This is a genomic window from Pseudomonas sp. GW821-FHT02B10 (genome assembly GCF_059421865.1).
Genome location: NZ_JBWKVU010000007.1, coordinates 225,646 through 281,430 on the forward strand (window position 1 = coordinate 225,646; position 55,785 = coordinate 281,430).

At 63.8% G+C, this 55,785-nt stretch carries 57 protein-coding genes, 1 tRNA gene and 3 pseudogenes (2 of these 61 cut by a window edge); 37 read left to right on the forward strand and 24 right to left on the reverse strand.

The annotated features are described in order from the left end of the window. The 10 genes in view from gspD to gspM are tightly spaced (at most 12 nt apart) and all read left to right on the forward strand, a layout consistent with a single transcriptional unit that may run on beyond the window. Positions 1-1,426 carry the 3' portion of a type II secretion system secretin GspD gene (gene gspD, locus AC07VU_RS17460; RefSeq protein ID WP_495030185.1) on the forward strand. The gene continues 476 nt to the left of window position 1, outside the view, so 1,426 of the gene's 1,902 nt are visible here — the last part of the coding sequence; its start codon lies off the left edge, out of view; the stop codon is at positions 1,424-1,426. Beyond that, a complete protein-coding gene (gene gspE / locus AC07VU_RS17465; protein ID WP_495030186.1) occupies positions 1,423-2,907 on the forward strand; it encodes a type II secretion system ATPase GspE in 1,485 nt (494 codons plus the stop codon). The genes gspD and gspE overlap by 4 nt, the downstream gene beginning before the upstream one ends. A 2-nt stretch (positions 2,908-2,909) precedes the next feature. Next, the gene (gene gspF / locus AC07VU_RS17470; protein ID WP_007923626.1) at positions 2,910-4,124 is read left to right on the forward strand and encodes a type II secretion system inner membrane protein GspF; all 1,215 of its coding nucleotides are present in this window, start codon (positions 2,910-2,912) and stop codon (positions 4,122-4,124) included. A 12-nt stretch (positions 4,125-4,136) separates the two neighbouring features. Continuing rightward, a complete protein-coding gene (gene gspG / locus AC07VU_RS17475; RefSeq protein ID WP_009050803.1) occupies positions 4,137-4,571 on the forward strand; it encodes a type II secretion system major pseudopilin GspG in 435 nt (144 codons plus the stop codon). Position 4,572: 1 nt separating this feature from the next. Continuing rightward, on the forward strand, positions 4,573-5,055 hold the full coding sequence (gspH, locus tag AC07VU_RS17480; protein ID WP_495030187.1) for a type II secretion system minor pseudopilin GspH: 483 nt from the start codon (positions 4,573-4,575) through the stop codon (positions 5,053-5,055). Then, entirely contained in the window at positions 5,039-5,413 is a 375-nt protein-coding gene (gspI, locus tag AC07VU_RS17485; protein WP_457274901.1) for a type II secretion system minor pseudopilin GspI, read from the forward strand. The genes gspH and gspI overlap by 17 nt, the downstream gene beginning before the upstream one ends. Beyond that, positions 5,410-6,012: a type II secretion system minor pseudopilin GspJ gene (gene gspJ, locus AC07VU_RS17490; RefSeq protein ID WP_495030188.1), complete on the forward strand. Its 603-nt coding sequence runs from the start codon at positions 5,410-5,412 to the stop codon at positions 6,010-6,012. Before gspI ends, gspJ begins: the two co-directional genes overlap by 4 nt. Further along, the gene (gene gspK, locus AC07VU_RS17495) at positions 6,005-6,877 is read left to right on the forward strand and encodes a type II secretion system minor pseudopilin GspK (protein ID WP_457274903.1); all 873 of its coding nucleotides are present in this window, start codon (positions 6,005-6,007) and stop codon (positions 6,875-6,877) included. The genes gspJ and gspK overlap by 8 nt, the downstream gene beginning before the upstream one ends. Before the next feature lie 4 nt (positions 6,878-6,881). Beyond that, positions 6,882-7,964 (forward strand): type II secretion system protein GspL, encoded by a 1,083-nt coding sequence (gspL, locus tag AC07VU_RS17500; RefSeq protein WP_495030189.1) that lies wholly within the window; start codon positions 6,882-6,884, stop codon positions 7,962-7,964. A gap of 3 nt (positions 7,965-7,967) precedes the next feature. Further along, positions 7,968-8,438 carry a type II secretion system protein GspM gene (gspM, locus tag AC07VU_RS17505; protein WP_495030190.1) on the forward strand — a complete coding sequence of 157 codons (471 nt, stop codon included), beginning with the start codon at positions 7,968-7,970 and terminating at the stop codon, positions 8,436-8,438. A 13-nt stretch (positions 8,439-8,451) separates the two neighbouring features. On the opposite strand, the gene AC07VU_RS17510 is transcribed toward gspM, so the two are convergent. Next, positions 8,452-9,168, reverse strand: coding sequence for an MOSC domain-containing protein (locus AC07VU_RS17510; RefSeq protein WP_495030191.1), 717 nt, complete (start codon positions 9,166-9,168; stop codon positions 8,452-8,454). A gap of 129 nt (positions 9,169-9,297) precedes the next feature. Continuing rightward, the gene (locus tag AC07VU_RS17515; RefSeq protein ID WP_495030192.1) at positions 9,298-10,515 is read right to left on the reverse strand and encodes an MFS transporter; all 1,218 of its coding nucleotides are present in this window, start codon (positions 10,513-10,515) and stop codon (positions 9,298-9,300) included. Between the two features lie 347 nt (positions 10,516-10,862). Between AC07VU_RS17515 and AC07VU_RS17520 the strand changes: the two genes are divergently transcribed. Further along, positions 10,863-10,939 (forward strand) — tRNA-Met (locus tag AC07VU_RS17520). Between the two features lie 360 nt (positions 10,940-11,299). Next, entirely contained in the window at positions 11,300-11,890 is a 591-nt protein-coding gene (locus AC07VU_RS17525; RefSeq protein ID WP_007923204.1) for an acyl-homoserine-lactone synthase, read from the forward strand. Positions 11,891-11,920: 30 nt separating this feature from the next. Here the strand turns inward: AC07VU_RS17525 and AC07VU_RS17530 are convergent, their stop codons facing one another. After that, entirely contained in the window at positions 11,921-12,646 is a 726-nt protein-coding gene (locus AC07VU_RS17530) for an autoinducer binding domain-containing protein (RefSeq protein ID WP_037034074.1), read from the reverse strand. A gap of 429 nt (positions 12,647-13,075) precedes the next feature. On the opposite strand from AC07VU_RS17530, the gene AC07VU_RS17535 reads away from it, so the two are divergent. From AC07VU_RS17535 to AC07VU_RS17595, 13 genes are all read left to right on the forward strand, one after another. Next, on the forward strand, positions 13,076-13,567 hold the full coding sequence (locus AC07VU_RS17535) for a PhzA/PhzB family protein (protein WP_101339097.1): 492 nt from the start codon (positions 13,076-13,078) through the stop codon (positions 13,565-13,567). A 25-nt stretch (positions 13,568-13,592) separates the two neighbouring features. Beyond that, a complete protein-coding gene (locus AC07VU_RS17540) occupies positions 13,593-14,084 on the forward strand; it encodes a PhzA/PhzB family protein (RefSeq protein WP_007923191.1) in 492 nt (163 codons plus the stop codon). A gap of 22 nt (positions 14,085-14,106) precedes the next feature. Further along, entirely contained in the window at positions 14,107-15,309 is a 1,203-nt protein-coding gene (locus AC07VU_RS17545; protein WP_053262621.1) for a 3-deoxy-7-phosphoheptulonate synthase, read from the forward strand. Between the two features lie 15 nt (positions 15,310-15,324). Next, complete coding sequence (locus AC07VU_RS17550) at positions 15,325-15,948, forward strand: isochorismatase family protein (protein WP_277589595.1); 624 nt, start codon at positions 15,325-15,327, stop codon at positions 15,946-15,948. Positions 15,949-15,968: 20 nt separating this feature from the next. Then, positions 15,969-17,858, forward strand: coding sequence for an anthranilate synthase family protein (locus AC07VU_RS17555; RefSeq protein ID WP_422121757.1), 1,890 nt, complete (start codon positions 15,969-15,971; stop codon positions 17,856-17,858). 2 nt (positions 17,859-17,860) lie between these two features. After that, positions 17,861-18,697, forward strand: a complete 837-nt coding sequence (locus AC07VU_RS17560) for a PhzF family phenazine biosynthesis protein (RefSeq protein ID WP_007923184.1) — start codon at positions 17,861-17,863, stop codon at positions 18,695-18,697. Then, positions 18,694-19,362: a phenazine biosynthesis FMN-dependent oxidase PhzG gene (phzG, locus tag AC07VU_RS17565; protein WP_495030193.1), complete on the forward strand. Its 669-nt coding sequence runs from the start codon at positions 18,694-18,696 to the stop codon at positions 19,360-19,362. The genes AC07VU_RS17560 and phzG overlap by 4 nt, the downstream gene beginning before the upstream one ends. A 111-nt stretch (positions 19,363-19,473) precedes the next feature. Beyond that, complete coding sequence (gene asnB, locus AC07VU_RS17570) at positions 19,474-21,306, forward strand: asparagine synthase (glutamine-hydrolyzing) (protein ID WP_495030194.1); 1,833 nt, start codon at positions 19,474-19,476, stop codon at positions 21,304-21,306. Positions 21,307-21,610: 304 nt separating this feature from the next. Then, entirely contained in the window at positions 21,611-23,449 is a 1,839-nt protein-coding gene (ggt, locus tag AC07VU_RS17575) for a gamma-glutamyltransferase (RefSeq protein ID WP_495030195.1), read from the forward strand. 175 nt (positions 23,450-23,624) lie between these two features. Beyond that, entirely contained in the window at positions 23,625-24,125 is a 501-nt protein-coding gene (locus AC07VU_RS17580; RefSeq protein ID WP_457274915.1) for a GNAT family N-acetyltransferase, read from the forward strand. Between the two features lie 580 nt (positions 24,126-24,705). After that, on the forward strand, positions 24,706-25,002 hold the full coding sequence (locus AC07VU_RS17585; RefSeq protein ID WP_007926256.1) for a DUF3077 domain-containing protein: 297 nt from the start codon (positions 24,706-24,708) through the stop codon (positions 25,000-25,002). A gap of 100 nt (positions 25,003-25,102) precedes the next feature. Then, positions 25,103-25,405 carry a type II toxin-antitoxin system HigB family toxin gene (locus AC07VU_RS17590; RefSeq protein ID WP_150052862.1) on the forward strand — a complete coding sequence of 101 codons (303 nt, stop codon included), beginning with the start codon at positions 25,103-25,105 and terminating at the stop codon, positions 25,403-25,405. A 5-nt stretch (positions 25,406-25,410) separates the two neighbouring features. After that, the gene (locus AC07VU_RS17595; RefSeq protein WP_274304617.1) at positions 25,411-25,782 is read left to right on the forward strand and encodes a helix-turn-helix domain-containing protein; all 372 of its coding nucleotides are present in this window, start codon (positions 25,411-25,413) and stop codon (positions 25,780-25,782) included. A 52-nt stretch (positions 25,783-25,834) separates the two neighbouring features. On the opposite strand, the gene AC07VU_RS17600 is transcribed toward AC07VU_RS17595, so the two are convergent. Beyond that, positions 25,835-26,269, reverse strand: a complete 435-nt coding sequence (locus tag AC07VU_RS17600) for a hypothetical protein (RefSeq protein WP_274304618.1) — start codon at positions 26,267-26,269, stop codon at positions 25,835-25,837. Continuing rightward, positions 26,269-27,021, reverse strand: a complete 753-nt coding sequence (locus tag AC07VU_RS17605) for a hypothetical protein (protein ID WP_277589597.1) — start codon at positions 27,019-27,021, stop codon at positions 26,269-26,271. The genes AC07VU_RS17600 and AC07VU_RS17605 overlap by 1 nt, the downstream gene beginning before the upstream one ends. A gap of 223 nt (positions 27,022-27,244) precedes the next feature. Here AC07VU_RS17605 and AC07VU_RS17610 point away from each other — a divergent pair, with 223 nt between their 5' ends. The 3 genes from AC07VU_RS17610 (at position 27,245) to AC07VU_RS17620 (ending at position 29,544) form a co-directional block, all read left to right on the forward strand. Beyond that, positions 27,245-28,057, forward strand: coding sequence for a MerR family transcriptional regulator (locus AC07VU_RS17610; RefSeq protein WP_495030196.1), 813 nt, complete (start codon positions 27,245-27,247; stop codon positions 28,055-28,057). 107 nt (positions 28,058-28,164) lie between these two features. Beyond that, positions 28,165-28,881: a purine nucleoside phosphorylase YfiH/LACC1 family protein gene (locus AC07VU_RS17615; protein WP_053262632.1), complete on the forward strand. Its 717-nt coding sequence runs from the start codon at positions 28,165-28,167 to the stop codon at positions 28,879-28,881. A gap of 81 nt (positions 28,882-28,962) precedes the next feature. Continuing rightward, the gene (locus AC07VU_RS17620) at positions 28,963-29,544 is read left to right on the forward strand and encodes a hypothetical protein (protein WP_495030197.1); all 582 of its coding nucleotides are present in this window, start codon (positions 28,963-28,965) and stop codon (positions 29,542-29,544) included. Positions 29,545-29,553: 9 nt separating this feature from the next. Here the strand turns inward: AC07VU_RS17620 and AC07VU_RS17625 are convergent, their stop codons facing one another. From AC07VU_RS17625 to AC07VU_RS17645, 5 genes and pseudogenes are all read right to left on the reverse strand, one after another. After that, positions 29,554-29,907 carry a gamma-glutamylcyclotransferase family protein gene (locus tag AC07VU_RS17625; RefSeq protein WP_009045601.1) on the reverse strand — a complete coding sequence of 118 codons (354 nt, stop codon included), beginning with the start codon at positions 29,905-29,907 and terminating at the stop codon, positions 29,554-29,556. 15 nt (positions 29,908-29,922) lie between these two features. Beyond that, a complete protein-coding gene (gene ddlA / locus AC07VU_RS17630) occupies positions 29,923-31,017 on the reverse strand; it encodes a D-alanine--D-alanine ligase (RefSeq protein ID WP_495030198.1) in 1,095 nt (364 codons plus the stop codon). A gap of 46 nt (positions 31,018-31,063) precedes the next feature. Beyond that, positions 31,064-31,543 carry a GNAT family N-acetyltransferase gene (locus AC07VU_RS17635; protein ID WP_495030199.1) on the reverse strand — a complete coding sequence of 160 codons (480 nt, stop codon included), beginning with the start codon at positions 31,541-31,543 and terminating at the stop codon, positions 31,064-31,066. Positions 31,544-31,592: 49 nt separating this feature from the next. Then, positions 31,593-31,700 (reverse strand): annotated as a pseudogene (locus AC07VU_RS17640) (lysine transporter LysE); the annotation flags it as partial. Positions 31,701-31,705: 5 nt separating this feature from the next. After that, positions 31,706-31,852, reverse strand: a complete 147-nt coding sequence (locus tag AC07VU_RS17645; protein WP_277589602.1) for a helix-turn-helix domain-containing protein — start codon at positions 31,850-31,852, stop codon at positions 31,706-31,708. A gap of 61 nt (positions 31,853-31,913) precedes the next feature. Here AC07VU_RS17645 and AC07VU_RS17650 point away from each other — a divergent pair, with 61 nt between their 5' ends. The 3 genes from AC07VU_RS17650 (at position 31,914) to AC07VU_RS17660 (ending at position 33,610) form a co-directional block, all read left to right on the forward strand. Continuing rightward, entirely contained in the window at positions 31,914-32,255 is a 342-nt protein-coding gene (locus AC07VU_RS17650; protein ID WP_274304626.1) for a DUF190 domain-containing protein, read from the forward strand. Positions 32,256-32,322: 67 nt separating this feature from the next. Then, the gene (locus AC07VU_RS17655) at positions 32,323-33,132 is read left to right on the forward strand and encodes an AraC family transcriptional regulator (RefSeq protein ID WP_274304627.1); all 810 of its coding nucleotides are present in this window, start codon (positions 32,323-32,325) and stop codon (positions 33,130-33,132) included. A gap of 88 nt (positions 33,133-33,220) precedes the next feature. Continuing rightward, a complete protein-coding gene (locus AC07VU_RS17660; protein WP_009045608.1) occupies positions 33,221-33,610 on the forward strand; it encodes a cupin domain-containing protein in 390 nt (129 codons plus the stop codon). A 193-nt stretch (positions 33,611-33,803) separates the two neighbouring features. Here AC07VU_RS17660 and AC07VU_RS17665 read toward each other — a convergent pair whose 3' ends face one another. Further along, the gene (locus AC07VU_RS17665) at positions 33,804-35,213 is read right to left on the reverse strand and encodes an MFS transporter (protein WP_274304628.1); all 1,410 of its coding nucleotides are present in this window, start codon (positions 35,211-35,213) and stop codon (positions 33,804-33,806) included. 113 nt (positions 35,214-35,326) lie between these two features. Between AC07VU_RS17665 and AC07VU_RS17670 the strand changes: the two genes are divergently transcribed. Beyond that, positions 35,327-36,211: a LysR family transcriptional regulator gene (locus AC07VU_RS17670; RefSeq protein ID WP_274304629.1), complete on the forward strand. Its 885-nt coding sequence runs from the start codon at positions 35,327-35,329 to the stop codon at positions 36,209-36,211. Positions 36,212-36,386: 175 nt separating this feature from the next. Here the strand turns inward: AC07VU_RS17670 and AC07VU_RS17675 are convergent, their stop codons facing one another. Next, on the reverse strand, positions 36,387-36,986 hold the full coding sequence (locus AC07VU_RS17675; protein ID WP_274304630.1) for a flavin reductase family protein: 600 nt from the start codon (positions 36,984-36,986) through the stop codon (positions 36,387-36,389). 167 nt (positions 36,987-37,153) lie between these two features. Between AC07VU_RS17675 and AC07VU_RS17680 the strand changes: the two genes are divergently transcribed. Further along, positions 37,154-37,927, forward strand: a complete 774-nt coding sequence (locus tag AC07VU_RS17680; RefSeq protein WP_062824608.1) for an SDR family oxidoreductase — start codon at positions 37,154-37,156, stop codon at positions 37,925-37,927. Between the two features lie 195 nt (positions 37,928-38,122). Then, the gene (locus AC07VU_RS17685; protein WP_274304631.1) at positions 38,123-39,040 is read left to right on the forward strand and encodes a LysR family transcriptional regulator; all 918 of its coding nucleotides are present in this window, start codon (positions 38,123-38,125) and stop codon (positions 39,038-39,040) included. Between the two features lie 38 nt (positions 39,041-39,078). Here AC07VU_RS17685 and AC07VU_RS17690 read toward each other — a convergent pair whose 3' ends face one another. The 4 genes and pseudogenes from AC07VU_RS17690 to AC07VU_RS17705 form a co-directional block, all read right to left on the reverse strand. After that, entirely contained in the window at positions 39,079-39,639 is a 561-nt protein-coding gene (locus AC07VU_RS17690) for a methyl-accepting chemotaxis protein (RefSeq protein ID WP_256583142.1), read from the reverse strand. After that, positions 39,622-40,395 (reverse strand): annotated as a pseudogene (locus AC07VU_RS17695) (PAS domain-containing protein); the annotation flags it as partial. The pseudogene AC07VU_RS17695 and the gene AC07VU_RS17690, both read right to left, overlap by 18 nt. 236 nt (positions 40,396-40,631) lie before the next feature. Next, the gene (locus AC07VU_RS17700) at positions 40,632-41,063 is read right to left on the reverse strand and encodes a methyl-accepting chemotaxis protein (protein WP_232539795.1); all 432 of its coding nucleotides are present in this window, start codon (positions 41,061-41,063) and stop codon (positions 40,632-40,634) included. Between the two features lie 108 nt (positions 41,064-41,171). Next, positions 41,172-42,239: pseudogene (locus tag AC07VU_RS17705) on the reverse strand (PAS domain-containing protein); the annotation flags it as partial. Between AC07VU_RS17705 and AC07VU_RS17710 the strand changes: the two are divergent. Then, positions 42,163-42,672, forward strand: a complete 510-nt coding sequence (locus tag AC07VU_RS17710; RefSeq protein ID WP_007928830.1) for a RidA family protein — start codon at positions 42,163-42,165, stop codon at positions 42,670-42,672. The pseudogene AC07VU_RS17705 and the gene AC07VU_RS17710 sit on opposite strands and share 77 nt — an antisense overlap. A 5-nt stretch (positions 42,673-42,677) precedes the next feature. Here AC07VU_RS17710 and AC07VU_RS17715 read toward each other — a convergent pair whose 3' ends face one another. Then, complete coding sequence (locus tag AC07VU_RS17715; RefSeq protein WP_007928829.1) at positions 42,678-43,010, reverse strand: DUF2790 domain-containing protein; 333 nt, start codon at positions 43,008-43,010, stop codon at positions 42,678-42,680. 333 nt (positions 43,011-43,343) lie between these two features. On the opposite strand from AC07VU_RS17715, the gene AC07VU_RS17720 reads away from it, so the two are divergent. Then, positions 43,344-44,672 (forward strand): OprD family porin, encoded by a 1,329-nt coding sequence (locus AC07VU_RS17720; protein WP_495030200.1) that lies wholly within the window; start codon positions 43,344-43,346, stop codon positions 44,670-44,672. Between the two features lie 795 nt (positions 44,673-45,467). Here the strand turns inward: AC07VU_RS17720 and AC07VU_RS17725 are convergent. The 3 genes from AC07VU_RS17725 to AC07VU_RS17735 form a co-directional block, all read right to left on the reverse strand. Further along, entirely contained in the window at positions 45,468-48,632 is a 3,165-nt protein-coding gene (locus tag AC07VU_RS17725; protein ID WP_277589606.1) for an efflux RND transporter permease subunit, read from the reverse strand. A 35-nt stretch (positions 48,633-48,667) separates the two neighbouring features. Next, a complete protein-coding gene (locus AC07VU_RS17730) occupies positions 48,668-49,900 on the reverse strand; it encodes an efflux RND transporter periplasmic adaptor subunit (protein ID WP_277589607.1) in 1,233 nt (410 codons plus the stop codon). 206 nt (positions 49,901-50,106) lie between these two features. Continuing rightward, complete coding sequence (locus tag AC07VU_RS17735; protein WP_277589608.1) at positions 50,107-51,372, reverse strand: TolC family protein; 1,266 nt, start codon at positions 51,370-51,372, stop codon at positions 50,107-50,109. Between the two features lie 432 nt (positions 51,373-51,804). On the opposite strand from AC07VU_RS17735, the gene AC07VU_RS17740 reads away from it, so the two are divergent. After that, complete coding sequence (locus AC07VU_RS17740) at positions 51,805-52,479, forward strand: heavy metal response regulator transcription factor (RefSeq protein WP_007930804.1); 675 nt, start codon at positions 51,805-51,807, stop codon at positions 52,477-52,479. Between the two features lie 549 nt (positions 52,480-53,028). Here the strand turns inward: AC07VU_RS17740 and AC07VU_RS17745 are convergent. The 4 genes from AC07VU_RS17745 to AC07VU_RS17760 form a co-directional block, all read right to left on the reverse strand. Further along, positions 53,029-53,934: a cation diffusion facilitator family transporter gene (locus AC07VU_RS17745; RefSeq protein ID WP_277589609.1), complete on the reverse strand. Its 906-nt coding sequence runs from the start codon at positions 53,932-53,934 to the stop codon at positions 53,029-53,031. A gap of 117 nt (positions 53,935-54,051) precedes the next feature. Next, complete coding sequence (gene pseH / locus AC07VU_RS17750) at positions 54,052-54,600, reverse strand: UDP-4-amino-4,6-dideoxy-N-acetyl-beta-L-altrosamine N-acetyltransferase (RefSeq protein ID WP_007930162.1); 549 nt, start codon at positions 54,598-54,600, stop codon at positions 54,052-54,054. Between the two features lie 62 nt (positions 54,601-54,662). Continuing rightward, positions 54,663-55,184, reverse strand: a complete 522-nt coding sequence (locus AC07VU_RS17755) for a hypothetical protein (RefSeq protein ID WP_277589610.1) — start codon at positions 55,182-55,184, stop codon at positions 54,663-54,665. A 195-nt stretch (positions 55,185-55,379) separates the two neighbouring features. Then, positions 55,380-55,785: the end of an MFS transporter gene (locus tag AC07VU_RS17760; RefSeq protein WP_277589611.1), read on the reverse strand. It continues 917 nt past the right edge of the window; the window shows 406 of its 1,323 coding nt (coding positions 918-1,323); its start codon lies beyond the right edge, outside the window; the stop codon is at positions 55,380-55,382.

Below are 55,785 nucleotides of genomic sequence, written 5' to 3' on the forward strand. Positions count from 1 at the left end.
GGTGGTTTCCGACAGCGCCAGCAACGTCGAGCGCATCCGCCAGGTCGTCAGCGAACTGGACCAGGCCGGCAACCGCTCGTTCAGCACCGTGGCGCTCAAGCATGCCTGGGCCAGCGATGTGGCCCGGACCCTGAACGAAAGCATCAGCCAGACGGGCAACGGCCCCAGCGATGCCAAGGCCGTGGGCGACGCCCGCAGCAACCGGGTGATCCTCGCGGGCTCCGCCCAGGCCCGCCAGCGCATGGCCGATCTGGTCAAGGCCATCGACGTGCCGAGCAATGCCAATGACAGCGCGCGGGTGGTACGCCTGCACCACAGCGATGCGAAAAAACTCTCGAAGCTGCTCGACGGCATCGGCAAGCGCCTGGAAGACGGCAATCGCGGTGGCGGCGAAGGCAAGGGCAGCGGCAACTCGATACTGGTGAGCGCCGACGAAAGCCAGAACGCCCTGGTGCTGATGGCCGACCCGGCGCAACTGAGCATGCTCGACAAAGTCATCACCCAGCTGGACCAGCCACGGGCCCAGGTGCTGGTGGAAGCGGCCATCGTCGAAGTCAGCGGCGACATCAACGAAGCCCTCGGCGTGCAATGGGCCGCGCGCGCCGGCAACGTCGCCGGCGGCACCAATTTTAGCGGCACCGGCCTGTCGATCGGTACCCTGCTGGGTAACGGCAAGGACAAGAACATCACCCTGCCGGACGGCGCCATCATCGGCATCGGCACCAGCAATTTCGGCGCGCTGGTCACCGCCCTGTCCAGCGACTCGAAGAACAACCTGCTGTCCACCCCGAGCCTGCTGACCCTGGACAACGAAGCGGCGGAAATCCTCGTCGGCCAGAACGTGCCCTTCCAGACCGGCTCGTACACCACCGACACCGCCGGCGCCAGCAACCCCTTCACCACCGTGGAACGCCAGGACGTCGGCGTGACCCTCAAGGTGACGCCGCACATCAACGAGGGCAACACCCTGCGCCTGAAGGTCGAGCAGGAAAGCTCGGAACTGGCCAGCGCCCCGCCCGGCATCACCACCAGCGACGTGATCACCAACAAGCGCTCGGTGAAAAGCACCATCCTCGCCGACGACGGGCAGATCATCGTGCTTGGCGGCCTGATCAAGGACAACGTCAAGACCCAGGTCAGCAAGGTGCCGGTGCTGGGCAGCATTCCCCTGCTCGGCCGGCTGTTCACCAGCACCAAGGACGTCACCGAAAAGACCAACCTGATGGTCTTCCTGCGGCCGACCCTGGTGCGCGGCAGCGCCGATGCCGTCAACGTCAGCCAGCGCAAGTACGACGACCTGCGCAAGCTGCGCGCCAACGGCGACAGCCGCAGCGGCCTGGCCCTGCCCGCCGACTCGCGCCAGCTGTTCGATGCCGCCCCGCAGGATGGGACCCTCGACATTCGCGCCAGAGAGCCACGCCGATGAACCCGGTCGCGCGCCTGCCCTTTGGCTTCGCCAAGCGTCATGGGGTCCTGCTGGAATCCCTGGAAAACGGCCTGCGGCTTTATTGCCGGGCCGACACGCCGGTGGAAATCCTCGCCGAGGTCCGCCGTTGCCATGGCCCGTTGCGGGGCCAGCGGATACTCGACGCCGCGCAGTTCGCCGAGTTGCTGGCCGAGCACTATCGCGATGGCCGCGACGACGCCATGCAAATGGCCGAGGGCCTGGGCGACCAGATCGCCGGCCAGGACGACCTGGCCAGCCTGGCCGAGCAACTGCCGCAGATCACCGACCTGCTGGAGCAGGAAGACGACGCGCCGATCATTCGCCTGATCAACGCGATCCTCGGCGAGGCGGTGAAGGTCAAGGCTTCGGATATCCACCTGGAAACCTTCGAGCAGCACCTGTCCGTGCGCCTGCGGGTCGACGGCCTGCTGCGCGAAGTGCTGCGCCCGCGCCGGGAACTGGCGGGCCTGCTGGTGTCGCGGATCAAGGTCATGTCCAAGCTCGATATCGCCGAGAAACGCATCCCCCAGGACGGCCGCATCGCCCTGCGCATCGGCGGCCATGAAGTGGACGTGCGGGTCTCCACCCTGCCTTCGGCCTACGGCGAGCGGGTGGTCATGCGCCTGCTCGACAAACAGGCCGGGCGCCTGAACCTGGGGCGGCTGGGCATGGCCGAGGCGATCCGCGACAAGCTGGAAGACGCCCTGCGGCGCCCCCACGGCATCCTGCTGGTCACCGGCCCCACCGGTTCCGGCAAGACCACCACGCTGTATGCCGGGCTCAGCAGCCTGAACAACCAGACGCGCAACATCCTGACCATCGAAGACCCGGTGGAATACCACCTGGCCGGCATCGGCCAGACCCAGGTCAACACCAAGGTCGACATGACCTTCGCCCGTGGCCTGCGTGCCATCCTGCGCCAGGACCCGGATGTGGTGATGGTCGGTGAGATCCGTGACCGGGAAACCGCCGACATCGCCGTGCAGGCCTCCCTCACCGGCCACCTGGTGCTGTCCACCCTGCACACCAACAGCGCCATCGGCGCCGTCACCCGCCTGCTGGACATGGGCATCGAGCCCTTCCTGCTGTGTACCTCGCTGCTCGGCGTGGTCGCCCAGCGCCTGGTGCGGGTGCTCTGCGGCGATTGCAAAAGCGCCGCGCCCGCCGACGCCGCGGCCTGCCGCCAGTTGCACCTCGACCCGCAGCAGGCGCCGCTGCTCTACCACCCGGTCGGCTGCCCGGCCTGCCAGCACAGCGGCTATCGCGGTCGCCAGGGCATCTACGAACTGGTGCTGTTCGACGAACCGCTGCGCCAGCTGATCCACGAAGGGGCTGGCGAAGCCGCCTTGACCCACTACGCGCGCCAGCATGCCCACAGCCTGTTCGCCGACGGCCGGGACAAGGTGCTGCAAGGCGTCACCGGCGTCGAAGAACTGCTACGCGTAACCCGGGAGCACTGATCGTGGCCGCCTACGAATACCTCGCCATGTGCAACGCCGGGCGCAAGACCCGCGGCGTGCAGGAAGCCGACAGCGCGCGGCAGGTCCGCCAGCTGCTGCGCGAACGCAACCTGATCGCCCTGCAGGTCAAGCCGGCCCGCGGGCAACAGGACCGCTCCGGCGCCACGCTGACCAGCAGCCAACGCCTCAGCCCGGCGCAACTGGCCTTGCTCACCCGCCAGCTGGCGACCCTGGTCCAGGCCGCTCTGCCCCTGGAAGAAGTACTGGCCGCGGTCGCCGCGCAATGCAGCAAACGCGCGCAGCAAAGCATGATGCTGGCGATCCGCGCACGGGTGCTGGAAGGCCATGACCTGGCCCGAGCCATGGGCGAATACCCGCGCGCCTTCACCTCGATGTACCGGGCCACGGTGGCCGCCGGCGAACGCGCCGGCCACCTGGCCCAGGTACTGATGCAACTGGCCGACTACACCGAGGCCCGGCATGCCGCCCGCCAGCAGCTGCAGCTGGCCATGCTGTACCCGAGCATCCTGCTGCTGGCGGCCTTCGGCATCGTCGGCTTCCTGCTCAGTTTCGTGGTGCCGGATGTGGTCAAGGTGTTCATCGACAGCGGCCAGCAACTGCCGGTGCTGACCCGCGGCCTGATCGCCACCAGCGACTTCGCCCGGGACTACGGCCTGCTCCTGCTGCTGATGCTCGGCAGCCTCGCCGCCGGCCTGCGCGTGGCCCTGCGCAAGCCCGCCCTGGCCATGCGCTGGCATCAGGCCCAGCTGCGCTTGCCGGTGATCGGACGGGTCATCCAGGCCAGCAACAGCACCCGTTTTGTCAGCACCCTGGCGATTCTCGGACGCAGTGGCGTACCACTTGTTGATGCTCTGGAGATTTCCGCCGAAGTGGTCGCCAACCAGCAGATTCGTACTCGTATGAAAGACGTGGCGCGTGCCGTGCGCGAAGGTAGCGGGCTGACCCGGGCCCTGGAACAGAGCGGCGATTTCCCGCCGATGATGCTGTACATGATCGCCAGCGGCGAACGCTCAGGGGAACTGGACAGCATGCTCGAACGCGCCGCCCACCAGCAGCAGACCCAGCTGTCCAACGGCATCGCCATGCTGGTCGGGCTGTTCGAGCCGGCGATGCTGGTGTTCATGGGCGCCAGCGTGCTGGTGATCGTCCTGGCGATCCTGATGCCCATTCTCAACCTCAACCAACTCATCACCTGAAGAGCACACAACATGCGCAACCCTTCCCGCCAACGCGGCTTTACCCTGATCGAGATCATGGTGGTCGTGGTGATTCTCGGTGTCCTGGCCGCCCTGGTGGTCCCGCAGATCATGAGCCGCCCGGACCAGGCCAAGGTCACTGCCGCCCGCAGCGACATCAAGGCCGTGGCCACCGCCCTGGAAATCTACAAGCTCGACAACCACCACTACCCCTCGACCCAGCAGGGCCTGGAAGCCCTGGTAAAAAAACCGGCTGGCCTGCCGGCGGCCCTCAACTGGAACCCCGACGGCTACCTCAAGCGCCTGCCCAAGGACCCCTGGGGCAACCCTTACCAGTTCCTCGCCCCAGGCCGCGAAGGCTCGGCCTACGACCTGTACTCCTTCGGTGCCGACGGCCGCAACGGCGGCGACGGGACCAATGCCGACATCGGCAACTGGGAGCCTTGAAGTGCGCAAGCCAATGGCGGGTTTCACCCTGCTGGAGCTGCTGGTGGTCATGCTGATCATCGGCTTGCTGGCCGGCATGGTCGGGCTGGTCCAGAGCGACTCGGGCGGGCAGAAGGCCCGGCGCGAGGCCGAGCGCCTGCAAAACCTCATTGGCTTGCTGCGCGAAGACGCGGTGTTGAACAACCTCAATCACGGCCTGCGCCTGGAGCCAGACCATTACACAGTGCTGAGCCTCGACCGCGGCGGCCAGTGGCAGGCCGACAAACGCTTCAAGGAACACCGGCTGCCCGGCGAGCTGCGCCTGAACCTGCAGGAGCCACCAGGCCAAAATAAAAACCTGGGCCAGGGCAAGGAGCCGCAACTCTGGGTGCTGGCCAACGACCAGATCTCGCCCTTCACCCTGCTGCTGGAATACCGCCAGCAACCGCTGCTGTCGCTGTCCAGCGACGGTGTCGAGGAGGTGCGTCTTGCCCCGGTGCAATGAACAGGCGGGCTTCACCCTGCTGGAAGTGATGGTCGCCCTGGCCATCTTCGCCGTGCTGTCGCTGTCGCTCTACAGCGCCACCGAACACCTGATCGGCAACAACGGCAGCCTCAGCGAGCGGACCCTGGCGCAATGGCTGGCGGACAACCGCCTGAACGAGCTGCGCGCCGGCATGCGCCAACCCCAGAGTCAGCGCCAGGAACCGGTCCGCTTCGCCGGGCGCGACTGGCTGCTGACCAGCGAAACCGCCGCGGCGCCCGACCCGCGCCTGCTGAAGATCGTGCTCGAAGTCTCCACCGACGCCCCCATGCCCCGGCAGCGCGCGCGCCTGGCAGGTTACCTGGAGGCCCGCCCATGAAACGCCGGCAACAGGGTTTCACCCTGCTCGAAGTGCTGATCGCCATGGCCCTGTTCAGCCTGCTCGGCCTGGCCTGCTATCAGTTGCTCGAACGCATGATGCACACCGACCAGCGGATTCATCAGCACGAACTGCAACTGCGGCGCCTGCAACGCGCCGTGGGCATCTTCGAACGCGACCTGACCCAGGCCATCGCCTACCCGGTCAACGGCAGTTCGGCGCGCCAGGCCCTGATCGGCGAACCCGGGCGCATCCAGCTGGTACGCGGCGGCTGGAGCAATCCCTTGCAACAGGCGCGCAACGACCTGCTGCTGGTCACCTATCGCTGGAGCGACAGCCAATGGCTGCGCGAGTACCGCAGCCCGGTGGACGGTCCCGACCTGTCCGGCACTGCCGCGCAACAACTGCTGCTCGATGACGTCCGCCTCGAACGCCTGCGCTACATCGACGACCAGGGTCAGGCCCATTCCAACTGGCCCGTCGGCCAGGCGCCATTGAGCCTGCCCCAGGCCATCGAGCTGGAACTCGACGCTCCGGGTTATCCCGGCCTGCGGCGGGTAATCCTGCTGCCGGGCTTCAAGGGGCTGGACCATGGTTAAGGCTTGTAGACAACGGGGCATCGCGCTGATCAGCGTGCTGTTGATCACCTCCCTGGCGACCCTGATCGTCAGTGACATGCTGGCCCGCCAGCGCCTGAGCCTGATCGGCAGTTCCAACCAGCTGTTGCAGCAACAACTGTGGCAACTGGCGCTCAGTGGCGAAGCCTGGGCCCGCGGCCAACTGCGCGATGACTGGCGCGACGAGCCGGAACCCAAGCGCGTACACCTGGGCCAACGCTGGGCCCAAAGCACGCCGACCTTCGACATCGACGGCGGGCGTATCCGCATCCAGCTGCAAGACCTCGGCGCGCGCTTCAACCTCGGCACCTTGCGCACGCCCAACGACCGCATCAGTCGCCTGCGTTATCAACGCCTGTTGCAGGTGCTCGGCCTGCCGCCCCACGACCCCAGGCGCCTGCCGCCGGTCCGTGGTTTCGACGGCAAGCCGCTGGCCTGGAACGACAGCAGCGAATTGATGCGCCTGGAAGGCGTCGACACAGCGGTCATGGAACGCCTGCGGCCCTGGGTCAGAACCACGCCGGGGGCGCTGAACCTCAACACCGCCCCGGCCGAACAGCTGGCCAGCCTGGGCCAGCTCGACCTGGCCCAGGCCACCGCCCTGGTGCAGGCGCGTCCCGCCGATGGCTACAAGACGGTGCAGGAGTTTCTCGACGCCCCCGTGCTGAAACAGCACGAGATCAACAGCCAGGGGCTCGATGTCAGCAGCCGCTATTTCCAGGCGCTGCTGGATGTCGAACTGGGCGACCGCCAATTGCGCCTGATCAGCCGCCTGCGCATCGAGCAGGACGGCCAGGTCAGCGTACTGCAGCGCACCCTCGCCGCCCCTTCCCGTTTTCCGGAGTAACCCCATGCAAGCCTGGCTTTACCTCGCCACAGTGAATGCGGACGACGAGTCGCCCGTCACCTGGTGGCAAACCAACGGCGAGCCGGTGCACGGCACGCTGCAACAGGCGGCGGTGCTGGCCGGCCAGCGCCTGACCCTGCTGCTGCCGGCGGAAATCGCCAGCCATCACCGCTTCGACGTACCGCCGCGCAGCGGCCGCTGGTTGCAGCAAGCCATCCATTCGCTGCTGGAGGAACGGCTGCTGGACGACCCCGAGCAGTTGCACCTGGCCCGCGGGCCGTTGCAGGCGCGACGGCACTGCCGGCTGTTCGCCCTGCAACGGCAGTGGCTGGAGCAACTGCTGGAACGGCTGGCCAGTCATGGCCTGACGGCCGAGCGCATTCATGTCGATGCCGACTGCCTGCCGGACAGCCAGGCCCTGGCCCTGCGCTGCCACGACCGCTGGCTGATCGGCGGGGCCTGCCAGCAACGCCTGGCGCTCGACGACCAGGCCCTCGAAGAGCTGGCCCCGCTGCTGCCCGACAACCTGCAACGCAGCGAGGAAACGCCCTGGCCGCTGTTGGCCCGGGGCAGCGCGCAGGCCATCGATCTGCGCCAAGGGGCATTCGCCCCGCGCAGCCCGTCGCGCACGCCATGGCGGGCGCTGCTGGCAATCCTAGTCATCGCCTGCGGCGCTCAAGTGGCCCAGGACGTGGGTCATCGCTGGTTGCTGCAACACAAGGCCGCCGAGGTGACCGAGGCCAGCCTGGAACTCTGGCGCCAGCGCTTCCCCGACGAGCCCCGGGTGATCGACCTCGCCCGCCAGGTCCAGGCCCGTGCCCAGCAGGCCGGCCAGCCCCAGCAAAGCCTGGCGCGCCGGCTCGACAGCCTGGCCAGCCAATGGACCGGCAGCGATGGCGGCGATACGCGAATCCGCCGGCTGGACTACCAACAGGCGCAAGGCTGGACCCTGCAAGTCAACGCGCCGGATTTCTCCACCCTCGAACGCCTGCGCGAAGCCCTCGCGCAGCAGGGCGCGAATGTGCAGGCCGACTCGGCCGTGCTCGCTCCCGACGGGGTCAGCGCCCGCCTGAAAATCACGGACTAACCCATGCCCCCCCTTTTCAATCGTTACTCGAACCGCTGGCAACAGCTACCGGCCCGCGATCGCCTGGCCCTGAAGTTGCTCAGTCTGTTTCTGGCCGTGACGCTGTTCTGGACCCTGCTCTGGAGTCCTCAGCGCCAGGCCCTGCAAGAGGCTGAACAGCAGTTCCAGGAGGCCCTACAGTTGCAAACCGATCTGCTCAAGCTCCCTTCGTCCACCCAGGCCCGCGGCCCGCAGGCCAACGGTCGGACCCTGGCCGGCCTGATCACCGCCAGCACGGCCATGGCCAACCTGAGCATCGAACGCATGGACAGCGAAGAATCCGGACGCCTCAATCTCAACCTCGGCGGCGCGCTGCAAGACCTGCTGACCTGGCTGGACGACGTGGAAAACCAGGGCGTCAACCTGGTGTCGCTGCAGTTGGAGGTCGACCCTCAGGCCCTGGTCCAGGCGCGCCTGACCCTGGAGGCGAACTGATCGCGCCCGCCGCTCAGCGGGCCGACTCCTCATCGACCCGCGCAGTGCCCAGCAGGCGCGGGCCCCAATCCTCGACCGCCGCCTGCTCGACCCGACGCTCCAGGGTGCGGCGCCAGGAGGGCACCAGCGGCAGCTCCAGGCACAGACGAATCTCCTCCACTGCCACCTCGCGGGAAAACAGCACCGCGCTCAAGCGCGACAGCGGCCACTGCTCGAAGGGGCGCTCGACCTGCTGCAACACGTCCCCGGCACTCAGGCTGCCCGCCTCCAGCACCCGGTAATACCAGCCGGTGCGTCCACTCTGCTGGACCCGCAGCGACATGTCTTTCACGGCAAAGCGGTCATTGAGTTTCCAGCACGGCATTCGTCCCTGGGACACCTCCAGCAACACGCTGCCGACCCGGACCCGGTCGCCCAGGCAGACGTTCTGCTCGGTCCAGCCGTGGCTGCTGAAGTTCTCGCCAAAGGCGCCCGGCTGCTCCAGCAACGCGTGCGGCCCCAGCTCGGCGGCCCAGGCGGCGTAATGCTCGCGGGGATAGTGATGAATGGCTTTCTCGGTGCCGCCATGCACCCGCAGGTCGCCCTGCTCGTCCTCCAGCAGGCCCAGGGGACCGACCAGCAGGCTGCCGATGCGCGGGGTCTTGGCGATCGCGCTCATGGACCCCGGCCGGCTATAGGCCACGGCGCGGCCAGTCAACAGGGCATCGAGGGTTATACGCTCAGGGGTCATTACCTTACTCCATGGTTTCAGCGGCGAACTGTGTTCCCGGCAGATCAACTCACTGTCGGCAGCTGCCAGCGACTCTTCGGCCAGGCCCAAGATCGGCACATCCCCGGCCCTTTCGTTCAAGGCCTGCACTCAGGCTTTTCGGGTCCGCGGCAGGAAGATCGCCAGCAGGCCGAACAGCGGCAGGAACGAGCACAGGAAGTACACGTACTCGATGCCGTGGATGTCCGCCAGATGGCCCAGCAATGCCGCGCCGATCCCGCCGAACCCGAACATCAGGCCGAAGAACACCCCGGCGATCATGCCGACATTGCCCGGCACCAACTCCTGGGCGTAGACCACGATGGCCGAGAACGCCGACGCCAGGATGAAGCCGATCACCACGCTGAGCACGCTGGTCCAGAACAGGTCGACATGGGGCAGCAGCAGGGTGAACGGCGCCACGCCGAGGATCGAGAACCAGATCACCGCCTTGCGCCCGATCTTGTCGCCGATCGGCCCGCCGAAGAAGGTCCCGGCCGCCACCGCGCCGAGGAACAGGAACAGGTGCAGCTGCGAGCTGGCCACCGACAGGTCGAACTTCTCGATCAGGTAGAAGGTGAAGTAGCTGGTCAGGCTGGCCATGTAGAAATACTTGGAGAACACCAGCAGCCCCAGCACCACCAGGGCGCTGAGCACCCGCCCCCTGGACAGGCCGTGGGTCGCCGCCTGGCCCTGCTTGAGCTTGAACAGCTTGAGGTGGTTGGCGTACCAGCGGCTGATGGCGTAGAGCAGCGCCACGGCGAAGACCGCCAACAGGCCAAACCAGGCCACATTTCCCTGGCCGAAGGGAATGATGATGGCCGCCGCCAGCAGCGGGCCGAAGGCCGTGCCGGCATTGCCGCCGACCTGGAAGGTCGATTGCGCCAGGCCATAACGCCCGCCGGAGGCCAGCCGCGCCACCCGCGAGGCTTCCGGGTGGAAGGTCGAGGAGCCGACACCGATCAGCCCCGCCGCCAGCAGGATCAAGGCAAAGCTGCCGACCTGGGACATCATCAGAATGCCGATCAGGGTGCAGACCATGCCCACCGGCAACAGGTACGGCTTGGGGTGGCGGTCGGTGTAATAGCCGACCCACGGCTGCAGCAGTGAGGCCGTGAGCTGGAAGGTCAGGGTAATCAGGCCGACCTGGGTGAAGGTCAGGCCGTAGCTGGCCTTGAGCATCGGGTAGATCGCCGGCAGCACCGCCTGGATCAGGTCGTTGATCAAATGCGCCAGCGCCACCGCGCCAATGATGCGTAGCACCAGGGGGCTGCTTTGGGAAGGCGCGGGAGTCGCCACAGAGGCGGACTGAACATTGCTGATAGCCATGAGAGTTTCCGTACAGCAGATGGATGCGCAGTTGCAGGGGTGGCCAATGTGCCATTTTTCGGTGCACCGAGGCTATCCCCTTAGCTTGCTAACGACTTGAATATTTTTCTTGATGCGCGGCACGGCAAAACATCGAAGCCTGCGTTCAGCGGCACGGCCGACGCAAACCGGCCAATACGGTGTAGCGACTAAAACGCGGGCCAGGGTTCACGGCGCGTTGCGCGTGCAATCGCAGGATGCGCTGGCGGCTACAGGAGGGAATTGGATAAACGGTTGATAGCGTAGATAATTTTTTTATAAAAAGCGCTTGACGCCTTACCGTTCTACGCGAATAATGCGCGCCACTTGGCTACATAGCTCAGTTGGTTAGAGCATAGCATTCATAATGCTGGGGTCCGGGGTTCAAGTCCCTGTGTAGCCACCAAGTACCTCAACAAAGCCCGCCTTGTGCGGGCTTTGTTGTTTCTGGCTATCTCTCCACCTTCCCTCCATGTATCTCCTATCCTCGCCAAATAATTGAACTGAGGGGATGCAAGCCCAAAACGCCGCACCCCCTGCCCCATGAGCGCACCAGCCATTCTCTACGACTACCTGGACCAGACTGTCGCCTTCAATGCCGACGGCCGGATCAACACCACTGTTGTCGCCGTTCGCTTCGGCACAGTCCCCAGCGAATGGCTTCACCTCGATTCCACCGTTGCCCCTACCAGATCTTGCAGGTGCCAAGCCGGTACAAGTCCTCTATAAAACTGCACTCCCTTCATCCCTAAGGAAAACCTCAGTAATGCACATGGAAGAGCACACACTGAACGAAATGAGCGACGAGCTGAAACTCATGCTCGGCCGCTTTCGGCACGAACAATTCGTCGAGAAACTCGGATGGCGGCTGCCGGCCCATCCGAGCCAGGCAGGTTGCGAATGGGATCAATACGACACCGAGCACGCCCGCTACCTCCTGGCGTTCAATGAAGACCGCGCCATCGTTGGCTGCGCCCGCCTGATTCCCACCACGTTCCCCAACCTGCTTGAAGGGGTGTTCGGCCATACCTGCGCCGGGGCGCCGCCCAAGCATCCAGCCATCTGGGAAATGACTCGCTTCACCACCCGCGAACCGCAACTGGCGATGCCGTTGTTCTGGAGAAGCCTCAAGACGGCCAGCCTGGCGGGCGCAGATGCCATCGTCGGGATCGTCAACAGCACCATGGAGCGCTATTACAAAATCAACGGCGTCCACTACGAACGACTGGGCCCGGTCACGGTGCACCAGAATGAGAAAATCCTCGCCATCAAACTCTCGGCCCACCGCGAGCATCACCGCAGCGCAGTCGCACCGTCAGCCTTCATGTCCGACACATTATTGAGAGAGACCGCTTGATACAGGCCGAGTCGTCCTTCTTGAAGACCCTCAGATATAGCCCATCGCGACGGCGTAAGAGACTGCCTGCACGCGGTTACTGGCGCCGATTTTGCGCTGGATGTTGCGGTGGTGGTAATTCACCGTATCGGTGCACACCCCCATGATCACGCCGATTTCCTCCGAGGTCTTGCCGTCGGCCGTCCAGCGCAGCACATCACATTCCCTCCCGCTGAACTCCACATCCGTATTGAAGACACGCACGTCGCTCTCCAGCTCGGAAATCTTGTCGTGGACCGCTGCAGCAAACGCTTTGATCACCAGCTTCAACGCTTCGAACTCCTGAAGACTGATGGGATTATCCTTGCGCGCCAGGCTTAACATCCCAACCCTCCCCTGGGTGTTGAACGAGGGTTGTGCCAGGCCGTAGCGTAAATTCGAGTCGTTGGCTTCGGACCACAGATCCGGGCACCCCCGGAACAACTCATTGCTCCACAAAATGGGGGACGACGAGACTTTGCTGTGCTTCACCGTGGGATCGATCACCGCGTAGTTAGCCGCCTGATATCGCTGCACCCAGTCCTCGGGATAATTGCCATACATATAAGTCCTGGGCCGCATGAACGGAGTCACGCTGCACATGCCGTAGGCAAAAAAATCAAACCGTAGTTCGCGCAAGGCCCTCAACGCGACAGCTGTAAACTCCTGCATATCCATGGTTCGCGCAAAGATACTATAAAAGTACGTATCCCATCCCAACTGCTGCCCTAATTCCATTCTGAGCACCACCAAAGTTGAAAACAGGCCGTTAGCCTAGACCAACCTGACCCTCTGTCAACAAGCAAAACCACACAGTCATAGGCTGCTTCGCACTAGCACTAGATTTATTGCATCTAATACAACTAACCAAATAGAACATTGCATCCTGACGATGCTAGTAAGCCATTACCGCCTCTCAGCCGACGAATGAACCTGCCTCTTCATAATAATGCAACAGTTCATCCGGCGGACTGCAGCCTGCCCGTTCATGTCCTACATCACTACAAGATCTGGTAGTTCCACCCCCAAGAAATGCAGGTGTATAAACAACACCCGCTCGGCACGGCCACGAAGGAACAATAGTTAAAAACTGTAAACATTCACCCGCGCCAATTAACTAAATATTTACTTTCAAAAACACAACCCCAACTAAGGAGGATGCTGCCCATGCCTGCTTCGCTTTCCCCTAGCGGCTTTAATGATCACCTTGAACTTCGCCAAAAAAATCGCGCCACGGTCGAACAGTACATGCGCACTAACGGCAAAGATCGCCTGCGTCGTCATGAACTGTTCACTCAGGATGGCAGTGGCGGTTCCTGGAACACCGAAACCGGTGAACCCCTTGTGTTTAAAGGCCACACGAAGCTGGCTGCCCTCGGCGTATGGCTGGAGAAGTGCTTTCCGGACTGGCAATGGCACAACGTCCGTGTGTTTGAAACCGATAACCCCAACCACTTCTGGGTGGAAAGCGACGGTCGCGGCAAGACCCTGGTTCCCGGTTACCCCGAAGGTTATTGCGAAAATCATTACATCCATTCTTTCGAACTGGACGACGGCAAGATCACGCAGAACCGTGAATTCATGAACCCCTTCCAACAACTTCGCGCCTTGGGCATCCCCGTTCCAAAAATCAAGCGTGAAGGTATCCCCGCCTCATAACACCCTTATTCATTGGAGATTGAGCATGCCCAATAGCGCAGCGCAACAACTAACCGCTAGCGACATCACTGAACTTCGCCGCAAGAACCGCGCCACGGTCGAGCAATATATGCGCACCAAGGGCCAAGACCGCCTGCGCCGTCATGAACTATTTACCGAAGATGGTTCAGGCGGCTTATGGACCACCGATACCGGCGCGCCGATTGTAATCAGTGGCAAGGCCAAGTTGGCCGAACATGCTGTTTGGTCACTCAAGTGCTTCCCGGACTGGGAGTGGTACAACGTCAAAGTATTTGAAACCGATGACCCTAACCATATCTGGGTCGAGTGTGATGGCCACGGCAAGATCCTCTTTCCCGGTTATCCGGAAGGCTATTACGAGAACCACTTCCTGCACTCCTTCGAGCTGGAAGACGGCAAAGTAAAACGCAATCGCGAATTCATGAACGTCTTTCAACAACTGCGCGCCCTGGGTATTCCAGTGCCGCAAATCAAACGTGAAGGCATTCCAACTTAATCCTCGTGAGAGTGATCGCATCATGGAAGACTTACTGAAACGGGTTCTAAGTTGTGAAGCGTTCCAGCAGCCTCAATGGAGCGAACCATCACAATTGCATGACGCGCAGGCCTACCTCAGGGACAGCGCCTCATTGATTCGAGTGGAAGACATCCTGGTGCTGCGCGCCACCCTGGCGCGTGTAGCGGCCGGCGAAGCGATGGTCATCCAGTCCGGTGACTGCGCCGAGGACATGGATGAAAGCACTCCCGATCATGTGGCCCGCAAAGCAGCGGTGCTGGACATCCTGGCCGGAGCGTTCCGGCTCGTGACCCAGCAACCGGTGGTACGGGTGGGACGGATTGCCGGGCAGTTTGCCAAGCCCCGTTCCAATAACAACGAACGCATTGGCGATCTCGAGTTGCCGGTGTATCGCGGCGACATGGTCAACGGCCGCGAGGCCGTCTGCGGCCATCGCCAGCACGATGCGCAACGCCTGGTTCGAGGCTATGGCGCCGCACGGGACATCATGCAGCACCTGGGCTGGAAAGCGTCGGCAGGCCAGGAGCAACTCATAGGTTCACCGGCCTGGACCAGCCACGAAATGCTGGTACTCGACTACGAACTGCCACAACTGCGCCAGGACGAACAGGGCCGGGTATTTCTCGGTTCTACCCACTGGCCGTGGATCGGCGAGCGTACCCGTCAGTTAACGGGTGCTCACGTGGCGCTGCTCAGCGAAGTGCTCAATCCGGTGGCGTGCAAGGTCGGCCCGGACATTACCCGGGACCAGCTGCTGAGCCTGTGTGAGCGCCTGGACGCCAAGCGCGAACCCGGCCGGCTGACCCTGATTGCCCGCATGGGCGCCCAGAAGGTCGCCGAGCGCCTGCCTCCGCTGGTCGAAGCGGTGCGCCAGGCCGGCCACAAGATCATCTGGCTGAGCGACCCGATGCACGGCAACACCATCGTCGCGCCCTGCGGCAACAAGACCCGCATGGTGCAGGCCATCACCGAGGAAATCGCCGCCTTCAAGCATGCCGTGACCTCTGCCGGTGGCGTGGCCGCCGGCCTGCACCTGGAAACCACCCCTGACGACGTCAGCGAGTGCGCTTCCGATGCCGCCGGCCTGCATCAGGTCGCCAGCCGCTACAAAAGCCTGTGCGACCCGCGCCTGAACCCCTGGCAAGCCATTACTGCGGTGATGGCCTGGAAAAACCAGCCCTCCTCAACCCTTGCCTCCTTTTGACTGGAGTTTGTCGTCATGACCGGCATTCCATCGATCGTCCCTTACGCCTTGCCTACCAACCGCGACCTGCCCGTCAACCTCGCGCAATGGAGCATCGACCCCGAGCGTGCCGTGCTGTTGGTGCATGACATGCAACGCTACTTCCTGCGGCCCTTGCCCGACACCCTGCGTGACGAAGTCGTGAGCAATGCCGCGCGCATTCGCCAGTGGGCCGCCGACAACGGCGTTCCGGTGGCCTACACCGCCCAGCCCGGCAGCATGAGCGAGGAGCAACGCGGGCTGCTCAAAGACTTCTGGGGCCCGGGCATGAAGGCCAGCCCCACCGACCGCGAGGTGGTCGGCGCCCTGGCGCCCAAGCCCGGCGACTGGTTGCTGACCAAGTGGCGCTATAGTGCGTTCTTCAACTCCGACCTGCTGGAACGCATGCGCGCCAACGAGCGCGATCAGTTGATCCTGTGCGGGGTGTACGCCCATGTCGGGGTACTGATTTCCACCGTGGATGCCTACTCCAACGATATCCAGCCGTTCCTCGTTGCCGACGCGATCGCCGACTTCAGCAAGGAGCACCACTGGATGGCCATCGAATACGCCGCCAGCCGTTGCGCCATGGTCATCACCACCGACGAGGTGGTGCTATGAGCCAGACCGCAGCCCACCTCATGGAACGCATCCTGCAACCGGCTCCCGAGCCGTTTGCCCTGTTGTACCGCCCGGAATCCAGCGGCCCCGGCCTGCTGGACGTGCTGATCGGCGAAATGTCGGAACCGCAGGTCCTGGCCGATATCGACTTGCCTGCCACCTCGATCGGCGCGCCTCGCCTGGATGTACTGGCGCTGATTCCCTACCGGCAGATCGCCGAGCGCGGTTTCGAGGCGGTGGACGATCAGTCGCCGCTGCTGGCGATGAACATCACCGAGCAGCAATCCATCAGCATCGAACGCTTGCTGGGGTTGCTGCCCAACGTGCCGATCCAGTTGAACAGCGAACGCTTCGACCTCAGCGACGCGAGCTACGCCGAGATCGTCAGCCAGGTGATCGCCAACGAAATCGGCTCCGGGGAAGGCGCCAACTTCGTCATCAAGCGCACCTTCCTGGCCGAGATCAGCGAGTACGGCCCGGCCAGTGCGCTGTCGTTCTTTCGCCATCTGCTGGAACGGGAGAAAGGCGCCTACTGGACGTTCATCATCCACACCGGCAGCCGTACCTTCGTGGGGGCCTCCCCCGAGCGCCACATCAGCATCAAGGATGGGCTCGCGGTGATGAACCCCATCAGCGGCACTTACCGCTATCCGCCCGCTGGCCCCAACCTGACGGAAGTCATGGACTTCCTGGCGGATCGCAAAGAGGCCGACGAGCTCTACATGGTGGTGGATGAAGAGCTGAAAATGATGGCGCGCATCTGTGACGACGGCGGCCACGTCCTCGGTCCTTACCTCAAGGAAATGGCGCACCTGGCCCACACCGAGTACTTCATCGAAGGCAAGACCCATCGCGATGTACGGGAAATCCTGCGCGAAACCCTGTTTGCCCCGACCGTCACCGGCAGCCCGCTGGAAAGCGCCTGCCGGGTCATCCAGCGCTATGAGCCGCAAGGCCGCGCGTACTACAGCGGCATGGCTGCGCTGATCGGCAGCGATGGCAAGGGCGGGCGTTCCCTGGACTCGGCGATCCTGATTCGCACCGCCGACATCGATAACAGCGGCGAGGTGCGGATCAGCGTGGGCTCGACCATCGTGCGCCATTCCGACCCGATGACCGAGGCTGCCGAAAGCCGGGCCAAGGCCACCGGCCTGATCAGCGCACTGAAAAACCAGGCGCCCTCGCGCTTCGGCAATCACCTGCAAGTGCGCGCCGCATTGGCCAGCCGCAATGCCTACGTCTCGGACTTCTGGCTGATGGACAGCCAGCAGCGGGAGCAGCTCCAGGCCGACTTCAGTGGGCGCCAGGTGCTGATCGTCGACGCCGAAGACACCTTCACCTCGATGATCGCCAAGCAACTGCGGGCCCTGGGCCTGGTGGTGACGGTGTGCAGCTTCAGCGACGAATACAGCTTTGACGGCTACGACCTGGTCATCATGGGCCCCGGCCCCGGCAACCCGAGCGAAGTCCAACAGCCGAAAATCAACCACCTGCACGTGGCCATCCGCTCCTTGCTCAGCCAGCAGCGGCCGTTCCTTGCGGTGTGCCTGAGCCATCAGGTGCTGAGCTTGTGCCTGGGCCTGGAACTGCAGCGCAAGGCCATTCCCAACCAGGGTGTGCAAAAACAGATCGACCTGTTTGGCAACGCCGAACGGGTGGGTTTCTACAACACCTTCGCTGCCCAGAGTTCGAGTGACCGCCTGGACATCGACGGCATCGGCACCGTCGAAATCAGCCGCGACAGCGAGACCGGCGAGGTGCATGCCCTGCGTGGGCCGTCGTTCGCCTCCATGCAGTTTCATGCCGAGTCGCTGTTGACCCAGGAAGGCCCGCGCATCATCGCCGACCTGCTGCGGCACGCCCTCATCCACACACCTGTCGAGAGCAACGCTTCGGCCGCCGGGAGATAACCATGCACCATTACGTCATCATCGACGCCTTTGCCAGCGCCCCGCTGGAAGGCAATCCGGTCGCGGTGTTCTTTGACGCCGATGACTTGTCGGCCGAGCAAATGCAACGCATCGCCCGAGAGATGAACCTGTCGGAAACCACCTTCGTGCTCAAGCCACGCAACTGTGGCGATGCGCTGATCCGGATCTTCACCCCGGTCAACGAACTGCCCTTCGCCGGGCACCCGTTGCTGGGCACGGCCATTGCCCTGGGTGCGCACACCGACAATCACCGGCTGTTCCTGGAAACCCAGATGGGCACCATCGCCTTTGACCTGGAGCGCCAGAACGGCAACGTCGTCGCCGCCAGCATGGACCAGCCGATACCGACCTGGACGGCCCTGGGGCGCGACGCCGAATTGCTCAAGGCCCTGGGCATCAGCGACTCGACCTTTCCCATCGAGATCTATCACAACGGCCCGCGTCATGTGTTTGTCGGCCTGCCGAGCATCGCCGCGTTGTCCGCCCTGCACCCCGACCACCGAGCCCTGTCCAGCTTCCACGACATGGCCATCAACTGTTTTGCCGGTGCGGGACGGCGTTGGCGCAGCCGGATGTTCTCACCGGCCTATGGGGTGGTCGAGGATGCGGCCACGGGCTCCGCTGCCGGGCCCTTGGCGATTCATCTGGCGCGTCATGGCCAGATCGAGTTCGGCCAGCAGATCGAGATTCTTCAGGGCGTGGAAATCGGCCGCCCTTCACTCATGTTCGCCAGGACCGAGGGCCGCGCCGACCAACTGACGCGGGTCGAAGTATCAGGCAATGGCGTCACCTTCGGACGGGGGACCATCGTTCTATGAACAGTTCAGTACTAGGCCAGCCGCTGCTGGGTAAAGGCATGTCGGAATCCCTGACCGGCACACTGGATGCGCCGTTTCCCGAGTACCAGACGCTGCCTGTCGATCCCATGAGCGTGCTGCACAACTGGCTCGAACGCGCACGCCGCGTGGGCATCCGCGAACCCCGTGCGCTGGCGCTGGCCACGGCGGACAGCCAGGGCCGGCCTTCGACGCGCATCGTGGTGATCAGCGAGATCAATGACACCGGGGTGCTGTTCAGCACCCATGCCGGAAGCCAGAAAGGCCGCGAACTGACAGAGAACCCCTGGGCCTCGGGTGTGCTGTATTGGCGCGAAACCAGCCAGCAGATCATCCTCAATGGCCAGGCCGTGCGCATGCCGGATGCCAAGGCTGACGAGGCGTGGCTGAAGCGCCCTTATGCCACGCATCCGATGTCATCGGTGTCTCGCCAGAGTGAAGAACTCAAGGATGTTCAAGCCATGCGCAGCGCCGCCAGGGAACTGGCCGACGTGCAAGGTCCGCTGCCGCGTCCCGAGGGTTATTGCGTGTTTGAGTTGCGGCTTGAGTCGTTGGAGTTCTGGGGTAACGGCCAGGAACGCCTGCATGAGCGCCTGCGCTATGACCGCAGCGATACGGGCTGGAAGGTGCGGCGTTTGCAACCCTGAATAACGCAGGTATTTGCACGAGACCCGCCTCGTTGACGAGTCAGCCAAGGTGGCATGACTCGCTCAAGACAGAGCTGGCGCGGTTCAATGATTAATGACAGGAGTTACTAAATGTGTGGTCTCACAGGATGGGTAGACTATACGCGCAGGCTCGAAGGGGAAGACCCTGCGATTCGCGCCATGACCAATACGCTCGCACTGCGCGGGCCTGATGCCGAAGGCATATGGAAACATCGACATGCTCTGCTGGGGCATCGGCGGCTGGCGGTCATCGACCTGAGCGGCGGTACCCAGCCAATGGTCTATCGCTTTGCGGACGGCCAGGAGGTCTCGCTGGTCTACACAGGGGAGGTCTACAACCACGATGCGTTGCGCGACCAGCTACGACAGGCGGGGCATGAATTTCAGACCCGCAGCGATACCGAGGTCGTGCTGCATGCCTACCTGGAATGGGGCGAGCGTTGCTGCGATCACCTGACAGGCATGTTCGCCTTCGCCCTGTTCGACGGACGCGACGGCCACCTGCTGTTGGTACGCGATCGCCTGGGGATCAAGCCGCTGTTCTATGCCCGGCATCGCGAAGGGCTGCTCTTCGGCTCGGAGATCAAGGCCATCCTGGCTCACCCGGAGTTCACCACGGGGCTGGAGGTGACGGGGCTGGTCGACGTGCTCACGCTGTCGAAGGGAACCGCCCAGACGCCTTTCCGGAACCTGATGGAGCTGCTTCCCGGCCACTTCCTGTCCTGGCGCCCCAATGGGCAGATGAAGATCCAGTGCTACTGGAAGGTACGCCGTCAGGAGCACCAGGACGACCTGCAGACGACCGTGCAACAGACCCGCGAGTTGGTCACCCACGCGCTGGGTTCGCAGTTGTATGCCGACGTTCCCGTGTGCTCGCTGCTGTCCGGCGGGCTTGACTCCACCACCCTCACGGCCATCGCGCAACGTATCGTCAAGGCGAAGACCGGCGGGGATATCAATTCCTTTTCGGTGGACTTCACTGGCCAGTCCGCGCAGTTCAAGAGCGACGACCTGCGTCCCGACCAGGACCAGCCCTTTGCCCTGTTGGCCGCGGAGTTCATCGGTAGCCGGCACCAGACCGTCCTCATCGACAACGAGGAGCTGATCTCCGACCTGGCGCGCGAGGAGGTGTTCCGCGCCAAGGACGTACCGTTCACCTTCGGCGACATGGATACCTCGTTGAACCTGTTGTTCAGGGAAATTCGCAAGCACTCCACGGTGGCCATCTCCGGGGAGGGTGCCGATGAAGTCTTCGGTGGCTATGGCTGGTTCCGTGATCCTCAGGTCATCGCCTCCGCGTCCTTTCCATGGGCGTCGCGGGTGAAGTTGCCGGCCGCTTTTATCAATGCCGACTTCAACCGCCAATGCGATCTCGCCCAGTACCAACAGGCGAGCTACGACGATGCGCTGCACCAGGTCGAACACCTGGCGCAAGACAGCCCGCACGAACGCCGGATGCGCGAGCTTTGCCACATGCACCTGAAACGCTGGATGGTGATGCTGCTGGATCGCAAGGACCGCCTGAGCATGTGCAACAGCCTCGAGGTACGTGTGCCGTTCACCGATCACCAATTGGTCGAGTACATCTATAACGTGCCTTGGTCGATCAAGAGCAAGGATGGCGAGGAAAAGTGGCTGCTCAAGCAGGCCTGTGCCGACTTCGTACCGGAGGCGGTGCTCAAACGCCGCAAGAGTCCCTATCCGACCTCAGCCGACCTGGGCTACGAACGCTTCCTGCGTCAGAGTGCCCGGCAGCTTCTGCAGGACACGGGGAACCCGGTGTTCGGCATCGTATCCCACGCCTATATGGCCGAGGAACTGCGCCAGCCCGAGGGCCACTTCAATACGCAAATGAGCCGGCACAGCCTGGAAACAGCGCTGGCGCTGGATGCCTGGCTACGTTTGCACGGGATCTCGGTCTGATACGAGCCTGAGGCAGCCACAGGCAGGCCCGCCGGCCTGTGGCTGCCATTGCCGGCACGGTGTTTCTACCTTGATTCAAGGCGCCCCGCGCCCCGCGCCTTCAATGCCAAAGCCCAAGCCCCCAGAAATCCCAGCGGCGCCACCGGCCGCCTCCAGGCCAGCGTCCGGCATCGGGCCTTGCCCGCAAGTACCGGCAATCCCGGCACCGTAGCGCCCAGCGAAAGGGTCAGCATGGGCCCGCTCACTGTTGTACATTCCTCCCCACGGACGACACATCATTTACCCAGTGAACGGAGTTCAACGCGTGTTCTCGACCCTCAATCCGCGTCACCGCCGGCTTGCCAGTTTCTCGTTGCTAGCCGTCGCCTTAAGCCTCGCCGCCTGCAACGCTTCCGCCCCTTCCCACACCGCCTTGCCCCCCGCCCCGGAAATCGCTTCGGGTTATCGCACCGACCTGCAAGTGCAGCACGCCGACCGGCATATGGCGGCCGCGGCCAACCCGTTGGCGGCCGAAGCCGGGCGCGAAATGTTGCGCAAGGGCGGTTCGGCCATCGATGCGGCGATTGCCATGCAAGCGGTATTGACCCTGGTGGAGCCGCAGTCGTCGGGTATCGGCGGCGGGGCCTTGATCGTGCTCTGGGACGGCAAGGCGGTGCGCACGTACGACGGTCGCGAAACCGCGCCGGCCGGGGCCACCGAGAAGCTGTTCCTGCAAGCCGACGGCAAGCCCATGCCGTTCCCGCAGGCACAGATCGGCGGACGTTCGGTGGGTACGCCCGGCGTGCTGCGCGCCCTGGAACTGGCCCATGAAAAACACGGCCGCCTGCCGTGGGCGCAGCTGTTCGAACCGGCGATTCGCCTGGCGGACCAGGGTTTCCCGATCTCCCCGCGCCTGCACAGCATGATCGTCGCCGATCCGTACCTGGCGAAATCGCCGGACATGGCCGCCTACTTCCTGAAGGCCGATGGCACGCCGAAAGCCGTCGGCACCCTGCTGAAAAACCCGCAGCTGGCCGCCGTGCTCGAACGCATCGCCAAAGAGGGTCCGAACGCTCTGTACCAAGGGCCGGTCGCCCGGGAAATCGTCGCCAAGGTGCAGGGCCATACCAACCCGGGAAGCCTGTCGCTCAACGACCTGCAAGGCTACCGCGCCAAGGAGCGCGAACCGCTGTGCACCGACTACAAGCGCTGGCAGGTCTGCGGCATGCCGCCGCCTTCGTCGGGCGGTATCGCCCTGGCGCAGATCCTCGGCACCCTGCAGGCGCTGGAAGCCCGCGATCCGCGTTATGCGCTGCCACCGTTGAAACCGGCCAAGACCCATCTGCCGGCCGGCCTCGAACCGGCGCCTGAAGCGGTGCACCTGATCGCCGAAGCCGAACGCCTGGCCTACGCCGACCGCGCTTTGTACGTGGCGGATTCGGACTTCGCCCCGGTACCGATCGCCGGCCTGGTCGCTCCGCGATACCTGGCGCAGCGCGCCGCCTTGATCGGCGAGCGCAGCATGGCCAAGGCCGAGCCCGGCAAGCCCCAGGGCATCCAGGTGGCCTACGCCCCGGACCGCTCGCCGATGCGCATCTCCACCTCGCAAGTGGTGGCGGTGGATGACCAGGGCGGCGCGGTGTCCATGACCACCACCGTGGAGGCGGCCTTCGGCTCGCACCTGATGGTCCAGGGCTTCATGCTCAACAACCAGATGACCGACTTCTCCTTCATCCCCGAAGAGAACGGCCAGCCGGTGGCCAACCGCGTGCAGCCGGGCAAGCGCCCACGCTCGTCCATGGCGCCGACCCTGGTCTTCGACCGCGACAGCGGTGAACTGCTGGCCACCGTCGGCTCGCCGGGCGGCTCGCAGATCATCGAGTACGTGGCCAAGTCGGTGATCGGCATGCTCGACTGGAACCTCGACCCGCAAGCCGCCATCAGCCTGCCCAACTTCGGCAGCCGCAACGGCCCGACCGAACTGGAACAAGGCCAGTTCACACCTGGGTTGAAAGCGGCGCTGAAAGCCAAGGGACATGAGCTGACCGACATCGACATGACCAGCGGCACCCAGGCGATCGTGCGGGTGCGCGATGCCCAGGGTAAAACCTCATGGGCCGGTGGCGCCGATCCACGGCGTGAAGGGGCAGCGTTGGGGGATTGAGGCCAACGCAGGAAAACCCAAAGGGCTTGCCGCGAGGTGGGCCCTTTTTATTTTTCACGCCGCGCAAGCGCAGGCATGGGGGGTGAATGCTGTATGCCGATTTTTCCTGCGTTCTGTGTCTGACGCCGTCTTTCGATCGCTCCTAGCATCAGGTTTTTTGGCCGAGGTGCAGGCGATGAACCCGATTCCCGGTGGTATCGATTTTTCAGGCTTGGTCGTGCGCCGGCTGGTGGCCGACGACCTCGAACTGGTCTGCCGGCACCGCGAGGCGATGTTCCTCGAAGCCGGAGGCGAACCCGCGGCCCTGCAAGTGATGAGCGAACACTTCCGCCCATGGCTGCGCGAGTGTTTGCCCGATGGCCGCTATTACGGCTTTGCCCTGCTGGACGGCCAGCAACCGGTGGCGGCCATTGGCTTGATGAGCATCGACTGGCCGCCCCACCCGGCCCATCCGACCCAGGACCAGCGCGGTTATGTGCTCAACCTGTACGTCGAACCCGCCTACCGGCGCCGAGGGCTGGCCTCGGCGCTGATGAAGCTGGCGGAAGCCGAATTCATCCAGCGCGGGCTGAGCTTCGCCGTGCTGCATGCCACCGAAGTGGGCAAGCCGGTGTATGCCGGATTGGGCTGGGCGGCCACCGCGGAAATGGCCAAGGTGCTGAACACAGGCCTGTAGCCGCTGCCGAGCCCGCGAGGCTGCGAACGACCCCGCAGGGGGCGCAGGAATCGTGAGACCGCTGGAGGACCTTCGGTCCTATCGCAGCCTTCGGCAGCGGCTACCCAAAAGGCCTAACGCCCCAGTCGAAGGCCCATTGGCCCCTGTAGCCGCTGCCGAAGGCTGCGATCGACCGGAACGGGCGCAGCGATCTTACTGGCGCCGAAGGCCCTTCGGGCCTTATCGCAGCCTTCGGCAGCGGCTACAGAATCCTTTAGGGCTTCAAGAAATGCGCATATCCCACAGTCACAGAATGTCGCAGTAACAGCGTTGCGACTCCATCTCTTCCACCCTATGGTTCGACCATCGCTGCAAAACCAGCGAACAGGCTTGGCGGCCTGATAGAATCGATGCGCACAAGCGCCCCCACCTTTGCAGGCGCTTTTTTTGCGCCCGCATACCTGCGTTATGACGGGTTGCGTGGGAGAACCTTCGGGTTCGCCGGTTGCCTTGATTCCCGGTCCGCCAATCCTGCGTAACCTGTCACCCTGATCTGTTTGGCGGCAGACGGTGATGATTCTTCGAATCAAGGAGGTTCACCATGAAACACACCCTCAATCCATCCCCTTCCTCCCTGCACACCCTCGGCGAAATAACCTTTGCCAATTGTGGCGAAGGCCAACGCCCGCTGCTGCGGGTCAACGCCGACGTGCCCCTGGCCGATGCCCTGGAACACGCCTCGTTGCTGCTACATCTGGCAAAACAGTTGACCCTGGATGCGGCCATGGAACCGCAGGCGGACCGCTATGCTTGGGCGGCACATTACCTGGGTGAGATGGGTAAAGCGGTGATGGATGATGTGCACACCGCGATGACAGCAGGCGCTGATCGACACTGAGCAACACCTCTGGGACGGGTAGCCTCGGTGGCTATCCGTCCATCGCCTTCCTCTCTCATCCCATTGCTTAAGTCCCATGACGGGACTAGGATTTCGAGCCATGAGGATTATCGCCGTCAGTCATTTGAAGACGTTCTGGGAACAGCACCCGGATGTCGAACAACCGCTTCTGGCCTGGATCGATGAAGCGCGCAATGCCAACTGGTCCACCCCGGCGCAGATCAAGGAGCAGTTTTGCAGCGCCAGCATTCTTAAAAGCCGTCGTGTGGTGTTCAACATCAAAGGCAATGACTACCGCTTGGTAGTTGCCGTGGCTTACCGCTTTGGCGCCCTCTACATCAAGTTCGTTGGCACTCACCAGCAGTACGATGCCATCGACGCCGACCGCGTTGAAATGGAGTAACGACCATGCAGATTCGCCCCATTCACACCGATCAGGATTACCGCGCGGCACTCAAGCAGGTGTCGGCGCTGTTCGATAACGAGCCCGAACCCGGCACCGCAGAAGGCGACTACTTCGACGTGATGATCACCCTGATCGAAGCCTATGAAGCCAAGCACTTCCCCATCGACCTGCCCAACCCGATCGATGCCATCAAGTTCCGCATGGAGCAATCGGGCCTGTCGGCCGCCGACCTGGCACCGGCCATCGGCCGAACCAACCGGGTCTACGAAGTGCTCAACGGCAAACGCGCCCTAACCCTGCCAATGATCTGGAAACTGCACCAACTGTTCGGCATCCCCGCCGCGAGCCTGATCAAGCCGGTGAAATCGGTCTGAGCGGTTCTATCCTCGATCAGGCTCCAATGACTCAGGCTCCAGCCCCTCGCCCTTAGGGGGTGTTCCTGATCGCGCATAAACTCCAGCCCTTGATGATTTCAGACAGCACAATCATCCCCAGCATCATCAGCGGGTTGTAGTTCGGAAAAAAATACGCGCCGATCAGAAGCACGGAAAAAGACGGCACGACAAACACCAAACGCAAAGGGATTTGCGCAAGCCCCAGCCACTTGGCTTCTTTGCGCTGAAACAGAAACAGGAAAGCGCTGACGACTATCGATAGCTGCAAACCCCAATTGATCATCACCATAACCACAGCAGCGGTTCCATGATCCTTGAGCACTTCAGTCGCCACAGTCAGGTCATCCCAGAACGGAGCCTTGCCCAGCCGTACACTGCTCGTGACGTACCACAACAAATAGAGCACATCGAGCCCGCCCCAAAACTGCCAGATCCGGGTCCGGCTCAGCTTCCTGAAAAAAAACATTACCGCTCCTTTTTGTACTCATAGACAACGTCAGCGGTCACTGGCTGCCAGTGCCAGGAACTCCCAGAGACAGGCCAGCTGTCTGCCCCTTCAATGAAGCGCTGGCTGATATGACGCAACTCGCCATATCGATGAACAGAAGACTGATGTGAAAAATGACGCTCTTCCTCAGTGAGAGGTACCCACTCTTGAATCAAGGTTCGGGAAGTATTCATAAAATCCTTTCCCTCTCCCAAAAACATCCGCCCCTCCTCGCCAAATGAAGTCAGCCGGTTGGCAAAGACCACTAATGAATTCCTGACACCATCGTAATCAATTTTCTTGAGAATCCATTTACCCGGACCGTCTACCTTCTGAGAATCTGTCGCCACCCTCTCCAGCGTGAGCACCTCACCCTGAATCAATGGCAAATCCGAGGCGGGAAGCTGGCGCAAGGTGTAACTCCCCAAAGAGAACGTCCTGCCCGAGAGGCTTGAGTATTTACCAAACGTATCAGCGCTCAGGGGGCTGAAGGGATCATCCGACACCATCAACCAATCACCCGATTCAACTTTTTCCAGAACCTTGCACCGGTCTTGCTCGGTGTAGTTTTGCCCAACTGACAATCCACAAGCCTCAAACAGATCGCACAGTCCCGTTAACCCCTCTGGATCTGCCAGTGCTCGCTTAACCTCATAAAGCGCAAAAAAAGGGCTTTCTATTTGCGTCAGGGAATACCCCTCAACATCTCGATGGCAAACCAGTCGTTTCATGTTCATACCCACATAGAAATACAAAGCGCTAATGCTTCTTCTCAGCACTTGCGCGTTATAGGGTTACAAACAAAACCTGGCTGTCATCCCGCGCCTATTTACCCTCCAGACCTCTCTGAAAGACTCTCGGACACTTAAAAAATACCGTAGAACAGCCTTGAGCTTGCCCTTGGGTAAACCCCTAAAGTGCCGCTTGACCCTCATCACAAAAAAGGACGTTTGCATGCTCACCATCGGTCAAATGGCCCGCTGCCATGGCCTCACCACCAAGACCTTGCGCCACTACGACAGCATCGGTCTGTTCATCCCGTCGCTGACCGGGCAGGACAACTGTTATCGCTATTACAAGCCGGAGCAGATCGGCGTCCTCGGGCGCATTGTCTGGTTGCGGCAGCTGGGCATGGGGCTGGAGGAGATTCGTGGGCTGGCGGACAGCGGTGCGCTGCACAGTGTGTTGAGTCTGCGCCAGGCGTTGCAGGCCCATGCCGGTGAGCTGGAAACCCAGATCGCCCGCAGCCAGAATGTGCTCGGCCAGTTGCAGCGTTATCTGGCGCAGCCCGAACGCAGCCTGCCGGCGCCGCAGACGCCGGTGCGGGTGACGCTGGCGGCGCAGCGCATCATCGGCATGGCCTGGCAGCAGGATGACCAGGGCTCGATTGCCGAGCTGTGGCAGCGCTTCGAGCCACGGGAGCAGGAGATCCAGCGCCTGGCCGAACCGGTCGGCACTTATGGTATTTGCCAGCCCTTGGGCGACGGCCAATGGCGCTACGTCGCCGGGCTGCCGGTCAGCGCCGAGGCGCCCTTGGTGGACGGCATGGTGGAACTGGAAATCCCCGCCCGCCAGTACGCCCGGGTCGAGCATCGGGGCACGGTGCAGACCCTGCCGGAGACCTTCCGCGCCGCCTACAGCGAATGGCTGCCGGCCGCCGGGATGCGGGCCGATGAAGGGGTGGAGTTCGAGTACACCGGGGAGCGCTTTTTCGGGCCGATGCACCCGGACAGCGTGGTCGAACTCTATATCCCGCTGAAAAACTGATGCCGCGATCGGACGAGCTGCCGACCAGTTGACAGGCCTCTGTCAGCAAAAGGACTCATGATCCCGCTATGCTCTGTAGCAGTCCAAGGCAACAGAGCGAAGGTCCGATGAGTTTCCAGGCGCCAGTGTTGAAGCAGATACCGGGCATCCGTCACGAGTTTTCGCGTATCGGGGCAACAAAGCCCGCCAACCTGTTCTTCTGCTCCCAGGCCCACACCGGCGAGGTGGTGGAGGCCAGCACCACCCTGCCGAGCGGCATCATCCGCGGCGACGCGGTGTTCACCCGCACCGGTCGCCCCATTGCGGTGATCACCGCCGACTGCCTGCCGCTGCTGATCAGCAGCGAGGACGCCTCGTGGGTCGCCGCGGTCCATGCCGGCTGGAAAGGCTTGCACGGCGGCATCATCGACAATGTGCTGCAGCACTTCGCCGCCAAGGGCATCGCCGCCCATCAGTTGCGCGTGGCGTTCGGCCCGTCGATCAAGCCTTGCTGCTACGAAGTCAGCCCGGATTTCATTAACACCCTGTCGGCCACCCAAGGCCACCTGTGGTCGCCGGAGCAGACACCCTGGAGCCAGGAGCGCCCCGCGCCACGGCTGCCCCCGGAGATTGCCCCGCCAGCGCCGACCCGGCCGGACTCGCTGTGGTTCGACCTGAGCCTCTATGCCCTGAACCTGTTGCGCGCGGCGGGTATCGATGAGGAGCAGATCGAACACTGCGAGCACTGCACCTACTGTTCCAGCGCGACCCTGGCCAGCTATCGCCGCCGCGGCCACCGGGGCGAGGAGAAGTCCTTCCAGTATTCCTGGATCGGGCGCGCCTGAAACCGCATCTTCAGATTTATCGCGATAGGTCCTTGGCATCGCACCGGGTTAATCTTGCGCGCCCTGTAGACCCACAAAGGAATGATCGTGTCTGACAAGCTCTATGCCCCGCCTCAAGCCCTGCTGGCCACTGCCAGCGACGTGCAGCGCCCTTTCTACGTAGTGTCCAAGACCAAGTTCATGACCCTGTTCATGCTGACCTTCGGCCTCTACCTGCTGTACTGGGCCTACAAGAACTGGCAGCAGTTCAAGCAGGCCAGCGGACAACCCATGTGGCCCATTGCCCGGGCCATGCTCATGCTGTTCTACACCCACGCGCTGTACCGCGAAGCCAATACCCTGATCAAGAAAAACGGCCGTCGCCATGACTGGCTACCGTGGGACCTGGCTTCGCAGTTCGTGGTGATACTGCTGATCAGCCACGGCCTTGATGGCATGTCCAAAAGGCATCCCGACAATCTGTGGCTGGATATCGCCAGCCTGGTGCTGTTGCCGATCCAGGCGCTGGTGACCTTCAAGGGCCAGCGCGGCCTCAACGCCGCCGCCGGTGACCCGCTGGGCGAAAGCAACGCGCGGTTCACCCCGATCAACTATGTGTTCATGGCTCTCGGGGCAACGCTGTGGTGCACGATGCTGTACTACATGGCCACGACTGTGAACTGAGCCCGGGCCTCAAACGCTCACATACACCCACGCCTCGATCCCGGACTGCAGCACCACACTCACGCGCTTGTAGTCCGCCACCTCGTAGCTGTCCGCCGCGGCCAGCTCCTGGGCAGTAATGCGAAACACCGTCCCCGGGATCGGCGCGCTGGCTGCGCTGCCCGGGCGCAGGATCGGGTGATGGGTCTTGCCGCTGGTGGCCAGCACCTGGGGGTCGGTGATCTGCACCCAGGCCTGTTCATACCCCGGCAGCGCGTCCGCGCTGCCCTCCAGCTCGCGACCGAAGTTGGCCAGTTGCACGGCCTTGTCCTGCAAGGTGCCGTAGGAAAACAGGTACTGCGACGCTTCAGTGGCAACGCTCATTGTTCACTCCAGAATTCAGCGGCTGATTTTCAATGCCTGGCGCGCCGCATGGCGCTCCAGCGCCAACTCGATCAGGCGACTGACCAGTTCGCTATAGGTCATGCCCGCGGCCTGCCACAGCTTCGGATACATGCTGATGCGGGTGAAACCGGGCAGCGAATTGATCTCGTTGATCAGCACTTCGCCGCCCTGGGTCAGGAACACATCGACCCGCGCCAGCCCCGAACAGCCCAGCACCTGGAACGCCTCGACCGCCAGGGTGCGAATGCGCTCGCTGACCTCTTCGTTGAGGTCCGCCGGCACCACCACCTGGGCCGCCTGGTCGTCGATGTATTTGCTGTCGTAGGAATAAAAACCGCTGCCGACCACGATTTCCCCACAACCGCTGGCGATCGGCTGGTCGTTGCCCAGCACCGCGCATTCGATCTCGCGACCACTGACCGCCGACTCCACCAAGACCTTTTCATCGAAGCCCAGCGCCAGCTCGATCGCCGCGTGGTATTCCGCCGCGCTGGTGACCTTGCTCACGCCCACGGACGAGCCCTGGTTCGCCGGCTTGACGAACATCGGCAGGCCCAGTTTGCCCTGCGCCAGGGCAAAGTCGGTGCGCGCCGCGGTGGCCCGGTTCAGGGTGATAAAGGGCGTCACCGCCAGGCCGGCATCGCGCAGCAGGCGCTTGCTGATGTCCTTGTCCATGCACACTGCCGAACCCAGCACATCGGAACCCACGAACGGCAGGTCGGCCATGCGCAGCAGGCCCTGCAGGCAGCCGTCTTCGCCGAGGGTGCCGTGGACGATGGGGAAAATCACATCGACGTGGCCCAGCAGTTCCTGGCTGGAGGTTTCCAGCAGTTGCTGACTGGCCTTGCCCGGCACCACGGCCAGTTCGCGGTTGGACCGGTTGAGGGCGATCAGCGCCGGGTTTTCCTGGTTGATCAGGAAGTTCGAGGTGTCGTTGAGGTGCCAGTGGCCGTTCTTGTCGATGCCGATCAGCACCGGCTCGAAGCGTTCGCGATCCAGCGCATCGACGATGTTGCGCGCCGATTGCAGTGACACTTCGTGTTCGGCCGAACGGCCACCAAAAATAATCCCGACCCGCAGCTTGCTCATGGTTTGTTCCCGTTAAAAAAGTGGTTCAGCGCTTGTATCGGACCGCTCAAGCCGGCTGATGTCGCAGGTGAATCAGCGCCACCCGCTGATTCTGTTTGTTCCGGCGCTCTTCGATGGCGAACGGCACGAAACCGAGCTTGGGATACAGCAGCAGGCCCGCCACGTTGTCATTGAAGCAGGACAGGGTCACCTGCGCGGCCTGGTGCTTGTCCCGGGCGATGCGCAGCATTTCGCCGATCAACTGCCCGGCGACCCCGGCGCCACGGGCATCGGGATCGACGATGACATTGCCGATGGTGCAGGTGCCGTGGGTGCCCCATTGGTAGAAGTTGGCGAAACCCAGCACCTGGCCGTCCCGTTCGATCACTGTCGAATCAGAGCGCTGGGCAATGGAGTCGCGCAGTTGCTCGTGAGTCAGCGGCCAGGTGGCCGCCGGGAAAAAGAAAAACAACTCGCCGGGATCCCGGGCAAAACCGCAGATCCGTGGAATATCCCGATCCTGCACGGGGCGAAAAGCAAAGCTCATGTCCTGTCTCCTGACCCTGAAAATCCATGGCGTGCGCCCAGCCCCGGCTTCAGCGATTGGCCACCTGATGGGCGCCGAACAGCAGGTAGCAACTGCCGGCAAAGCGGTCCAGCCATTTGCGTGAACGACTATAGACGGCAGCCATGAGGGGGGACGCTGACGCTACTCCACCTCGGGCTCGTGGATCAACAGGTCGCCCGGCTGACACTCCAGGTATTGGCAGATCGCGTCCAGGGTCGAGAACCGCAGCCCCTTGGACTTGACCTTGCGTCGGGTCCGTATCCCGCCCGGCAGAACGACATTGGACATAGCACTCCCGCCCTACCCCCGGGGCTATGCTGAAAGTAATGGAGGCCATTGGAGAACGCTCATGAACGGTTTCCTGGTGATTTTCTTCACCCAGCAGAATCGCCGCTACCACGGCAAAATGCTGGGGGACTGGCTCGTCGACCTGGCCAATGAACTGGGCCTGCGCGGCGCGACCATGAGCACCGCCATCGAAGGCTTCGGCCACACCGGCCGGCTGCACTCCGCCCACTTTTTCGAACTGGCCGACCAGCCCATCGAGGTCCGCCTGGCACTCACCGAAGAGGAGTCGGCCCGGCTGTTCGAACGCCTGGAGGACGAGGACATTGCGCTGTTCTACATCAAGACGCCGATCGAGTTCGGCACCCTCGGCAAAGAGGCCAAGAAAGCCGACGTGGACGGATGACGCGCTGAAGACAGGTGCGCCCTCCTGGGTTACCGTACGGGCCTGACGTTGTGTCGAGGATAGTTTCATGGGCAAGCCCGCCCCCCGCAAAGACTGGGTCCACCGCGCGCCTCCCGCCCGAGGGCTGGAGCGTATCGAGGCGTTTTTCGCCGGGCATGGCTACGACCTGCACCGTCACGACACCTACGCCATCGGCCGCACGCTGTCCGGCGTGCAGAGTTTCCAGTACCGCGGCGGCTGGCGCCATAACCTGCCGGGCGGGACCATGGTGCTGCATCCGGATGAAGTGCATGACGGCGAAGCCGGCACCCAGGACGGTTTCCATTACCGCATGCTGTATATCGAGCCGGCGCTGATCCAGCAGATCCTCGGCGGCCAGCCGCTGCCCTTCATCAAGAACGGCCTGTCCACCGATCCACGCTTGTTCGCCGCCACCGACACCTTGCTGCGCAGCGTGGACGGCCCGCTGGACCCGCTGGAACAGGAAGACGCGCTGTTCGATCTGGCCCATGCGCTGAATGCCGTGTCCGGCGTTTCCCGGCCGGCGCAGCGCTTCGACTATCAGGCCGCGGAGCGGGCGCGGGAATACATGCACAGCGCCCTGGACCAGAGCATCACCCTCGACGAACTGGCCACCCACAGCGGTCGCGACCGCTGGAGCCTGTCGCGGGACTTCCGCCTGCTGTTCGGCACCAGCCCCTATCGCTACCTCACCATGCGCCGCCTGGACCTGGTCCGGGCGCTGTTGCTGCAAGGCCAGTCGCTGGTCAGCGCGGCGCTGCTGGCCGGTTTCACCGACCAGAGCCACATGACCCGGCAATTCAGCAAGACCTACGGCCTGCCGCCGGCGCGCTGGCTGAAAATGCACGGCCGCTGAACCCCGCCCGGCACGCACAATCGTACAAGAACCGCAGCACCGCGCTGATTACCGTAGAGGCCCGATCACCTCTTTACGGAGCCGCAGCATGAACCCAGCCAACACCACGCCCATCACTTACCAGAGCCTGAATTTCGCCTACAAACTCAGCCTGTTCGACGACCACTGGCAAGCCCGTGTCATCGCCGAAATGAACGACTACCAGTTCAAACTGGTGAAGCTGCAAGGGGACTTCATCTGGCACGACCACCCGCACACCGACGAGACCTTTATCGTCCTCGAAGGCCAACTGCGCATCGACTTTGCCGACGGCCAGGTGACCATCAACCAGGGCGAGATGTTTGTCGTGCCCAAGGGCATGAAGCACAAGCCGTACGCCGAACAGGAGGTCAAGTTGCTGCTGATCGAACCCAAGGGCGTACGCAACACCGGTGAAGAAGGCGGCGAACGCACTGCCGCCAATGATGTGTGGATCTGAGCTCTCACGCTGACTCACCCTGTAGCCGCTGCCGAGCAACGCGAGGCTGCGATCGGCAGCGCAGCGGCCGTAAAGGCGGGCGATGCGTTCCTCTAAGGCAAACCGCATGCGCAGGATTGGCGAGGACTGCGTCCTCGTTCGCAGCCTCGCTTCGCTCGGCAGCGGCTACAGGTGCACTGTCATCTGCTGCCACTCAGCCGCGCTCGGCAGTTGCCGCCAGGCTCTCGGAGCCAGACGCCGGCACCCGCAAACGCAGGGCCAACAGCGCCCCCAGCAGGGCGAGCAAGGCGCTGGCACCTACCGCCTGCTCGATGCCGACGGCCTGTGAGCCGCCCAGCCCGGCGTTGGCCAGGGACACCAGCAGCGCCAGCCCCAGCGCGCCGCCGATCTGCTGGCTGGTGGAAGCAATGCCCGCCGCCACGCCCTGCTCGCCCGGCGCAATGCCCTGCCCGGCCGAAACCCACATGGCGGTCCAGGTCATGCCCTGGCCGATGCTCAGCACCACGATGCCCGGCATCAGGCTCCAGAACCCCGCCCCGTCGGGCAGCGCCACATACACCCCGCCAATGCCCAGTGCGCCCAGGAGCAAGCCGCTGACCAGGGTCGCCCGCAGCCCGAAGCGCAGCAACGAACGTTCGGCCAGCCAGATGCCCACGGTGCACAGCAGCGTCGCCGGCAAAAACGCCACGCCGCTTTGCAGCACGCTGTAGCCGTAGACCTGCTGGAAATACAGGGCGAGGAAGTAGTACTGCACGCCGAAGCTGCTCATGAACAAGGCCGTAAGGAACATCGCCAGGCGCAGCTCGCGATGGGCCAGCAGGCGCAGCGGCATCAGCGGGTCGTGGCCACGCTGTTCGATCCACACGAACACCCCGAGCAGCAACAGCGCCAGCGCCCCGCAGCCCAGGGTCGCCGGGGCGCTCCAGCCCCATTCCGGGCCCTGGACGATGGCGAACACCAACAGCGTGCCGCCCACCGTCACGGTCAAGGCGCCGCTGAGGTCGAAACGCCGGCCACGCTCGCGCTGGCCATCGGCCGGAATCCAGCGCCGGGCCAGCAAGGCACAGGCCCCAGCCAGCGGAACGTTGACCAGAAACACCGCCTCCCAGCCCCACCATTGGGTCAGCACGCCACCGAGCAACGCGCCCAGGGCCAGGCCCGCCGCCGAGGCCGCGCTCCACACCGCGAACGCCCGGTTGCGCGCCGGCCCTTCGGGGTAATGGCTGTTGATCAGCGCCAGCGTCGCCGGGAACAGCATCGCCCCGCCGACACCCTGTACCGCCCGCGCCAGCACCAGCAGCAGTGCGCTGCCGCCCAGGCCGCCGGCCAGCGAAGCCAGGGCGTACAGGCTTTGCCCGACGATATAGAAACGGCGCTTACCCAGCAGGTCGGCCGCCCGACCGCCCAGCAGCAGGAAGCCGCCGAAGGCCACGCTGTAAGCACTGACCACCCATTGCAACTGTTGCGCGGAAAACCCCAGGTGGCTGCCGATCTCCGGCAAGGCGACGAAAACGATAGTCGCGTCCAGGGCGATGATCAGCTGCGCACTGGCCAGCAGGAGCAGCATCCAGCCTGACGGCCTGACTGAAGAGGTGGCGGGCATCACGTCGAGTCCTTGTGTGGAAAATAAAGGGGGATGAATCAAGGACCCTCAGTTTCTTTGATGCCGATTAGATGATAAATACCGTCATTGCTCTTTCAGTGATGACTTTAATCATGGATCTGAATGCCGTTCGTTTGCTGGTCCGGGTCGCCGAGACCCGCAGCTTTACCCGCGCCGCCGGCGATCTGCGGCTGACCCAGTCCGGCCTGTCGCGGGCCATTTCGCGCCTGGAGCAGCAACTGGGCGTGCGCCTGCTGCAACGCAACACCCGCAGCGTCAGCCTGACCCCGGACGGCCAGCTGCTGGTGGAGCGCGCCGCGCCGCTGCTGGCCGAACTGGCGCAGACCGAAAGCCTGCTGCTGGACCGCCGCGACTCGCCCACCGGGCTGCTGAAAATCAGCACGCCGTCGCTGTTCGGACGCAAGGTGGTGATGCCGTTGATCGGACGCCTGACCGAGCAATACCCGGACCTGAGCATCGAGGCGGTGATGACCGATCGCCTGGTGGACATCGTCGACGAAGGCTTCGACGCCATCCTGCGCACCGGCGAGATCCAGGACCAGCGCCTGATCGCCCGGCCGCTGGCGCCGCTGCGTTGGGTCACGGTGGCATCCCCGGCCTACCTGGCGCACCATGGCACGCCGCAGACGGTGGAAGAGCTGCAACAGCACAACTGCCTGACCGTGCGCAATTTGCGCAGCGGGCGCCTGGTGGACTGGCAGTTCATGCGCGACGGCAAGGTGCGCGATGTCAGCGTGCCCAGCCGGCTGATCTTCGATATCGGCGACGCGCTGGTGGACGGTGTGCTGGGGGGCTTCGGCATCGCCCAGTTGATGAACTTCGCCGTCGAGGACGCCCTCGCCGACGGCCGCCTGGTGCCGATCCTGCAGGCCTTCTCCGGACGCAGCCGGGCACTGTCGCTGGTCTACCCGCCGTCGCGCCAGTACTCGCCGAAACTCAAGGTCTTCGCCGACGCCCTGAACACCGTCAGCTGGTAAGCCCGCCTGTAGCCGCTGTCAAGCGAAGCGAGGCTGCGTTCGAGGACGCAGTCCTCGCCAAACCTGCGCACGCGGTTTAGCTGGATGAATGCGGCGCCTGGTTTGGCGACCGCTGCGCGATCGATCGCAACCTCGCGGGCTCGGCAGCGGCTACGGGGGTAGCGGCGCAGGCGGTTCACAAGGCCAGGGTCTTGCCATCCAGCGCATCGCCAATCGTCAGAAAATGCCCGCCCGCCACATGGTGCAGGGTGCGCAAGGCATCGTGCCCGGTGAAATGCCAGCGGCCGTCGCTGAACACTCGCTCATCGGCCTGGGCGGCGATGACCTCGCCGAGGAACAGGTCGTAGCGTTCATGGTTGTGCGGTTCCGGCAGCAACCGGCATTCGAGCCAGGCCACGCAACCCTCGAGCAGCGGTGCGTCGATCAGCTCGCCGGCGAAGGTCGGCAGGCCATAGCGCTCGAACTTGTCGCGGCCCTGGTCGCGATTCAGTTCCAGGCCGGAAGTGGAACCCACGGTCTGCGCGATATCGACCTGGGCGGCGCACGGCACGTTGAGCACGAAAGTGCCGGAGGCTTCCAGCAGTTGCCGGGTCCAGGTGGATTTGTCGAGCACCACGGCGACTTTCGGCGGCTCGAAATCCAGCGGCATGGCCCAGGCCGCGGCCATGATGTTGCGCTGGCCGCCATGGGTGGCGCTGACCAGCACGGTCGGCCCGTGGTTGAGCAGACGGTAGGCCTTGGCCAGCGGAACCGGACGACGATGGGATGGGCTCATGGGTAAGGCTCCAGGAGAAAAACGTCGATTGTAGCGACATCCCGGTCCGGCACCGCAGTCGGGATTGGGCAATTTCCCCGGACAATCCATCCAGATTGACCGGGCTTATCCCTGACTCGCGGCTGCTTAGACTGGGCCTTCACCTCACAGGTTGAAGGAGTTTTTCCATGGCAGACCATTCCTTGAACAATAAAGTGGCGTTGATCGCCGGTGGCGCGAAGAACCTGGGCGGCCTGATCGCCCGGGACCTGGCCGCCCATGGCGTGAAGGCCATCGCCGTGCATTACAACAGCGCCGCCAGCAAGGCCGACGCCGACCGGACCGTGGCGGCGATCAAGAACCTGGGCGTCGATGCCCACGCCTGGCAGGCCGACCTGACCGCCGCCGCGGCCGTGGAGCAACTCTTCAGCGACGCCAAGGCGCGTTTCGGCAAGATCGACATCGCCATCAACACCGTGGGCAAGGTCCTGAAAAAACCCATAGTCGAGATCAGCGAAGCCGAGTACGACGACATGTTCGCGGTCAACTCCAAGAGCGCGTTCTTCTTTATCAAGGAAGCCGGCAAGCACCTGGAGGACCACGGCAAGCTGGTGTCGCTGGTGACCTCGCTGCTCGGCGCCTACACACCGTTCTATGCTGCCTACGGCGGGGCCAAGGCACCGGTGGAACACTTCACCCGCGCCGCCTCCAAGGAATTCGGCGCCCGCGGCATCTCGGTGACCGCCGTGGGCCCTGGGCCGATGGACACGCCATTTTTCTACCCGGCCGAAGGCGCCGACGCCGTGGCTTACCACAAGACCGCCGCGGCGCTGTCCGGCTTCAGCAAGACCGGCCTGACCGACATCAAGGACGTGGTGCCCTTCATCCGTCATCTGGTCACCGACGGCTGGTGGATCACCGGCCAGACCCTGCTGATCAACGGTGGCTACACCACCAAGTGAGGCCCGGCCTTCTGATCGACGGTTGTCATCGACCCGAGTAATCCGCCAAGGGGCGAGGTAGATTGGCGTTTGCGAAAAGCTTGCGTAGGAGCGAGGCTTGCCCGCGATCAGGGGCTGTCTGACACAACGCTATCGCGGGCAAGCCTCGCTCCTACAGAAAATACGCACCACACGCCTCGGAACAACGCCCCATTCATGGATAAGCTCGAGCAGTACCGTGTATTCATCCAGGTGGCTGACATGGGCAGTTTCATCAAGGCCGCGCACGCCCTTGAACTGCCCCGGGCTACCGTCTCGGCAGCGGTACAGCAACTGGAAACCGCCCTCGCCACGCGCCTGTTGCACCGCACCACGCGCCAGGTTCAGCTGACCGCCGACGGCGCGGTCCTGCTGGAGCGCGCGCGCCTGTTGCTGAGCGATGCGGTGGAACTCGAGCAGCTGTTTCACACCCGTCAACTGGACGTCTGTGGCCGGCTCAATATCGACGTGCCCAGCCGCATTGCCCGGCGCCTGATCGCCCCCGCCCTGCCCGAGCTTTTCGCCCGCTACCCCAGCCTGAAGCTGGCGCTGGGCTCCACCGACCGTTCCATTGATCTGGTGCAGGAAGGCGTGGATTGCGCGATCCGCGTCGGCACCCTGCGCGACAGCAGCCTGATCGTCCGGCGCCTGGGCCACCTGGCCCTGATCAATTGCGCCAGCCCCGCCTACCTGGCCCGGCACGGCCAGCCACAAACGCCGGGCGACCTGGCCGACGGTCACTGGATGGTCGGCTACGGCTCCCCCAGCACGGGCCGCGAACTGCCCTGGGAATACCTGGCCGAAGGTCACGAGCTGGAACTGAATTTGCCCAGCCGGGTGATCGTCAACAACGCCGAAAACTACATCGCCTGCTGCAGGGCCGGGCTGGGCCTGATCCAGATCCCGCGCTTCGACGTGCAGTACCTGCTCGACCGGGGCGAACTGATGGAAGTCCTGCCCGGCTTTCGCCCAGCGTCCATGGCGATCTCCGCGCTCTATCCCAATCGCAACCATCGCTCGCGCCGGCTGAACGCCTTTATCGAATGGTTCGAAACCCTGATCGCGCCCCATCTGGAAAACAACCAGCAGGACTGACAGCGGCCCCACCCAGGCGGCTGGCTGCAGCCAGCCCATCAGCCGGACAACTGATGGGCGAACTGGCCGACGGCGCTTACCACCTTCTGCGCGCCGTCCTGGATCTCGACGATCACCGTGCCGGCTTCGGCGGCCAGGCCCAGGCCCTGCTCGGCCTGGGTCTTGCCGTCGGCCATCAGCACCACCGCGTCGCGGGCCATGTCCTGGTTGCGCCGGACCACGCCGACGATCTCGTCGGTGGCCTTGCTGGTGCGCGAGGCCAGTTGCCGGACCTCGTCCGCCACCACCGCGAAGCCGCGCCCCTGGTCACCCGCGCGGGCCGCTTCGATGGCCGCGTTGAGCGCCAGCAGGTTGGTCTGTTCGGCAATGTCGCTGATGGTCTTGACGATGCTGCCGATCACCCGCGACTGCTCGTTCAGCGCCTCGATGCTGTCGCTGGCCTGCTGCATGTGGGTCGCCAGGTCGCGCATCACCTGCACCGCTTCGGTCACCACCGAAGAGCCGCGCTGGGCGCTGCTGTCGGTCTGCTGCGAGATGGTGTAGGCGATCTCCGCGGCGTCGGCGACGGACTGCTCCTGCTTGACCTGCTCGGTGATCACCGTGGCGAATTTCACCACTTTGTAGAGCTTGCCGTTGGCATCGACCACCGGGTTGTACGAGGCATCGAGCCAGACCACGCGGCCGAGACTGTCGATGCGCTTGAAGCGGTCGGCGACGTACTCGCCGGCATTCAGTCGCTCCCAGAACACCTTGTAGGCCGGACTGTTGTACTCCTGCGGCTCGCAGAACAGGCTGTGGTTCTGGCCCAGGATCTGCTCGAGGCTGTAGCCCATGCAGCTCAGGAACCGCTCGTTGGCGGTCAGTACCCGGCCCTTGAGGTCGAACTCGATCACCGCGGTCGAACGCAGCAGGGCCGCGATCAGGTTGTCGTGCTCGCAGGCGGTCTCCACAGTTTCGGTCAGGTCATTGGCGATCAGGGAAAAGGACCTGAGTTTCCGCTCGGTGCTGAAGATCGGCTGCAGGATCACCCTCAGCCAGGCGTCATGACCGTCGCCACGACGCAGACGCAGGGTGTCGTCGAAAGGCTCGCTGCGTGCCAGCGCCGTCATGAAACGCGAGTGCGCCTCTTCGGGCCGGGCATCGTCCGGCAGCAGATTGTCGATGGGCCAGCCCAATAGCGCTTCCTGGGAATACTGCAGGCACTGGGTGAAGTTGCGGTTCGCCACCAGGATCCGGCGCTGCGGATCGAGATGGACACTGAGCAGGGTGCGCTCGAAACCTTCCTTGACCTGCTCGAGCGCACGAAACTCCTCACCCAACGCGAGGAGCTTCTGATTCAAACGTTTATTGAACATGGATACACCGATAGCCTGTGATTGGAGACTGCAGCAGCCTCACCATCGGCGTTGGGAACGCGTTCTTGACGCGCTCAAGGCTCTTTAGGATTTATCTTCCATAGAGACAGGAAACTTCCTAACCGCCCGCGCAGGGCGCGCTGGCGTTGGAGCAGATCGTGGCCGTCGACCTGGCGGCCACTCGGCACCCGACGTCATGGCCTGGAAAAGGCCTGACGCCGGGTCCGGGACAGGACTCAGTTGGACAATTGGCTGGCGAACTGGCCGACGGCGTTCACCACCTTCTGCGCGCCGTCCTGGATCTCGACGATCACCGTGCCGGCTTCGGCGGCCAGGGCCAGGCCCTGCTCGGCCTGGGCCTTGCCATCGGTCATCAGCGCCACGGCCTCGCGCGCCATGTCCTGGTTCTGCCGCACCACACCGACGATTTCGTCGGTGGCCTTGCTGGTGCGCGAGGCCAGTTGCCGGACTTCGTCGGCCACCACGGCAAAGCCGCGTCCCTGTTCACCGGCGCGCGCCGCTTCGATCGCCGCGTTGAGCGCCAGCAGGTTGGTCTGCTCGGCGATGCCGCTGATGGTCTTGACGATGGTGCCGATCACCAGCGACTGCTCGTTCAGCGCCTCGATGCCTTCGCCGGCCTGCTGCATGTGCTTGGCCAGGTCGCGCATCACGCTCACCGCCTCGGTCACCACGGTGGTGCCGCGCTGGGCGCTGTTGTCGGTTTGCAAGGAGGTGCTGTAGGCAATGTTCGCCGCCTCGGCGACGGCCTGCTCCTGGTTCACCTGGTCGGTGATCACGGTGGCGAACTTCACCACCTTGTACAGCCGGTTGTTGGCATCGACCACCGGGTTGTAGGAAGCCTCGAGCCAGACCACGCGGCCGTAGCTGTCGATGCGCTTGAACCGCCCGGCGACGAACTCGCCGGCGTTCAGGCGCTTCCAGAACGCCTGGTACTCGGCGCTGTTGTATTCCTCGGGTTCGCAAAAGGTACGGTGATGCTTGCCCTGGATTTGCGCCAGGCTGTAGCCCATGGCGCTGAGGAAGCGCTCGTTGGCCGCCAGCACGTTGCCGTTGAGGTCGAACTCGATCACCGCCGTGGAGCGGACCAGCGCGCCGATCAGGTTCTCGTGCTCGCGAGAGGCTTCGATGGTGCGGGTCAGGTCGCTGGAGTAGATCGAGAACTGTTTGATCCGCCCCTGGGAATCGCGAACCGGCTGGGAAATCGAGCGCAGCCAGGCTTCCTGGCCATTACCGCGCAGCAGGCGTACCGCGCCGGCAAAATGCTCGCCACGGGTCAGCGTCGCCTTGAAACGGTGGTGGAATTCATCAGTCTTGACGTGGGCCGGCACGATGTCCTCGATGTGACGACCGACCAGTTCGCTGCCCCTGTAGAGCATTTCCTGGTTGAAGTTGTCGTTGGCCGACAAAATGCGTCCATCGGGATCGAGAATCAGCACCAGCATTTCGCTGTCGAGACTGTCCTTCACTTGCTGGAGGCTCGAGAGTTCTTCGCGTAGAGCCAACAGCTCTTGCTTCAAGCTTTTGTTGAACATGGGATGCACCGATGGGCAGTAATAGTGGGCAGCATTGTCTCTAGCCATCGGCGCTTGAGTATTTTTCTGAAGACCCCATAAGACATATCCGACCAAAAAACTTTGAAACGCCTCAGGCCCCGGCCCTGCGGGGCTACGAGCCATGCTCCGGAGCCCGGAAGAAGGGCTATAGTCGTGCTCTGGAAAATCAACGGCAATCGACGGAGTGCAATCTATGGAGGCTTCACGCAAGGCCCTGTTCGACCAGGTGGCGACGCGTCTGGGACACGCTTTCGACGGTGAAATGCGCATCGGCGGCAACTACGTGCCCGCGGTGCAGAACGGCGACGAGGTGTACGTCAGCGGGCAGATCCCACGCATCGACAACACCGTGAAGGTGGTCGGGCGGGTCGGTGGCGATGTTTCGCTGGAAGACGGCCGGTATGCCGCACGTATTTGCACCATGCGTGCCCTGGCGATCCTCGCCCAGTTGCTGGGCGATCTGCAGCGGGTGAAAAAGGTCCTGCGGCTCAACGTCTATGTGCAAAGCGCCGCCGACTTCACCCAGCAGAGCGAAGTCGCCGACGCGGCCTCCGAAGTGCTCTATTCGATCTTTGCCGAGGCCGGGGTGCACACCCGCACGTCCCTCGGGGTCTATCAGCTGCCGAAGAATGCCGCGGTGGAAATCGACATGATCGTAGCCCTCGAACCGCTTCCCGCGCCCCATGAGGACGTTGAGGATTAGGGCCCCTAGCTGCCATTGGTGCGGCACTGGCCCATCACCTGATACTCAACGGTCTTGAGCTGTCCGGCCGAATCCTCATAGGTCATGCGTGACGGCACCGGGTTGCAGGCCTTGGCTGGCGGCGTCACGTTGACCACCTTCTGGATGTCCAGGGGCATGCCGTAGCGATAGTTTTCCACCACCGGCGCCTCCTTGCCCTGCTTCGCCGCGTAGGCCGCCATGGCCTTCTCATTTGCCTGCATGGCGCGGTCGAAGGTGCGGTCGCCGCCGCCCTCGGCCATGGCCAGAGACGAAATGGAAAGTACCAGCGCGGCGATACTCAATTTAAATAACTTCATGACTGTTTCCTCGTTTTGGTTAGTTGCAACGAGGATAACCAGCGGACCCTGTCGGGAAGATCACGGATACATTACTTATATGTAATAAACCCAAGGCCGCTTCTTGCCCTTGAGAAAACCCCATATAAAACAAGGCCCCCAACTAAAACCAAATACAACTTACAATTTTTATCCTTGCAGAATTGTAATAACCGGGTCACCTCCGCGTTATCTGTTGTTTGCAACTATCGACGCTGACTCCAGCCGTTAACCAGACGGTTCGCGAGTACAACTAACAAGAACGCCCCAGGCGACATAACAGCTGATAGCTGCCCATATCCAGGAGCAAACAACATGCGCATTCAAACCCGCTGGTCCCTGTCCGTGTTTTCCGCGGTACTGGGGCTGAGCCCGTTGGCCGTGAACGCGGCAGACGACCAGCCCGAAGGTTTTATCGAAGGCAGCAGCCTCAACGTGCTGGCCCGCAACTACTACTTCAATCGCGACGATCGCAAGGGCCAGTCCAGCCCCACCGGCAACGGCTATTCGGAGGCCTGGGCCCAGGGGCTGATCGGTAAGTTCGAATCCGGCTTTACCCAGGGCACCGTCGGTTTCGGCCTCGATGCCTTTGCCATGTATGGCCTCAAGCTCGACTCCGGCGCCGGCCGCAGTGGTGGTCGCGGGTCGTTCGGCATGCTGCCGGTGGACAGCGACAACCACCCGGCCGACAACTACAGCAAGGTCGGCGGCGCGGCGAAAATGCGCCTGCTCGACACCGTGATCAAGGTCGGCGACGTCTTCCCGAAAACCCCGGTGGTGCATTACGGCGACTCGCGCCTGCTGCCGGAAAGCTTTCGCGGCGCCACCTTCGAGAACACCAGCATCGACGGCCTGAGCCTCCAGGGCGGGCGCCTGCACAGCATGAGCCAGCCCGACAGCAGTAGCCTGCGCGACGGTTTCGCCACCTTCTATGCCGGCAAGGTCGACTCGCCGTGGGTCGCCTACTTCGGCGGCGACTACAGCCTGAACAAGCACCTCAGCTTCAGCCTCTACAGCAGCCGCCTGAAGGACGCCTGGGACCAGTACTACTTCGGCACCGCGGCGACCTGGCCGATCTCGGACCAGTTCTCGCTGTTCGCCGGATTCAACTATTACAAGGCGGTGGACGAGGGCAAGAAACTGCTCGGCGAGTTCGACAACGACATCTGGAGCGCCAAGATCGGCGCCACCTATGGCGCCCACACCTTGTCCCTGTCGCACCAGCGCAACAATGGCGACGACGACTTCGACTACCTGCGCCAGTCGGACTCGATCTTCCTCGACAACTCGATCCAGTACAGCGACTTCAACTCGCCGAAGGAACGTTCGTGGATGGTCCGCTACGACCTCGACATGCAACCCCTGGGTATCCCCGGCCTGTCGTTCATGACCCGCTATGGCAAAGGCAGCGACGCCGACTACAGCAATGCCAACGCGGTGTACATGCGCCGCGACGCGGACGGCAATCCGCTGACCGACCAGCGCCGCTGGGAACGCGATATCGAAGCCAAGTACGTGGTGCAGGGCGGCACCCTCAAGGACCTGTCGCTGCGCATCCGCCAGGCCACCGTGCGCTCCAGCAGCTTCGAATCCGACCTGGAGGAATTCCGCCTGATCGTCGAATACCCGCTGGCCATTCTCTGAGCCCTTGCGCCGGGCGGGTGAGAGGCCCGCCCGACGTTAAAACTTCTTCACAGACGCCTGTCTTTCAGAACTGTAATATCGCCCTCACCTTCTCGTCAGGTTGGCCTTCGTATACTTGCCCGCATGCCCGAGCCGACAGCGCTTCGCTGGCGGCCAGCCACTTGCGGGAGATCATGTCTTGAAGCCTGCCCACCTGACTCCGCCTGGCCAGCCCAGCGCGCTTCCCAGCGATAACAGCAGCGAACGCGCCCGGCATGCCCTGGAACAATTCTGGCTCGGCCAGCAACAGCACAACGGCGAAAACAACCACAACGGCGCAACCGGCGCCGCCCCTCACAGAACCGCAGGGCCCCAGGCATGCACAGCCTCCCGCTGACGCCGGCCCACCCCGAGCACATTCATCTCTGAAGCGTTTTTTTCGAATGCTCCTTTGGAAAGAGATGAATTTTTAGCGTCCCGCATGGGGCGCTTTTTTTTTGCCCCCACGCCCCCCCTCTGTAGCCGCTGCCGAGCCCGCGAGGCTGCGATCGACTGCGAAGCAGGCGCCGCTTCTGAAATCGCAGGAGGTCCTGCGGACCTTTCGCAGCCTGCGGCAGCGGCTACACATCGGCCTGTAGCCGCTGCCGAGCCCGCGAGGCTGCGATCGACCGCAAAGCGGGCGCAGCTCTTGGAATCGCAAGAGGTCCTGCGGACCTTTCGCAGCCTGCGGCAGCGGCTATAGGGTGCGTGCCCTCGGGATAAACAAAACCCCGCCTGCGCATGACGCAGGCGGGGTTGGTTGACGCCGGTCGCGGGTCAGTCGTTTAGCAGGTCCTGCAGTTCCTGTTCTTCTTCCTTGCGGTGCGCCCAGTGGTACAGCGCCGGCAGCACCAGCAGGGTCAGGGCGGTGGAGGAGATGATGCCGCCGATGACCACGGTGGCCAGCGGCCGTTGCACTTCGGCGCCGGTGCCGGTGGCCAGGGCCATGGGGATGAACCCCAGCGACGCCACCAGCGCGGTCATCAGTACCGGGCGCAGGCGGGTCAGCGCGCCTTCGTTGACCGCCGCGGCGAGCATCCGTCCTTCTTCGCGCAGGTTGCGGATAAAGGCGATCATCACCAGGCCGTTGAGCACCGCCACCCCCGACAGCGCGATGAAGCCCACCCCCGCCGAGATCGACAGCGGGATATCGCGCAGCCACAGGGCCATGATCCCACCGGTCAGGGCGAAGGGAATCCCGGTGAACACCAGCAGCCCGTCCTTGAGGTTGTTGAACATCATGAACAGCAGGCCGAACACCAGCAGCAGCGCCACCGGCACTACGATCTCCAGGCGCTTGGAGGCTTCCTGCAACTGTTCGAACTGGCCGCCCCAGGTGATCCAGTAGCCGGTCGGGATCTGCACCTGATCGCCAATGGCCCGGGTCGCCTCTTCGACGAAGGAACCCATGTCGCGCCCACGCACGTTGGCGCTAACGATCACCAGGCGCTTGCCGTTCTCGCGGCTGACCTGCGCCGGGCCGAGCACCAGGTCGACGCTGGCGACTTCCGAGAGGGCGATGAAACCCAGTTGCCCGTTGACGCTGCCCGCGGCCGCCGCCACCGGAATCAGCAGGCGCGACAGCCCGTCGATATCGGTGCGCAGGCTGTCAGACATGCGCACCAGCATGTCGAAGCGCCGGTCGCCCTCATACAAAATGCCCGCCTTGCGCCCGCCCACGGCAATCGCCACGGCGTCCTGCACATCGCCGACGTTGAGGCCGAAACGCGCGGCCTTGTCGCGGTCGACATTCACCGTCAGCACCGGCAGGCCGGTGGTCTGCTGCACCTTCACTTCGGCGGCGCCGTCAATCTTCTGCAAGGTCTGCGAAATCTCTTCGGCGGTCTTGTTCAGCACCTCCATGTCATCGCCGAAGACCTTCACCGCGACATCGCTGCGCACCCCGGAAATCAGCTCGTTGAAGCGCAGCTGGATCGGTTGCGACAGCTCGTAGACGTTGCCCGGCAGGCTGTTGCTGACCCGTTCGATGTCGGCAATGATCGCCTCGCGCGACTTGCCCGGGTCCGGCCATTGCGCCTTGGGCTTGAGCATCAGGTAGGCATCGGAAATGTTCGGCGGCATCACGTCCGAAGCGATCTCGGCGGTGCCGGTACGGGCGAACACCCGCTCGATTTCCGGGATCTGCGCCAGCAGGGTTTTCTCCAGGGTCTTCTGCATTTCCACCGACTGAGTGAGGCTGGCGTCGGGCACGCGCATCGCCTGCTGGGCGAAGTCGCCCTCGCTGAGGCTGGGGATGAATTCACTGCCCATGCGACTGGCCACCAGGCCCGAGACCAGCACGCTGAGAACGGCCAGGGCAAAGGCCAGGGAACGGTGGCTCATCACCCAGCGCAGCACCGGTTCGTAACCCCGGCGGGCGCCGCGCATGACGAAGTTTTCTTCCTCCTTGACCTTGCCGGTGACGAACAGCGCGATCGCCGCCGGGACGAACGTCACCGAGAGGATCATCGCCCCCAGAAGGGCTATCACCACGGTGAAGGCCATCGGGTGGAACATCTTCCCGGCCACCCCGGACAGGGCAAAGATCGGCAGATACACCACCATGATGATCAGTTGCCCATAGATCAGCGCCCGTCGCGCTTCCTTGGCCGCGGCGAAGACTTCGTGCAGGCGTTCGGAGCGAGTGAGCATGCGCCCGTGATGCTGCTGGGCATGGGCCAGGCGGCGGATGGCGTTCTCGACGATGACCACCGCGCCGTCGACGATGATGCCGAAGTCCAGCGCGCCGAGGCTCATCAGGTTGGCGCTGACCTTGTTGGTGAACATGCCGGTGAAGGTGAACAGCATGGCCAGCGGAATCACCATGGCGGTGATCAGCGCGGCGCGGATATTGCCCAGGAACAGGAACAGAATGGCGATGACCAGCAGCGCGCCTTCGATGAGGTTTTTCTTCACCGTGGCCACGGCCTTGTCCACCAGGTTGGTGCGGTCGTACACAGTGACTGCGGTCACGCCCTTGGGCAGCGAGCGATTGATCTCGGCGAGTTTTTCCGCCACCACCCGGGACACTGTGCGGCTGTTTTCCCCCACCAGCATGAACACCGTGCCGAGCACCACTTCGCGGCCGTTCTCGGTGGCCGCGCCGGTGCGCAGCTCACGACCGATGTCCACGGTGGCCACGTTGCTGACGCGGATCGGCGTGCCGTCCACGGTGTTGATCACGATGTTGGCGATGTCCTCGATGGACTTCACCTGTCCCGGCGCGCGGATCAGCAACTGCTGGCCGTTGCGCTCGATATATCCGGCACCGACGTTGGCGTTGTTGCGCTCCAGGGCGGTCATCAGGTCGCTCAGGGTCAGGTTGTAGGCCGCCAGGCGCCTGGGGTCCGGGGCGATCTGATAGAGCTTGGCGAAGCCGCCGATGGTGTTGATCTCGGCCACCCCCGGCACGTTGCGCAGTTGCGGGGCGATGACCCAGTCCTGGATCACCCGCAGGTCGGTTGGCGTATAGGCCGTGCCGTCCTCCTTGAGCGCGCCCGGCTCGGCTTCCACCGTCCAGAAGAAGATCTCGCCGAGGCCGGTTGAGATCGGCCCCATGCTCGCCTCCACGCCTTCGGGCAGCTGTTCGCGGGCCACCTGCAGGCGCTCGTTGACCAGTTGCCGGGCGAAGTACAGGTCGGTGCCTTCCTTGAAGATCACCGTCACCTGGGACAGGCCCGAGCGCGAAGTCGAACGGGTCTGCTCCAGGCCCGGCAGGCCGGCCATGGCCACTTCCACCGGGTAGGTGATGCGCTGCTCGGTTTCCAGCGGCGAGTAGCCGGGCATGCTGGCGTTGACCTGGACCTGCACGTTAGTGATGTCCGGCACCGCGTCGATCGGCAGTTTCTGGTAGCTGCCGATGCCCACGGCGGCCATCAGCAGCACCGCCAGCAGCACGATGATGCGCTGCTCGATGGCGAATTGAATGATGCGTTCAAACATGGGAAGTCACTCTCCAGGGAAACACTCAGTGCGGATCAATGGCCGTGCTCGGCCGAGCCCTTGCCCAGTTCGGACTTGAGGATGAAGCTGCCGGTGGTCGCCACCTGGGCCCCGGCGCGCAAGCCTTCGCGGATCTCGACGAAGCCGCCTTCGCTGCCGCCCAGCACCACGGGGGTGGCCTGGAAACCGTCGGCGACGCGCACGAACACCGCAGGCTTGTCTTCCACGGTCTGGACCGCGCTCTGCGGCACGGTCACCCCGGCCTGGTAGGTGTCGGTCGCCACCTGCACCGAGACGAACAACCCCGGCCGCCAGACATCGTCCGGGTTGGGCACCGTGACCCGCACCGTGGCGGTCCGGGTCTGCTCGCCCAGCAGGCTGCCGACATAGGCCACCGTGCCCTGCACCTGGGTGCCCAGTTCCGTGGATTGCACCCGGACCGGCTTGCCGACCCGGACCTTGTTCAGGTCCTTGGGAAACACGCCGAAAGTGACCCAGACCCGGGACAGGTCGGACAGGGTGAAGGCGGCGCTGGTCTCGCCCACCACCTCGCCGACGCTCAGGTGTTTTTCCACCACCACACCGTCGAACGGCGCACGCATTTCATAGCGGTTGCCGCCCGCCAGCACCGCGCTGCCACTCAGGGCGTTCATCTTTTGCCGGGCGTTGTTCAGGGCGATTTCGGCTTCCTGCAGGGTCTGGCGCGCCAGCAGGTAATCCTGCTCGGCGGAGATCTGGTCGACCCACAACTGGCGCTCGCGCTGGAAGGTGGTGCGTGCCAGCTCGACCCGGCGCTCGGCGGCGGCCAGTTCGCTGCGCTGGTCAGAGATCTGCTGGCTGGCGATCACCGCCAGCAGCTCGCCCTTCTTCACCGTCTGGCCGAGATTGACCGCCACCGACTCCACCACCCCGGCCGCGCGCGGCACGATGTGCGAGGTGCGGTCCTCGTCGAAGCGGATCTCCCCCGGCAGCGTCAGCAAGCTGCTGAGATCCCGCGGTGCGGCCTCGGCCAGCTGGATGTCGGCGGCCTTGATCTGCTCGGCGCTGAGTTCGACCTTGCCCTCTTCCTCGGCATGCCCCTCAGCTTCCGCTTGCCCCTCTTCGCCCTCCTGATGCGCCTCGCCGTCCTTGTGCGTGTCCGCCTTGGCCGCGGGTTTCGCCTGCGCGGCCACCGGCGCCGCCTGGAACAGCTCCTGCCACATCAACCCGGCCACGCCGAGCGCGATCGCCACGGCCAACGCCAAGGCTGTGCTTCGTTTCTTGTCCATGCATGCTCCTGAAAAAATCGACTCGACGCGCCAACCGGCAACAGCGACGCGTCATGAGGTCTGTGGAAAAAAGAAATCGCCAAGCGCCCGATGCAGCTCATGCAGACACCAATGAGATGGGCTCTCCTCGACCCGGCTCGGCAGCGGCACGCTGCAATCGGTGACCAGCAGCGCGCCCAGGCCCAACAGGACGAACAACGCGGTTCTCACAGCGTGCGATCGGGGCCGGCGAGATCGCCGTAGATGCGCTCGATGCGCACCCAGGCGTCGGTGGACTGGGCCACGGCGGCGATGTACTGGGTGCGGGCGCTGATCAGCGTGCGCTGGGCGTCGAGCACCTCGATGAAGTTGAACTTGCCCATCTCGAAGCCACGGGTCGCAGTGTCCACGGCGTTTTGCGCGGCCGGCAGGATCACCTGGTTGAACGACTGCACTTCGTTGCTGGCGGTGCTCCACTGATCCAGGGCCTGACGGGTTTCAGTGCGCAGGCGCAGCTCCGCGGCGTTGCGCAGGTCCCGGGCCTGATCGGCGCGCCGCGCCGCCGACAGCACGTTGCCCTGGTTGCGGTTGAACAGCGGAATCGGCATCGACACCCCGACCAGGTTGACCCGCTCGCGCACGCTGGCGTCGTACTGGCTGCCCACGCTGATATCGAGGTCGGGAATACGCTGGGCCTTTTCCAGCCCCAGGGAGGCTTCGCGCTGCACCACCTGCATTTCGGCCAGGCGCAGTTCGGTGGTCTGTTGCAGGCGCGCCAGCAATTGCGCCGAAGGCGGTAGCGACGGCAGCCCGCTGGCCGGCTCCGCGACGGCGCTGAAGTCGGTGCTGGCGGCCCCGGTCACGGTCGCCAACTGGCGATAGGCGTTGGCCCGGTCCATCTCGGCGCGGCTCAGCTCCAGGCGCACTTCCGAGAGCTGGACCTGAGCGCGGGTGGCCTCCACGGGCGAGGCCTTGCCGGCGCTCACCCGGCCCTTGGCCACCGTCAGCCCGCGCTCGGCCAGGGCCAGGGAGCGGCCGGCCAGATCGCTGCGCTCCTGGGCACGCAAGGCGCCGTAGAAGGCGGCGATCACATCGGCGCGCAGCTGGTTGCGCTGGCGTTCCAGCTCCAGCGCCGCGGCGTCCTGGGCACGGCTGGCGACATCGATGCGCGCGCCGCGCTTGCCGCCCAGTTCCAGAGTCTGGCTGAGCTTGACGGTGGTGGTGCGCGAGCTGCGGCGGGTGTCTTCGGCGTCCCAGGACAACACCGGATTGGGGATCAACCCGGCCTGCTGGCGGCCACCCTGGGCGATGTCGATTTCCCAGCGCGCCGCCGCCAGTTCGGGGTTGTTGGCAAAAGCACTTGCCAGGGCGTTGTCGAGGTTCAGCACCCGGCTCTCGGCCGCCGCGGCGTCCTGCTGCGCGGCACTGGCCAACAACAGGACGCCGGACAATGCCCCGACTATCCAGGCAAGTTTTTTAATGGAGGTTGGCATAACGCGTTCTGGCCCCTTACCGGTACAGAGTGACGGCGGAGGCTCTGCGGTGCGAGGAAGTTGAACCGGCACGACGCATCCACACTCCACCCATAAAACAACTAACAGGTGAGTATTTAGTGCCGGCCAAATGTAGCCTTCGGTACTTATCGACAGGGTGGCGCAAAGATTACAAATCCGTTAGCAAACGCTCTGCTACGGGCTTGTGTATTAACATCCGGGCCATCGACCCGAGCACAAGTGCAATAAACCCACAACTTGAAATATAGAGAAACAACTTCTCCCCGCACGACACTTCGAAGCTTTTAAATTCAGAACCTTTAAATTAATAATCTTGAAATCCGCAACTTTGAAAGTTGAATCATTCAGCCCGTTAATTTCAACGAAGTTATGGGGCTGCCCCACTGCATTAAACACCGAGGCTAATTCAGCATGCGCATTCTGGTGATCGAGGATGAACCGAAAACCGCCGACTACTTGCACCAGGGATTGAGCGAAAGCGGCTACGTCGTCGATTGCGCCAATAACGGCGCCGACGGCCTGCACCTGACCCGCCAGCACGCCTACGATCTGGTGATTCTCGACGTCAATCTGCCGGAGCTGGACGGTTGGGGGGTGCTGCAGCGCATTCGCCAGAACAGCAATACGCGGATCATGATGCTCACCGCCCAGGGGCGGCTGGTGGACCGAATCAAGGGTCTGGACCTGGGCGCCGACGATTACCTGGTCAAGCCGTTCGAATTCCCCGAGCTGCTGGCGCGGGTGCGCAGCCTGTTGCGGCGCAGCGAGCAGTCGCCGACTCCCGACGTGCTGCGGGTGGCCGACCTGGAGCTGGACCAGGGCCGCCACCGGGCGTTTCGCGGCAAACAACGCATCGACCTGACCACCAAGGAGTTCGCCCTGCTGCACCTGCTGATGCGCCAGAGCGGCGTGGTGCTGTCGCGGACCCAGATCATCTCGTTCGTGTGGGACATGAACTTCGATTGCGACACCAATGTAGTGGAAGTCTCGATCCGCCGCCTGCGGGCCAAGATCGACGACCCGTTCGAGAGCAAACTGATCCACACCCTGCGCGGCGTCGGCTACGTGCTCGAAGAGCGCGACTGAAGCGCTGTAGCCGCTGCCGCAGCCTGCGATGGTCCGAAGGACCTCCGGCGCCCCAAAGAGCGGCGCCCGCTGCGCGGTCGATCGCAGCCTCGCAGGCTCGGCAGCGGCTACAGGGGGCAACCCGATAGTTCGGTACACGCGACCGGTGTAGCCGCTGCCGAAGGCTGCGATAGGTCCGAAGGACCTCCGGCGCGCCCAAGAGCGGCGCCCGCTTCGCGATCGATCGCAGCCTCGCGGGCTCGGCAGCGGCTACAGGGGCAACCCGATGGTTCGGTACACGCGACCGGTGTAGCCGCTGCCGAAGGCTGCGATGGTCCGAAGGACCTCCGGCGCGCCCAAGAGCGGCGCCCGCTGCGCGGTCGATCGCAGCCTCGCAGGCTCGGCAGCGGCTACAGGGGCAACCCGATAGTTCGGTACACGCGATCGGTGTAGCCGCTGCCGCAGGCTGCGATAGGTCCGAAGGACCTCCGGCGCGCCCAAGAGCGGCGCCCGCTGCGCGGTCGGTCGCAGCCTCGCGGGCTCGTCAGCGGCTACAGCGGCTACAGGTGATTAATGTACGTGCTCTTCGTGCCCCTGTTGGTGAAAGCCGGCCTGTTCGACCTGGACCGTCACATGGGAGATATCGAAGCGCTCGTGCATCAGTTCGGTGACCTCGGCCAGGATCTGCTGCTCGCTGCGCCGCCCCAGGTCGGCCACCAGATGCGTGCTCATCACGTTCTTGCCGCTGGTCAGGGCCCACAGGTGCAAGTCGTGCACCTCGGTCACCCCGTCGATGGCGCGAATGCCCTGCTCGACCTGATCGATATCGATGCCGTCCGGCACGCCTTGCAGCAGTACGTTCATGCTCTCCCTGAGCAATGTCCAGGTGCGCGGCAGCACCCAGAAACCAATGGCCGCCGCCACCAGCGAATCGACCCAGCCCCAGCCGGTGTACATGATCACCAAGGCCGCGACGATCACGCCGATGGAGCCGAGCATGTCGCTCCACACCTCCAGGTAGGCACCCTTGACGTTAAGGCTTTCGGCGCTCGCCGAGGCCAGCAGGCGCATGGAAATCAGGTTGACGACCAGCCCCAGCACCGCGATCACCAGCATGCCCGTGGACTGGATTTCCGCCGGTGCGGACAGGCGCTGCCAGGCCTCGAACAGGATGTAGAAGGCGACCACGAACAACAGGAGGGCGTTGAACGCCGCGGCGAGAATCTCGAAGCGCGCATAACCGAAGGTGCGCTTGCGATCGGCCGCGCGCTTGCCGACCTGGATCGCCACCAGGGAGATCGCCAGCGCCAGCGCGTCAGTCATCATATGGGCGGCATCGGACAGCAGCGCCAGGCTGCCGGTGACAAAGGCGCCGATCACCTCGGCGATCATGAAACTGCCCGTCAGCCCCAGGGCCATCCATAACTTGCGTTCGTGTCCGGCCCGAACCTGTCCGTGACTGTGCCCTGCGCCCATGAAAGCCCCCACCTGTGGAAATCGTCGTGGCTGATGATAGCCGGCCCGGACAGCCGGCCCCGGCAAAATGACGCAATGGTCATGCTGCTGCCATCTGGCGGTTATGGATGACGGCTTTCAGCGCCCCAGGCGCGCCATCACCGCGAGCATATCCGGGCGCCGGGCGGCCCATTCCTCGCGGGTGATGCCGAGCAGCACCACGTCGATGCGCTGGCCGTCCTTCTCGACGTTCTGCCGGCGCACGCCCTCGAGGGTGAAACCGAATTTCTGGTGCAGGCGGATCACCGCCTGGTTCAGCGCCAGCACCTCGCAGTTGAGCTTCGCAAGGCCGGCGGCGCCGAAGGCATGGTCGAGCAGCCAGAATTCCAGCTGGCTGCCCAGGCCCTTGCCCTGCAAGCCGCTGTCCAGATAGAAGGCCCAGTCGGCGCTCTTGTGCAGGGCATTGATCGCGTTCAGCGACACCACGCCACAGGCGATTCCCTCTTGCAGCACCACGAACACCGACTGCCGCGGATTGCCCGCCAGCGAGTCGAGCCAGGCACGGTGCTCGGCCTCGGAAATCTCGTGGGAGGTGTACATGTACTTGCGCACGTCCGGCTGGTTGCGCAGCTCGCGCACGCGCGCCTGCACCTGTGCACAAGTCTCGAGTATCGGCACGACCTGCATGCGGGGCTCCTGGTCTGAAACGGATGCCGCACAGCCTAGGGGCAACGGTGCCCGGCGGCAATTCAAAAGATCCCGCTACCCGACGCGGGCTTGCGCCGGCGCAGCCCATGCAGGCCCAGGCACACCAGGCTGGTGCCGAACGCGACGATCAACATGCCCTGCGGCGTCTCGCGCTCGCGGCGGCTGTCCAGGCATTCCATGGCGTTGGCGCATTGCGCGATGCACAGCTCCTGGCCATCGAGGGTGCAGCTCAGCACCGCGTCGCGCAGGTGGGTGAAGCTCAGCGTGCGCCCCAGGATCTGGTCATGGCCGACGTTCAGATAGCTGATGCCACGAACCACCTTGAGCCGGGTGTATTCGCCACTCTCCGCGTCCTCTATCAGCATCCCGCCACGGTCGGCATACAGCACCTTGCCGCTGAGGGATTCGACGCTGGCACCGTCCAGCCCATAGTCGACAAGGTTGAAGATCCACAGATGAAGCAGGGCCATGAACAGGCCAATGGCAAAGGACAACCACGCCGCCTGCAGCAGCAGGGGCAGCGTGGAGAAATCACGCAGGGAACACAGGACGGACCGGATCAAGGCAGCTCCCGAAAACTGGCGCGTGGACCGCGCGTTTTTTTTCGAGAGATTAGCGGGTAAATGGGCCTTGGCTAAGCACAACTTTCAGCGGTATGGGTCGGGCTAAAACGCGGGCTGGCAGCGAAGGCTCTAGCCCGCGCGCCCCGGCGCCTGCAGGCGTTTGCAGGGGCGAATTTTCTGCTGCGCGAAAGCGCCTCAGGACCCGGCACAGACCCCAGGCACCCCACTGCCTGCCAGCCTCGGCATGCGCGTACCGAAGTACCCCGCGCTGACCACCCCGACCGCGCCCATCACCGCGCAATAGATCACGCAGATCCACGGGCTCCAGGGCATCAGGCCGATCAGCAGCAAGGGCGTGGTGCTCGCCCACAGCGCGTAGGCGATGTTGTAGGTAAAGGAAATGCCGGAGACGCGAATCCGCGCCGGGAACAAGCCGACCATCACCGACGGCACCGCGCCCACCACGCCACAGCCAAGGCCGGCGATGGCGTAGGCCAGGCCGACCCAGGCGCCGCCGCTGATCAGGCAGCCATAAAGCAGGCCGATGCCCAGCGGCAGCAGCAGGCTGTAGAGCATTACCGTGCGCCAGGCGCCGATGCGG

Bases quoted from the DNA above. Each gene is read 5' to 3' on its own strand.
- gspE (WP_495030186.1), top strand. From the start codon at position 1,423: ATGAACCCGGTCGCGCGCCTGCCCTTTGGCTTCGCCAAGCGTCATGGG.
- gspG (WP_009050803.1), top strand. From the start codon at position 4,137: ATGCGCAACCCTTCCCGCCAACGCGGCTTTACCCTGATCGAGATCATG.
- gspJ (WP_495030188.1), top strand. From the start codon at position 5,410: ATGAAACGCCGGCAACAGGGTTTCACCCTGCTCGAAGTGCTGATCGCC.
- gspK (WP_457274903.1), top strand. From the start codon at position 6,005: ATGGTTAAGGCTTGTAGACAACGGGGCATCGCGCTGATCAGCGTGCTG.
- gspL (WP_495030189.1), top strand. From the start codon at position 6,882: ATGCAAGCCTGGCTTTACCTCGCCACAGTGAATGCGGACGACGAGTCG.
- gspM (WP_495030190.1), top strand. From the start codon at position 7,968: ATGCCCCCCCTTTTCAATCGTTACTCGAACCGCTGGCAACAGCTACCG.
- AC07VU_RS17510 (WP_495030191.1), bottom strand. From the start codon at position 9,168: ATGACCCCTGAGCGTATAACCCTCGATGCCCTGTTGACTGGCCGCGCC.
- AC07VU_RS17515 (WP_495030192.1), bottom strand. From the start codon at position 10,515: ATGGCTATCAGCAATGTTCAGTCCGCCTCTGTGGCGACTCCCGCGCCT.
- AC07VU_RS17525 (WP_007923204.1), top strand. From the start codon at position 11,300: ATGCACATGGAAGAGCACACACTGAACGAAATGAGCGACGAGCTGAAA.
- AC07VU_RS17530 (WP_037034074.1), bottom strand. From the start codon at position 12,646: ATGGAATTAGGGCAGCAGTTGGGATGGGATACGTACTTTTATAGTATC.
- AC07VU_RS17535 (WP_101339097.1), top strand. From the start codon at position 13,076: ATGCCTGCTTCGCTTTCCCCTAGCGGCTTTAATGATCACCTTGAACTT.
- AC07VU_RS17540 (WP_007923191.1), top strand. From the start codon at position 13,593: ATGCCCAATAGCGCAGCGCAACAACTAACCGCTAGCGACATCACTGAA.
- AC07VU_RS17545 (WP_053262621.1), top strand. From the start codon at position 14,107: ATGGAAGACTTACTGAAACGGGTTCTAAGTTGTGAAGCGTTCCAGCAG.
- AC07VU_RS17550 (WP_277589595.1), top strand. From the start codon at position 15,325: ATGACCGGCATTCCATCGATCGTCCCTTACGCCTTGCCTACCAACCGC.
- AC07VU_RS17555 (WP_422121757.1), top strand. From the start codon at position 15,969: ATGGAACGCATCCTGCAACCGGCTCCCGAGCCGTTTGCCCTGTTGTAC.
- AC07VU_RS17560 (WP_007923184.1), top strand. From the start codon at position 17,861: ATGCACCATTACGTCATCATCGACGCCTTTGCCAGCGCCCCGCTGGAA.
- phzG (WP_495030193.1), top strand. From the start codon at position 18,694: ATGAACAGTTCAGTACTAGGCCAGCCGCTGCTGGGTAAAGGCATGTCG.
- asnB (WP_495030194.1), top strand. From the start codon at position 19,474: ATGTGTGGTCTCACAGGATGGGTAGACTATACGCGCAGGCTCGAAGGG.
- AC07VU_RS17580 (WP_457274915.1), top strand. From the start codon at position 23,625: ATGAACCCGATTCCCGGTGGTATCGATTTTTCAGGCTTGGTCGTGCGC.
- AC07VU_RS17585 (WP_007926256.1), top strand. From the start codon at position 24,706: ATGAAACACACCCTCAATCCATCCCCTTCCTCCCTGCACACCCTCGGC.
- AC07VU_RS17590 (WP_150052862.1), top strand. From the start codon at position 25,103: ATGAGGATTATCGCCGTCAGTCATTTGAAGACGTTCTGGGAACAGCAC.
- AC07VU_RS17595 (WP_274304617.1), top strand. From the start codon at position 25,411: ATGCAGATTCGCCCCATTCACACCGATCAGGATTACCGCGCGGCACTC.
- AC07VU_RS17600 (WP_274304618.1), bottom strand. From the start codon at position 26,269: ATGTTTTTTTTCAGGAAGCTGAGCCGGACCCGGATCTGGCAGTTTTGG.
- AC07VU_RS17605 (WP_277589597.1), bottom strand. From the start codon at position 27,021: ATGAAACGACTGGTTTGCCATCGAGATGTTGAGGGGTATTCCCTGACG.
- AC07VU_RS17610 (WP_495030196.1), top strand. From the start codon at position 27,245: ATGCTCACCATCGGTCAAATGGCCCGCTGCCATGGCCTCACCACCAAG.
- AC07VU_RS17615 (WP_053262632.1), top strand. From the start codon at position 28,165: ATGAGTTTCCAGGCGCCAGTGTTGAAGCAGATACCGGGCATCCGTCAC.
- AC07VU_RS17620 (WP_495030197.1), top strand. From the start codon at position 28,963: ATGATCGTGTCTGACAAGCTCTATGCCCCGCCTCAAGCCCTGCTGGCC.
- AC07VU_RS17625 (WP_009045601.1), bottom strand. From the start codon at position 29,907: ATGAGCGTTGCCACTGAAGCGTCGCAGTACCTGTTTTCCTACGGCACC.
- ddlA (WP_495030198.1), bottom strand. From the start codon at position 31,017: ATGAGCAAGCTGCGGGTCGGGATTATTTTTGGTGGCCGTTCGGCCGAA.
- AC07VU_RS17635 (WP_495030199.1), bottom strand. From the start codon at position 31,543: ATGAGCTTTGCTTTTCGCCCCGTGCAGGATCGGGATATTCCACGGATC.
- AC07VU_RS17645 (WP_277589602.1), bottom strand. From the start codon at position 31,852: ATGTCCAATGTCGTTCTGCCGGGCGGGATACGGACCCGACGCAAGGTC.
- AC07VU_RS17650 (WP_274304626.1), top strand. From the start codon at position 31,914: ATGAACGGTTTCCTGGTGATTTTCTTCACCCAGCAGAATCGCCGCTAC.
- AC07VU_RS17655 (WP_274304627.1), top strand. From the start codon at position 32,323: ATGGGCAAGCCCGCCCCCCGCAAAGACTGGGTCCACCGCGCGCCTCCC.
- AC07VU_RS17660 (WP_009045608.1), top strand. From the start codon at position 33,221: ATGAACCCAGCCAACACCACGCCCATCACTTACCAGAGCCTGAATTTC.
- AC07VU_RS17665 (WP_274304628.1), bottom strand. From the start codon at position 35,213: ATGCCCGCCACCTCTTCAGTCAGGCCGTCAGGCTGGATGCTGCTCCTG.
- AC07VU_RS17670 (WP_274304629.1), top strand. From the start codon at position 35,327: ATGGATCTGAATGCCGTTCGTTTGCTGGTCCGGGTCGCCGAGACCCGC.
- AC07VU_RS17675 (WP_274304630.1), bottom strand. From the start codon at position 36,986: ATGAGCCCATCCCATCGTCGTCCGGTTCCGCTGGCCAAGGCCTACCGT.
- AC07VU_RS17680 (WP_062824608.1), top strand. From the start codon at position 37,154: ATGGCAGACCATTCCTTGAACAATAAAGTGGCGTTGATCGCCGGTGGC.
- AC07VU_RS17685 (WP_274304631.1), top strand. From the start codon at position 38,123: ATGGATAAGCTCGAGCAGTACCGTGTATTCATCCAGGTGGCTGACATG.
- AC07VU_RS17700 (WP_232539795.1), bottom strand. From the start codon at position 41,063: ATGCGCGACCTGGCCAAGCACATGCAGCAGGCCGGCGAAGGCATCGAG.
- AC07VU_RS17710 (WP_007928830.1), top strand. From the start codon at position 42,163: ATGGAGGCTTCACGCAAGGCCCTGTTCGACCAGGTGGCGACGCGTCTG.
- AC07VU_RS17715 (WP_007928829.1), bottom strand. From the start codon at position 43,010: ATGAAGTTATTTAAATTGAGTATCGCCGCGCTGGTACTTTCCATTTCG.
- AC07VU_RS17720 (WP_495030200.1), top strand. From the start codon at position 43,344: ATGCGCATTCAAACCCGCTGGTCCCTGTCCGTGTTTTCCGCGGTACTG.
- AC07VU_RS17725 (WP_277589606.1), bottom strand. From the start codon at position 48,632: ATGTTTGAACGCATCATTCAATTCGCCATCGAGCAGCGCATCATCGTG.
- AC07VU_RS17730 (WP_277589607.1), bottom strand. From the start codon at position 49,900: ATGGACAAGAAACGAAGCACAGCCTTGGCGTTGGCCGTGGCGATCGCG.
- AC07VU_RS17735 (WP_277589608.1), bottom strand. From the start codon at position 51,372: ATGCCAACCTCCATTAAAAAACTTGCCTGGATAGTCGGGGCATTGTCC.
- AC07VU_RS17740 (WP_007930804.1), top strand. From the start codon at position 51,805: ATGCGCATTCTGGTGATCGAGGATGAACCGAAAACCGCCGACTACTTG.
- AC07VU_RS17745 (WP_277589609.1), bottom strand. From the start codon at position 53,934: ATGGGCGCAGGGCACAGTCACGGACAGGTTCGGGCCGGACACGAACGC.
- pseH (WP_007930162.1), bottom strand. From the start codon at position 54,600: ATGCAGGTCGTGCCGATACTCGAGACTTGTGCACAGGTGCAGGCGCGC.